We start from the raw sequence: 55,103 nt of genomic DNA on the forward strand, positions 1-55,103 counted from the left end.
ATATCAGCGTTTACGAACACACCGACATCATCAGTCTGGTGCGCATGAGCCACGGCCGGCTGCGAGCCAGCGCGGTGAGTGGCAGCGTCGAGGCCAAACGGGTGCTGGTGTGCCTGAACGCATTCATTCCCCGGGTCGGCATTCATGACAGTGCGACTTTCCCGATGGAACTCAGTGCCAGTCTCACCCGGCCGCTCAGCGATGAGGAATTTCAGGCGATCGGCGCCGTCGAGCCTTGGGGCGTGCTGTCGACCCGGCCGCTGGGCGCCACGGTGCGCCTGACCCCGGACCGCCGGGTGATGATCCGCAACACCGCCGAATACCGCACGCGCGATTTGTCTGAAAGCGAATTGGTGCTGCGCCGTGAGCATCATGTGCGTGGTCTGCAACGACGCTTTCCGTTTCTCGGCGCGCAAGACATCCAGTACACCTGGACCGGCCACCTAAGTGCGACCCGCAGCGGTCAGGCGTTTTTTCAGAAGGTGGAAGAGGGCGTGTTTGCCGTCGCCGGTTGCAACGGTTCCGGTGTGGCGCGCGGCACGCTGTGGGGACGCTTGCTGGCGGAACTGGCGTGCGGCGTCGATTCACCGTTGCTGCAATCGGTGATGCAACGGGCCGACCCCGGCTGGCTGCCGCCGCGACCTTTTTTCGACATCGGTGCCATGCTTCGCATGCGCGTGGAGGCAGTCAGGGCCAGAACAGAAATCTGAAGTTTCGCCTACCGCACAACAACAAAAGCCACTCAACACAGGTGACAGACCATGCGCATCAACCCACTTTCCCTGGCAGTCCTGCTCGCGGCCAGCACGGCCGCTTGGGCCGACGAAACCGTCAACATCTCCAACTGGAACAGCTACATCGCCCCGGACACTCTGGCCAATTTCACCCAGGCCACCGGGATCAAAACCACCTACGACATTCACGACAGCAACGAAGTGCTGGAATCGAAGTTGATGACCGGCAACACCGGTTATGACGTGGTCAGCCCGTCGAACCATTTTTTGTCGCGACTGATCAAGGCCGGGGCAATTCAGAAACTCGACCGGTCGCAGCTGCCGAACTGGAAGAACCTCGACCCGGTACTGCTGCAAAAACTTGAAGTCAACGATCCCGGCAATCAGTACGGCTATCCCTACATGTGGGGCACGGCCGGCATCGGTTACAACGTCGAGAAGATCAAGGCGATTTTCGGCAACACCGATGTCACGCAGTCATGGGACTTTTTCTTCAAGGAAGAAAACATCAAGAAGCTGAGCCAGTGTGGCGTGGCGTTCATCGACAACCCGACCCAGGTGCTGCCGATCACGCTCAACTACCTGCACTTGCCAGCCCACAGTCACGAACCGGCGGATTACAAACAAGCCGAACAGGCGCTGCTGAAGATTCGTCCGTACATTCAGTACTTCCACGCCTCGAAGTACATCAGCGACCTGGCCAACGGCAACGTCTGCGCGGTGATCGGCTTCAACGGCGACATCGTCCAGGCCGCGGCCAGCGCGAAGGACGCCAGGAATGGCATCAACATCGCCTACTCGATCCCGAAAGAAGGCACGACGCTGTGGTTCGACATGGTGGTCATGCCCAAAAACGCGCCGCATGAAAAAAACGGTTACGCGTACATGAACTACCTGCTTGACCCCAAAGTGGTGGCCAACATCAGCAACAGCATTCATTACGCCAATCCCAATGCGGCGGCTGATCAGTACCTCAACGCGGACGTGAAGCAGGATCCGGCCATCTACCCGCCCAAAGACGTGATGCAGCGGTTGTTCACCGTGGAAGAGTTGCCGGCGGCGATTGCGCGGTTGTCGACGCGGTTGTGGACGAAATTGAAAACCAATACCTGATGGCAACCACCCTGTGCAGGGGCGATGGCGCCAGCGCCTGCACGGAGTATGCGTTAGACACACTTCATGAAACTTGTCGGGGTTGATACTAAAAAGCCACTGCCTCCGGTAGAGTGTGCGCCGCCCGAGAGATGGATCCCGGGCTAACACCCATGGAGTTTGCAGTGAAATATCTGAGCAAAGTAGTCGCCGCCGCACTGTTCGGTGTGGTTCTGGCAGGTTGCACCGGCACCCCGATGAACACCAAGCAATATGACAGCAGTCAATACACCGTGATTGGCCACAGTGAAGCTACCGCCACCGGTCTGATGCTGTTCGGCGTAATCCCGATCCAACAGAACAACCGCTTCGTGCGCGCGCAGACTGCGGCCATCAAAGCCAAGGGCGGCGATGCCATGATCAATACCCAAGTTCAGGAAAACTGGTTCTGGGCATGGGTTCTGAGCGGCTACACCACCAAGATTTCCGGTGATGTGATCAAGCTGAAAACCGCGCAGTAAACCGCGGTTGAACGCAAAAGCCCGGCTGATCAGGCCGGGCTTTTTTATGGGCTGGGGGCGTCGATTCAGGCGACGCGGCGCTCGTTCAAACGATCCGCACCACCTTCGGCCACGCGGCGTTCCAGCAGACGATCCGAGCCACCTTCGGCCACGCGGCGTTCCAGCAGACGATCCGAGCCACCTTCGGCCACACGGCGTTCCAGCAGACGATCCGAGCCACCTTCGGCCACACGGCGTTCCAGCAGACGATCCGAGCCACCTTCGGCCACACGGCGTTCCAGCAGACGATCCGAGCCACCTTCAGCCACGCGGCGTTCCAGCACACGATCCGAGCCACCTTCGGCCACGCGGCGTTCCAGCAAACGATCAGAACCACCTTCAGCCAAACGGCTTTCAATCAACTTGTCCGAGCCGCCTTCAGCGACCAGGGTGTGAGCGGGCGTTGCTGCAAAAGCGTTAACTGCGAGAACCGAGAAAGCGATGCCGAGGATGGTTTGGCGTTTCATGATCGTGTGCTCCGGGGTGTATTGGGTGGGTATGGAGCGGATGTTACGCCGCGGAGTTTTTATGAGAACTTCATTGACGTGATGGTGACTATCGACGCCAGCGATGTGTGCCCGACCCCCTGTTCTAGAGATGTTCCGCGCGAATGCACAGCTCTCCGGTGGCGCGGGTCAGGGCCAGGTCGTGCAGAGCGTCATGGGTCAGACCCTGGCGAGCCTGGGCCAGCAAGGCCGGGCAATTCGGGGCGCGGCGATACGGCGCGAAGTCGGCGTACTCGCGCAGCAGGCGGGTCTGCAACTCGTCCAGGCGCGGACGAATTTGCCTGGCCAGATCCGGACGCGGAGTGTCCGGCGCCACACCGGCCGTTTGCCATTGTGCGAGCAATCCGTACTGCACCAATTTGTTGGCCTCCATTTGCGCCGCGATCAACTGCGCAACGTCTTCGGGGTCGAGCTGGTGTTCGGTCGCCAAGGTGCGGGCATTGGCGATGACCTGAGCTTCGCGCGGGCTGTCCTGAATCGGCTTGCCGCTGTCCCATTTGGTCAGCGCTACCAGATCGCCGATGTTCAGGCGCTCGTTCAATGTTGCCAGCAAGGGGCGCAACGCTTCGGCGGGAGCGGGGGCTTCGGCGGCACCAGCGATGTGGCTGAAAACAACCAGCACGGAACAGGTCAGAGCATTTCGCAGAAGAGGCATGGCAAGGCGCGATCCAATGATAAGAGTGCCGCCATTTAAGCCTTGCGCCGAGGTGATGTCGACTGACTTTAACCCGCGCATCTAGCGTAATATCCATCGCATCTCCCACCCCGAGACGGATCCTCAATGCAAACCCCTGCCACCACCAAACCCCTCTGGCAAACCTACCTGCTGTTCCTCGCGCCGATGGTGCTGTCGAACTTCCTGCAATCGATGTCGGGCACGATCAACAGCATCTACATCGGGCAGATGCTCGGCACTCAGGCATTGGCGGCGGTGTCGGGGATGTTTCCGATCATCTTTTTCTTCATCGCGCTGGTGATCGGTCTGGGCGCAGGGGCCGGGGTGTTGATCGGTCAGGCGTGGGGCGCACGTGAGGCGCACATGGTCAAGGCGATCGCCGGGGCAACGCTGTTGCTGGGGGTATTGATCGGCTTGCTCGCGGCGGTGCTGGGCAGTGTGTTTGCGCGGCAGGCGTTGCAGGGGCTGGGGACGCCCGCGGATGTGCTGGATGATGCGGTGGCGTATGCGCACGTGATGATGTGGATTCTGCCGTCGATGCTGGTGTTTGTGCTGTTCACGCAGTTGCTGCGCGGGGTCAGTGACACCGTGTCACCACTGTTGGCGCTGATTGTGTCGACCTCGGTCGGGCTGGCGCTGACCCCGGCGTTGATTCGTGGCTGGTTCGGTTTGCCTCAATTGGGAATCCAGAGCGCCGCCTTCGCCGGTCTGGCCGGTAACCTGTCGGCGATGGCGTGGCTGGCCTGGCGGCTGATTCGCAAGAACCATCCGCTGGCCCCAGACCGCGAGTTCTTCGCGGCACTGCGGCTGGACGGAGCGATTCTGGGCAAGGTACTGCGCATCGGTCTGCCGACCGGGGTGCAGATGATTGTGCTGTCGCTGTCGGAGCTGGTGATCCTGGCGCTGGTGAATCAGCACGGTTCCCAGGCGACGGCGGCGTATGGCGCGGTCACGCAGATCGTCAACTACGTGCAGTTTCCGGCGCTGTCGATTGCGATCACCGCGTCGATCCTCGGCGCGCAGGCCATCGGTGCCGGGCAACTGCAGCGGATGGGGCCGATTCTGCGCACCGGACTGCTGATCAACGTGTGCCTGACCGGTGGCTTGATCGTGCTCGGTTACCTGTTGTCGCACTGGCTGCTGGGGTTGTTCCTGACCGAGGATTCGACCCGGGTGATGGCTGAACATTTGCTGCACATCATGCTCTGGAGCCTGCTGGTGTTTGGTTTTCAGGCGATCATCGGCGGGATCATGCGTGCCAGTGGCACGGTGCTGGTGCCGGTGGCCATTGCGATTATCTGTGTGGTTGGCGTGCAGTTACCGGCGGCTTACTGGCTGGATGGGCAGTACGGTTTGCAGGGGGTGTGGATGGCGTTTCCGGTGGCGTATCTGGGCATGCTGGTGTTGCAGACGCTGTATTACAAACTGGTCTGGCAGCATCAGAAGATCGAGCGGCTGGTCTGAGCCCGAACCACACCGGCAGACAAATGACATGGCGCATCCGCGGGTTGTTTGCTTAAGTCAGTCGAGGCCTCGAAGGTTTGGCCTGTCCGGAGAATCCCATGCGTGCCCGATTCACCGCTGTGGCCCTGTTTGCCTGCCTGTGTGCCACGAGCGCAGCGCAGGCCGCTGAGTACAACCGCGTCAACACCACCGCCAGCCAGATCAGTTTCACTTACAACCAGATGGGCTCGCTGATGTACGGCACCTTCGGCAAGTTCGACGCGACACTGCAGTTCGACAGCGACAACCTCGCCGGCGCTCACACCACATTGCACATCGACCTCAACAGCATCGACGCCGGCAGCACCGACGCCAACACCGAACTGGTGAAACCGGCGTGGTTCGATACGCAGCGCTTTCCCGTGGCGGTGTTCGAGTCCAGCCGTTTTACCCGGGTCACGGGCAATCATTATCTGATCGCCGGCCAGCTCACCCTCAAGGGCATCACCCGCGAGGTGCAGGTGCCGGTCGAGTTTAAACCGGACAGTTCGATCGGCATTTTCGACGGTGAACTGGTGCTCAAGCGTGACCAGTTCGGACTCGGGGCGGGGGAGTGGGCGGACACTGTGGTGTCCAACGACATCGCGATCAAGTTCAAGGTGGTGGCGCCACAGCAGTGACGCCACCGCTGGCGATCAATACGCGCGCCAGTGTCCCGGCGCCCAGCGCCACTCACGCCCATCCCAGCGATAGTGACCGGCGACCCAGTGATAACCGGGTGCTGGCATGACCGGCACGACTTCCACCGGCGGCGGTGGCCGATGCGGCCGGACCGGCTCGACGATGCAGCCGGACAAGGAGATCGCGACCAGAGAGGCAACGAGCAGGGTTTTCAGGTTTCGCGACATGGCGGTCTTCCCGGTAGATTAGTTGTTGTTGCCGAGCGGGTTCAACGGGCCCAGTGGCCTTCGACCCAGTACCAGTTAGGCCCGCGCGCCTGCCAATGGCCTGGTCGCCAGTGCGCGCCGTACCTCACCGGTTGCCAATGACCGGGCATCCAGACGTAGCCGCGTCCTTCCCAGCGCCAATGGCCCTGATCCCAGACATAACCGGGGCGCGGGCCGGGCATCACTTCCATGCGCATCGGCGGCGGTGCCTGCTGAATGTAAACCGGGGGTTGTGCAAACACCGGGGTGCTGGCCAGCGCTGCCAGGGTCAGCGGCACCAGCAACAAGGCTTGCCGCCATTTGAACAGAGAACGCAAAACGTTCATGTGAACTCCTCAAGGCCTGCGTTAAAAAAGTGAACGCAGCTGAAGAATTGGACGCTAAATCGGCGAAAGATCCGAGCCTTGGCAGATGAAATTTTCTTCAGGTCAACCGTCAGCTTGCTTCGGTATTTCCTGCGACGGTGGCAGGCGTCGGGACACGGTATGATGTCGCGGTTTTCCGCCGGAGTTCAGTTGTCATGCCACGCATCACCCACTACAAATCCCCATGCCCCGAAAGCGTCAACAGCCAGATTCTGCAACTGGTGGTCGACAATCTGACCGACATCAGCGCGGTCGGTCTCGGCCCGAGCAATCTGCTGTACAACGTCTATCAGTACGCGGTCGGCTATGAGGTGCATCTGTATCTGGAAGCGTTGAATGGTGACAAGGGCACTGAGGTGGAGTTGCTGGTGGCGACGGCCGAGGATGATCCGGAGCGGGTCACCGGTTTCCTTTTGTACCTGCCGGTGCAGGGCGATTGGGAAGCGTGCAGCGTCGCCTACATGGCGGTGCGCGAAGGCTATCGGCGCCAGGGCGTGGCGCGGGCGATGATCGGCGAGATGGTGACGCGTTATCCGCATGCCGAACTGACCTGCAGCGTCGGCAAGGTGCCGTACTTCGAGGCGCAGGGTTTCGAAGTGATCGGCGCTCGGGAAACCCATGTGCTGATGAGCACCCGGCATTACCGCAGCAATGGCCTGCGCGGTTTCATCGACACCACGCCCATCTACCGCTCGCTGGAAGTGCAGCAGATCCACACCTACCTGCTACAGAAAAACGGCAAGCGCGCCATGCTCGACGCCGAGAAGCAGCGTGACCGGCATCTGGATCAGACCACCCGCCACGTCGAAGAATTTGTCCGCCAGCGCCTGACGCTGCACTGAGTCAGACGCAAAAAACAGACAAAAAAAGAGCCTCGAAGCTCTTTGATGGGGAGAAGTAGAGCCCACGAGGCTCAAGTTGCGCATGAACAAGGAGACGGGCTTGATTGGGGGTTCAGAACACCCGTTCCCTACGCAGGCGCTCAGGAGTGAAGCGCCTGCGTACCCTCATCATGGGAACGTGCCGGCTTTGACTCAAGTACCGCTAGTCGCACGGGCGGCGGCCCGTTCCACCATCGCAACGATGGTGGCGAACAATTCGTTCTTCGCTTGCTCTGCACTGATTTCTGCGCTCGCGGCAGCATTCGACAGGGCTTCGGCGGCACCGAGCATGGCGCGCAAACCGGCCTGAGTGATTTCGCCGCCAGCAGCAAGCGGTTGTAGCACGCTACGACATTTTTCGAGGAAGATCGCCTCGTAATCGCGTTTGATTTTCTCCAGCTCCGGCGTGCTGCCCAGCGCGGCAATCACCCCCGGGATCTCATTGCCCTGCAATAACACGCAATCGACGTACGCCGTGGCGATCACTGTCGCGGTGGCGGCCAGTGTCGGCGGACATTGGTCGATGGCAGCGTCCATCACCGCGGTCTGGCGCGTATCGAAGTCCCGGTAAAGCGCCGCAAGCAGGCCCGAGCGCGTGGTGAAGTGGTCGTAGACCACCGGTTTGGTCACGCCCGCCTTTTCCGCCAGATAGCCCAGGGTCAGGGCATCGGTGCCCTCGGCGCGGATGATCTGCCAGGCGACATCAAGCAATTGACGATTGCGATCTTCCCGCGACAAGCGACGGCGCGGTTGGGCAGGGGAATCGGCTTCGGAGATTTCTGTGGTTGACATCGCTTATATACCAAACGTAACTTACTGTTCGTAACTTACCAAGAGTATATAGCCCTTGGTCTGAGCAAACTTACAGGAGAATTCCCATGCATGCATTGATTGTTGTGGCGCATCACGAGCCGCGTTCGCTGACCCACAGCGTAGCGACAGAGATTGCTGAGGGCCTGGCACGTGCCGATTCGACCAATACCAGTGAAATTGCCGATTTGTACGCGGAAGGTTTCCAGCCGGTTTTCGGCGCGGCGGATTTCGCCGTGCATCACCGTGAGGCGCAGCCGCCAGCCGACGTGCTGGCTGAACAGGCGCGGATTGATTGCGCCGATGCGCTGGTGCTGGTGTTCCCGGTCTACTGGTGGTCGATGCCGGCGCTGCTCAAGGGCTGGATCGATCGGGTGTTCAGCAACGGCTGGGCGTTTGATTTCGCTGGCGACCTCAAGCATGTGAAGAAGCTGCAGCGCCTGCGCGTGCATCTGGTCGGCCTTGCGGGGGCCGATGAACGCGCCTACGAACGTCACGGTTATGGCCCGGCGATGAAGGCGCAGATCGAACACGGGATTTTCGATTACAGCGGGGCGACAGTGGTCAGTTCGACGCTGATGGTGGAGTCGGAGGTGCGCGATCCGCAGGAGCATCTGCAGACGGCGCGACATATCGGCGCCGAGATGTTCACCTGAGCCGCACCTCCTGTAGGAGCTGCCGAAGGCTGCGATCTTTTGATCTTGTTTTTAGAAAATCAAAAGATCGCAGCGTGCCGCAGCTCCTACAGGTGTTGTCAGCGTGATCCGGGCCAGCCGGCTCTGGCGAGGGCAGCGAGCAGCGTTTCCTTATCCAGCCCAGGCACCGCATGTCCGTTGCCCTCAGTGCTCTCGCTGGCGAGCAGAGCATTGATGATCGCTTCTTCGACCGCCTCGGTAGCCGCGAGGAACAGTTCGCTGATGTGGTCATTGTTGACCATGCGCAAACCGTCGCAGGTTGGCGCGCCTTTGCCCTCGTAAGCGGCGGGTGGCACCTGCTCGTTGCCGGTGGCGAAGGCAATGAAAATGTCGCCGCTGTGATCTTCGTTACCACCGCCGCTGCGCGCCAGACCGAGGCTGGCGCGTTGCGCGAGACGCGTGCATTGATGCGGCAGCAGCGGTGCGTCGGTGGCCAGGCAGACCACGATCGAACCCATGCCCGGATGCGGCAGCGAAGCACGCAGGAACGGCGAATCCACCTGCTCCATGTAGCGGCCCACCGGATAACCGTCGACCCGCAACTCGCTGCGAATGCCGTGGTTGGCCTGCACGATCGCGCCCACCGTCCAGCCACCCTGAGCGCTGCTCAAACGCCGTGACGCGCTGCCGATGCCGCCCTTGAATTCATGGCAGATCATGCCGCTGCCGCCGCCGACGGCACCTTCTTCGACGGCGCCGTCATGCGCTGAATCCAGCGCCTCGGCAACATGCTCGGGCTTCACGTGAAAACCATTGATGTCATTGAGCAAGCCATCGAAGGTCTCCAGCACCACCGGCATGTTCCAGTAAAGGCGTCCGTCGTCCGGTTGCTGCTGGCGATCCAGCGCAATCAACGCATCGCGCACCACGCCGAGGCTGTGGGTGTTAGTGAAGGCGATGGGACTGGTCAGCAGCCCGGCCTCGCGAATCCACTCAAGACCGGTGGCATCACCATTGCCGTTGAGCACATGTACCCCGGCGAAGCACGGTTGCTGGTTGGTCGATCCGCGGCGCGGCTCGATCACTGTGACGCCGGTGCAGATGTCACGCCCGGCCGCGCTGCGGCCACGCACGTTGCTGTGGCCGACGCGCACGCCGGGGACGTCGGTGATGGCGTTGAGTGGGCCGGGTTGCAGTTGGCCGATACGGATGTTGAGGTCACGGGCACGGGGTTTCATGGATTGTCTCTCTATAACAAGGCAGAAATGAATGAGCGGGGCTGAACACAAAACCCTGTGGGAGCGTGGCTTGCCCGCGAAGGCGTCCGTCCAGCCAATGCATGTGTCGCCTGACACACCGTCATCGCGGGCAAGCCACGCTCCCACAGGTTTTGTGTGGTTTGCAGATGGGTTTACTGGCCGTTCTTGACCTTGCTCCACACCCGCGTGCGCACGCGCTCGGTGGCTTTCGGCAACGGTTCCAGGGTGTACAACGTGGCCATCGCCGCCGCCGACGGATACACCGCCGGGTTATCCCGCGTGGCCTCGGCCACCAGTGGCGTCGCGGCGCGGTTGCCGTTGGGGTACGACAGGTGATCACTGACCGGCGCGATCACTTCCGGGCGCAGCAGGTAGTCGATGAACGCCAGACCCTGAGCGCGGTTCGGCGCGTCCTTGAGCAGCACCAGCGTGTCGAACCACACCGGCGCGCCTTCCTTGGGCAGGCTGTAGGCGATCTTCACGCCGTTGTGCGCTTGCTCGGCGTTGGTCTTGGCTTCGAGCATCGCCCCGGACCAGCCCACCGCCACACAAATGTTGCCGTTGGACAGGTCACTGATGAATTTCGACGAGTTGAAGTAGGCGATATGCGGGCGCAATTTGAGCAGCAGCGCTTCGGCTTTCTGGTAGTCCTCGGGGTTGGTACTGTTGGGCGGCAGCCCGAGGTAGTGCAGGGCCACCGGGAGCATTTCCGATGGCGAGTCGAGCATCGCCACCCCGCACTGGCCGAGCTTGGCGAGGTTCTCTTCCTTGAACACCAGATCCCACGAATCCAGCGGCGCCTTGTCGCCGAGTGCGGCGCGCACTTTGTCGACGTTGTAGCCGATACCGTTGGTGCCCCACAGATACGGCACGGCGTATTGATTGCCAGGGTCGTTGTTGGCCAGTTTGCTCAGCAGATCGCTGTCCAGATTCTTCCAGCCCGGCAATTGATCGCGCGGCAGCGGGGCGAGGGCGCCGGCCTTGATCAGCGTCGGCAGGCTGAAGTTGCTCGCCACCACCACGTCGTAACCGCTGCGGCTGGTCAGCAGTTTGCCTTCGAGTACTTCGGCGCTGTCGAAGGTGTCGTAAACCGGCTGAATACCGCTGTCGCGCTTGAAGTCAGCCAGGGTCGTCGGACCGATGTAGTCGTACCAGTTGTAAACGTGCACGCTCGGCGCGTCGGCAGCATTCGCGGCGCAGATGCCGCCGATACAGGCGAGCAGGCCAAGGTTGATGCCCAAGTTGATATAGCCACGACGACAACGCATGATGCGGCACTCCTGGCCTGCGGCAGGCCGGTGATGATCGGGAGTGCTCAGGCTATCGGGCCGGGCACGCCTGACCCATTCCCATCATGGGTTACTCAAAAGGGGTAGTGCGTGGACGCGTTGTTGCAGGAGTTGCCGGTGCATCAAAGTCTGGCGCGGGTGTTTGCCGCCGTCGGCCAGGACGCTTTCTGGCGCGCGCTGGTCGACACGCTGCGGTTGCTGGTGCCGCTGGACAACGCGCTGGTGGCGCTGATGAAGGCGGGTCAGGCACCGCGATTGCTGATCGACTTCGACAGCAAGGGCCGCGCCGACGAGCAGGAAGAACTGGCCAGTTACAGCGCCGGGATGTACCTGCTCGATCCGTTTTACCAAACCGCCTCGACCGGCATCGCCGACGGCTTGCACAGCCTGGCCTCGGTGGCGCCGGACCAGTTTCTGCACAGCGAGTATTACCAGAGCTACTTTCGCTCGGTGGTGGGCGAGGACGAGTTGCAGTTCATGATCAACATCGAGGGCGGCGTGCTTGGCCTGTCACTCGGGCGCTCGACGACTTTCGATCTGAGCGAGCAGGGCCGTCTGCTGTGTGTGCGCGACTGGGTGCTGGCGGCGATGCGCCGACACGTGCAGCTGTTGCCGCCGCAAGGGACGGGCGCCGAGCCGGTGGCGGGGGATCTGGCGACGCTGCTCGATCGCTTCGATGCGCGCCTGACCGCCCGTGAAGTCGACACTGCGCGGCTGATTCTGCAGGGCTTCTCCAGCAAGGCCATCGCCCAGCAGATGGGCATATCGCCGGAGACGGTGAAGGTGCATCGGCGCAATCTTTATCACAAGCTCAATGTGAACGGGCATGGCGAGTTGTTTGCACTGGTACTCCGTCCACATACCTCCTGATCCACTACAAATCCCCCCTGTAGGAGCGAGCCTGCTCGCGAAAGCATTCTGTCAGTTGATGAAATCCTGGCTGACACACCGCATTCGCGAGCAGGCTCGCTCCCACATGGGTTATCGGGGTGCCAGGTCAATCTGTGCGTTTGAAGACGAGCGCCTTAAGACCGCTCTGCGGATCAATATCCGGAAACTCCGGCGGATTCTCCAGCCGCTGCTCAAAGCGCAGACTCGGCGCTTCCTGGGTCACGCCATCGATCAAAAAGTCCGAACCAAACGACGGATCATTCATGCACGCCAGCACCGTGCCGTGCGCCGTGAGCAATTCCGGCAAACGGCGCAGCACGCGCTGGTAGTCCTTGGTCAGCAGGAAACTGCCTTTCTGGAACGACGGCGGATCGATGATCACCAGATCGTACGGGCCGCTATTGATGACCTTGCCCCACGACTTGAACAGGTCGTGGCCGAGGAAACTCACCTTGCTCAGGTCATGCCCGTTCAACCGGTGATTGTCGCGACCACGGCTCAGCGCGGCGCGGGACATGTCGAGGTTGACCACATGGCTGGCGCCGCCTTCGATGGCCGCCACGGAAAACCCACAGGTGTAGGCGAACAGGTTCAGTACGCGCTTGCCAGCCGCCTGCTCACGCACCCAGTTGCGCCCGTAGCGCATGTCGAGAAACAGCCCGGCGTTCTGCTTGCGCCCCAGATCGACACGGTACTGCAAGCCGCCCTCGACGATGCTCATCTCGTCGATTTCATCTCCCAGCAACCATTCGGCGGTGCTTTGCGACAAATACCGATGTTGCACCAGCAGGGTGTGGGCGCCGGACTGTTGCCATTCGGTCGAGGTGCTGAGGTCGAGCAGCAATTGCTTGAGCGCTTCGAGCTGTTCCGGCGCAGGCTCCTTGAACAGCGAGACCAGCACCACGCCTTGCAGCCAGTCCACCGTCACTTGCTCCAGCCCCGGCCAGCAGCGCCCGCGCCCATGGAACAGGCGACGGGTTTCGCTCGGTGCGGCCGCCAGTGCAGGCAGCAGATGGGCGCGGAGGGTGGCGAGGGCTTCAGGGTTCATCAGTCACGGTCGGCAAGCAAAAGGGCCGGCATTTTAACCACAAAAACCGCCTGGCGGACGCCCGTCGCCAACGGCGGATAACGCCTGTTAAGAAAAGACCTGTATCAAAAATGAATTTATGCAGGGCGCGCCGCTCATACCAGATAAGCAGCGGAAACAAGCCGCTAAATCGTTAATGCAATTCAGGGAGTGCCAGTTCATGAGTCCAACACCGACGGCGAGCGCGCACCTTCCTGACGGGTTGATTCTGGTGGTTGAGGATGACCCGTTGATTCTGGAGTTTCTCTGCGAAATTCTTCAGGAGGAAGGTTTCAAGGTCGAGCCGCAAACCAGCGCGGATGCAGCCAAGCTGTATCTGGAAGAGCACGCGCCCGAAGTGGCGCTGCTGCTCACCGATATCACCATGCCCGGTGAAATCAACGGGGCGGGGCTGGCCAATCTGGTCGGCGAGCGCTGGCCGGACAAACCGGTGATGGTCATGTCCGGTTATGAAACCCCCGAGACTTCCGGGGTCAAGCATCCGGTGGCGTTCATCAAAAAGCCCTGGGCCATCGGCCAGTTGCTCGACTGCGTCGACAGCGCGTTCAAGTCCAAGGCGCCGCGTCTGCATTGAAGCGGCGGGTCGAATCGCCGGGCAAAAATGCTACATTGCCCGGCCAATCCGCCCAGTCTTGTCAAAGGATGCGACCTTTTGTCTGCTCACGATAACGTCTTCGATCGCGCGTTCGGCGCGTTCCTGTTCGACATGGACGGCACCGTCCTCAATTCCATCGCTGCTGCCGAGCGAGTCTGGGCGACGTGGGCTGAGCGCCACGGGGTTGATGTCGAGACTTTCCTGCCGACCATTCACGGTGCCCGCGCCATTGATACCGTCCGCCGGCTGAACCTGCCGGGTGTGGACGCCGAGGCGCAAGCCGCGTTCATCGCCCAGGCAGAAATCGACGATGTCGATGGCATTGTGCCGATTCCCGGAGCAGTGGCGTTTCTCGATGCCTTGCCAAGGGAGCGCTGGGCGATGGTGACTTCGGCACCCCGGGATCTGGCGTTGCGGCGAATGGCGGCGGCGGGGATTCCCCAGCCTGCGGTGATGATCACGGCTGAGGATGTGACGGCCGGCAAGCCGGATCCGGCCGGTTATCGTCTGGCGGCGAAACGCCTCGGGCTTGAGCCCGCTGATTGCCTGGTTTTCGAAGACGCCACCGTCGGTATTCAGGCCGCTGAAGCTGCCGGGGCGGCACTGATGATCGTCACCACGACGCACCAGCATCCGCTCGAAACCCGCCACGCGACCCTCGACAGTTATGAGTCGCTGAGCATCGCTGTCGACAGTGACGGTCAATTACACCTGCAAATAACCTGATACAACACAGTCCCCTGTGGGAGCGGGCTTGCTCGCGAAAGCGCTCGGTCAGTTGCAAGTGGTGTCGACTGATCCTGCGCCTTCGCGAGCAAGCCCGCTCCCACACTGGATAGATGTCGCAGCCACCTGCTGGCGATGGCGTCAGTAAACCCCCGGCAACAACCGCCAGCTACGCGTGCAGTAAGCCTCATACTCAGCGCCAAACTGCCCGCGCAGCAGCGCCTCTTCCGAGTGGATGCGGGCGATCAGCGGGATCAACGTCAGCGCCGCCAGAATCAACCCGACGCTGGAGCGAAACGCCAGCGCCCAACCCACGGCGTTGACCACCAGACCCAGATAGCTTGGATTGCGCAGGCGCGTGTAAATGCCGTCAGTGACCAACCGATGCCCCGGCTGAATCGCCACCAACCCGCTGAACCGCCGCCCCAGCACAAACACCGGCCACAGCCGCAGCGCACCACCGACGATAAACAGTAACGCGCCGAGCCAGCGCACGCCTTCAGCGCCGAAGGTCCAGAAGTCGATGCGGTCGCAGTACGCCGGGAGAAATCCGCTGACCAGCCCAATCACCCCGAACGCTGGAATCACCCAACGATTGGCCCGATCCTCGCGCTCGCCCGAACTCATATTCACAGCGGTAAACAGTGACGCCACCACCATCAGCACCGTGGCCAGCGCCACCAGCACCAGCGCCCCATGCGCAAAGAACACCGCCGGCCCACCGATGCCCCAGACCGCCAGCGCCAGGTAGGCAAGGGTGGCCAGCACCGTGACCACGGTCATTTGCGCAGACATCTTCATGGGCACCTCACGTCGATAGCTGATCACCTGAGTGTAGATCGCCACCGACTCCCCGCAGGCCTTCGCCTGCTCGCGAAGGCGTCAGGTCAGCTGACATCAATGCTGAATGTACCGACCCCTTCGTGAGCAAGCCCACTCCCACCCTTGATCGCGGCCAGCCGAAAATCCCTGATCCACCGACAATCCCCGGTGGGAGCGGGCTTGCTCGCGAAAGCGGACTGTCAGCCGGCAGTGATGCTGGATCTGCCAACGCTATCGCCAGCAGGCTGGCTGCCACAGGGAAGTGTGTGTGGGTCGTAGGGGACCGGGTCGGTCAGGACCTTGCGAAAGGTCTCCACCAACGGCCGCAAATTGATCCGGTGCCACGCCGCCCACAGCGGTGTGGTAAATGCCAGCCATGGCACTTCCCGCAGTATTACGCCGGGCGGGGCGTTGTGGCTCAGGCCTTTCTGGATCATCGCGATCCCCAGCCCGGACGCCACCAGTCCTAGCGCGGTGAACGGCTCGGTAGCCTGCATGCGCACATCCGGAGTGAACCCGGCGCGGATGCAGGCACTCACAAACTCATTGTTCGCGCCCTGACGCGATTGCACGCCGATCCATTCCTGATCGGCCAGATCTTCCGGGCGCAGCGCGGTGTGTCGGGCCAGCGGATGTTGTTCCGGCAGCGCCAGCAGCATCGGATCGTCGAGCACCTGAAAACCCAGCAGATCCGGATCGTCGTCGCTCGGCGGCTCGCTCACCAAGGCGATATCGAGGCTCCGCTGACGCAGGCCTTCAAGTTGTTCGGTGGAGCTCAGGTTGTACAGCGCGACATGCACATTCGGCCGATCGACCCGCAACACCCGCAGGGCATTGGGCAGCACCCCGGCGTGCATGGCGTTCTCGCTATAGCCGATGCACAACCCGCCTTCTTCGCCCCGGCCCAGGCGTTTGCCAAGGGATTCCAGGCGACTGGCGTGGGTCAGCAGGGCGCGGGTCTCGGCGAGAAAGGTCTGGCCATCGCGGGTCAGACGGATGCGCTGCTGGCTGCGCTCGAACAGAGTCAGGCCCAGGCGTTCTTCGAGCTGGGCAATCTGCCGGCTCAGCGGCGACTGGGAAATATGCAGCCGTTCGGCAGCGCGGCCGACGTGTTCTTCTTCGGCGACGGCAACGAAGTAGCGCAACTGGCGGATGTCGATCATGTCAGACCTATAGGGACTCAAGTGCTGCGCATTATGTCTTGGACGGTCTCGGTGTCGCAATCTACGATCTGCTCAACGGTCACACTGACCCAGACACCTCTGAGGACAATTCAATGAGCTTGAAAGACAAACTGCCCGGCCAGCTCGGCTTCGGCACCGCACCGCTGGGCAACATGTTCCGCGCCATCCCGGAAGACGAAGCGCAAGCCACCGTGCATGCCGCGTGGGATGCCGGCGTGCGCTACTTCGACACCGCGCCGTTCTACGGCTCGGGCCTGTCGGAAATCCGCCTGGGTGAGGCGCTTAAACAGTACCAGCGCGATGACTATGTGCTCAGCACCAAGGTCGGCCGAGTGATTCTCGATGAAGTGGAAGATGCAGCCGCTCGCGATCTGGGCGAAAAAAGCGGCGTGTTCGAACACGGTCGCCCGAACAGGATCGTCAACGACTACAGCGCTGACGCCACGCTGCGCTCGATCGAAGACAGCCTCAAGCGCCTGCAGACCGATCGCCTCGACATCGTCTGGGTCCATGACATCGCCCAGGACTTCTATGGCGATCAATGGCTGGAATACTTCAATCAGGCCCGCACCGGCGCGTTCAAAGTGCTGACCCGACTGCGCGAAGAAGGCGTGATCAAGGGCTGGGGCCTGGGTGTGAACAAGGTCGAGCCGTGCGAACTGACGCTCGACCTGACGGAAGCGCAACCCGATGGCTTCCTGCTTGCCGGGCGCTACACCTTGCTCGATCACGAACGTGCGCTACAACGCCTGATGGATTCGGCACGGGCGCAGAACGTCGAGATCGTGGTCGGCGGCCCTTACAGCTCGGGGATCCTGGCCGGCGGCGCGCACTTCGAATACCAGAAGGCCAGCGCGCAGGTCATCGCCAAAGTCGAGCAGATCAAACGTATCGCCGCTACTTTTAACGTCGATGTAAAAGCGGCAGCCCTGCAATTCTCGCTGGCCAATCCCGCCGTTGCTGCGGTGATTCCGGGTGCGAGCAAACCGGGGCGCATTGCTGAAGATGTCGCGGCATTGTCGGCGCTGATTCCCGCCGGTTTCTGGCAGGCCATGCGTGACGCAAAACTGGTGTCCGAACGTGCACCGTTGCCAATCGATGAGGTGAAAGCATGAAAATAGATCTGAGTGGAAAACTGGCGATCGTCAGCGGCAGCACCGCCGGTATTGGTCTGGGCATCAGTCAGTCGCTGGCCGAAGCCGGCGCCACGGTGGTGGTGATCGGACGCGAAACGGCCAAGGTCGATCAGGCGCTGGCGAGCATTCGGCAGAAGGTGCCGGGTGCGCAACTGCGTGGTCTGACAGCCGATCTGGGTACCGCCGAGGGCGCGGAAAAATTGTTCGCCGCCGAACCCCGTGCGGACATCCTGGTGAACAACCTGGGGATCTTCGACGCGGTGGATTTCTTCGACACGCCGGACAGCGAGTGGACGCGCTTCTACGAGGTCAACGTGATTTCCGGTGTGCGCCTGTCGCGGCATTACGTGCCGGCAATGGTCGAGCAGGGCTGGGGCCGGGTGATCTTCCTGTCTTCGGAATCCGGCGTGGCAACCCCGGCCGACATGCTCAACTATGGCGTGACCAAAAGCGCCAATCTCGCGGTGTCCCATGGCCTGGCCAAACGTCTGGCTGGCACTGGCGTGACGGTCAATGCGATCCTGCCGGGGCCGACCTTCACCGATGGCCTGGAAAACATGCTCAAGGACGCCGCTGCCGAGTCCGGTCGCAGCCTGCGCGATGAGGCCGACGCCTTTGTGCGCAAGGCGCGTCCGACTTCGATCATCCAGCGCGTGGCCGATGTTGCAGAAGTCGCGCATCTGGTCACTTACATCGCTTCGCCGCTGTCCTCGGCCACCACGGGCGCGGCGCTGCGGGTCGATGGCGGCGTCGTCGACAGCATGGCGATCTGAACCCGAACTCTTCTGGAGAAACCTTTATTTATGGCAACTGCATCAGCAACGATCGACATCCCGGCCTCGGCCGATCAGGTCTGGCAATTGATTGGCGGCTTCAACACGCTGCCGGACTGGCTGCCGTTCATTCCCAAGAGTGAGCTGAGTGAAGGCGGGCGCGTGCGCACCCTGCAAACCGCTGATGGCGGCGTGGTGATCGAGCGCCTGCAAGCGTTCGATAACGGCGCAAAGACCTACAGCTATTCGATCGAACAGGCGCCGTTTCCGGCGACTGATTACCTGGCGACGATCAAGGTCGAAGCCCAGGGGCAGGGCGCCCGGGTGACGTGGTCGGGACGCTTCAACGCCAAGGGCGTGAGCGAGGAAGAAGTGGTGGCGCTGTTCAACGGCATCTATCAGGGTGGCCTTCAAGCACTGCGGGCCAATTACCCGGCCTGATCTGACAAAGATCTGAATGTGGGAGCGGGCTTGCTCGCGAATGCGGAGAGTCATCCAATAAAGATGTCGACTGACCCGACGCCTTCGCGAGCAAGCCCGCTCCCACAGAGGGATTGTGTTCTGGCAGCGGATTGTAGGAGTGAGCCTGCTCGCGATAGCGGTGAGTCATACAACAAATATGTTGGCTGATTCACCGGCATCGCGAGCAGGCTCACTCCTACATTGCATCGCGGGTGAATTTCAGGACTGCGAGATCAAACTCTGCCGACAATCCAGCACCAGCTTCGCGCCCCCCAGCTCACTGCTGCCGACCTCAAGACTGAAGCCATGCAGGCTGACAATCGCCGCCACAATCGACAAACCAAGGCCAAAACCACTCTGCGGTTGCCCCCCCTCGGCCCGATAGAAACGCTGAAATACCGCCTCACGCTCGGCCTCGGGGATCCCCGGTCCGGAATCGTGGACCTCGATTCGCGTATGCCCGCCATCATTCACGCCACGCAAAATCACCGTGCCGCCCGCCGGGGTGAACTTGATCGAGTTGCTCAGCAGATTCGCCAGCGCCTCGAACAGCAACGCTCGGTCGCCATTCAACGGCGGCAGAGTTTCCGGCATGTTCAGCACGAACAGCAGTTCGCCTTCCTCGGCCAGTGGCAGGTAGAACTCATGCAGTTCTTCGAGCAGTTGCACCGGATCGAGCTCGACAAATCCTGAGCGCCGTTGACGGTCTTCGAGCTCGGAAATCCGCAGCAATCCGCGAAACCGCGCCATCAGCGTATCCGCCTCGGCCAGCACCAGATCCAGTTGCGCCGCCTCCTGTGAACCTTCACCGGCCTGTTGCTGCATGCGATACAACTGCGCGCGCAAACGCGTCAGCGGGGTGCGCAAGTCGTGGGCGATGTTGTCGCACACGCCTTTGACTTCATGCATCAGCCGTTCGATGCGATCGAGCATGGCGTTGACGATGGCGGCGAGCATGTCCAGTTCGTCGCGGCGATTGGACAGCGGCAAGCGGTGAGTCAGGTCGCCGGCCACAATCGCCTGGGCGCTGTCCTGAATCGCCCGAATTCGCCGCATCGGACGACGGCGCAGCAGATGCCAACCGGCAATCCCCGGCAGGATCGTCAGCGACACACCCCAGAACAACGCGTGCAGAATGATCCGCGTCACGGCGAACAACGAACCGTTATCGCGCAGCAACACCAGCCAGCGACCGTCGCGGGTCTGGGTTGCCACCGCGTCGCAGCTGTCAGCGGGCAGGGTCGGGTCGTCGGAGTCGGCGCAGTCATCCAGGGTGTGGATCTTGCCATCCAGCGGCAGGCCTTCGGGCAACTGTTGCAAGGCACCGCCGAGGTACACGCCCTGGGCGTCGAACAGGCCATAGGCGTCGATGCCGCGGATGTCGAAGGTCATGCTGGCGGCGAGCGCTTCTTCCAGCTGCTCACCGCGAAAGTGCGAAAACAGATGCTGACGTTGCATCAACGAATGTTTGGCGAGGTTGTCGAGGTAGCCGGAAACCTCGAAATACATGACCCCCATGAGGATCGCGCTCCATGCCACGAACAGCGAACTGTACAGCGCCAGCAAGCGGCTGCTGGAGGAACGCCAGCCGTCAGACGGGTTCGGCAATGACATAACCCGAGCCCCGTACCGTGCGAATCAGCGGGACATTGCCGGCCGCGTCGATCTTCTTGCGCAGACGACCGATGTGTACGTCGATCAGGTTGGTGCCCGGGTCGAAGTGATAACCCCAGACTTCTTCGAAAATCATCATCCGCGACAGGATCTGGCCGCTGTTGCGCATGAGGAATTCCAGCAGCTTGTACTCGGTCGGCAGCAGCGTCAGCACTTGCTCGGCGCGGCGCGCTTCGTGGCTGATCAAGTCCAGTTCGAGGTCGGCGACCTGCAACGTGGTGGCCTGAGTGGCGACGCTGTTCTGGCGGCGCAGCAGCACCTCTACGCGCGCGGCCATCTCGTCGGTGGCGAACGGTTTGGTCAGGTAGTCATCGCCGCCAGCGCGCAAGCCGCGCACACGTTCATCGACATCGGAGAGCGCGCTGATCATTAGAATCGGCGTGGCCACGCCCATGGTACGCAGCGTGGTAACGATGGCCAGGCCATCGAGTTCTGGCAGCATGCGGTCGAGGGTGATCAGGTCGTAGTTGCCGCTGACGGCACGGTCCAGGCCTTCGCGGCCATTGTCGACCCAATCCACTTCCAGGCCGTGGCTGCTGAGTTCGGCAACGATTTCACGGGCAGTCACGGCGTCGTCTTCGATGGTCAAAATACGAGTCATAGAGCAGGCCTTGATCGGTTCAAACGGAATGGCAGCATTTTGCCAAGTATTTTCCGGCGCGCTTTAAATTAACTTTCATGTATAGCCTGTCACAAACGCAAATCCGGACGTCTGCGCGATTTGGCAGCAATGCAGAAAACCCGCCGAATTGCCTGGTTTGTTGCAAATTGCATGGTCTTAGGAAGTTCATTCTTTTTAACTGATTGAAATCTAACGATTTATTTAAAGTTGGCAAATGGCACGGTCGCTGCAATTCCTCCGATGACGAGTTGTAACACCATTTTTCATGCCTGGAGCACTACAACAATGAATAGATCCTCTGATGGGTTTTATCCTGCCTTCGAAGGAGAGTCGAGCAACGTGTCAGGCGTGTCCTGGGGCGCGATTTTCGCGGGCGCAGCGGCGGCCGCAGCACTGTCGATGATTTTGGTGCTGCTTGGTTTCGGTTTGGGATTCTCTGCCGTTTCACCTTGGGCCGGAGAGGGCGTCAGCGCCAAGAGCCTGGGGATTTCCACGATTGTCTGGCTGGCGGCGACGCAAATCATTGCCTCGGGTCTCGGTGGTTACATCGCCGGTCGCCTGCGCGTGAAGTGGGCCAACATGCACGGTGATGAAGTGTATTTCCGTGATACCGCCCATGGCTTCCTCTCCTGGTGTGTAGCCACATTGGTCACTGCAGTGTTGGTGATCGGCTCGGTCAGCAGTGTGATCAGCGGTGGCGTTCAGGCCGGTGCCAGTGTCGCCGGTGGGGCAGCAAGCGCGATGACTCAGGCTGCCGGTACCGCAGCGGCCAACACCGACAGCAATCAGTACGGGTATTTCATCGACAGCCTGTTCCGCGATGATCGTCCGGCGTCCGTCAGCGATGACGCCGCCCATGGCGCTGTGGCCCGGATCTTCGTGCAGAGCCTGTCCAATGGTCAGCTCAGCCCTGAAGACCGCACCTACCTCGCACAACTGGTTGCGCAACGGACCAACCTGAGTCAGGCCGACGCCGAGAAACGTGTCGATGACGTGTATGCCCGTACTCAGAAAGCCATCGCCGATGCCAAGGTCAAGGCTCAGCAAGCTGCCGATACCGCCGCCAAAGTCGCTGCCTGGACTTCGCTGTGGACATTCATTGCGCTGTTGGCCGGTGCGTTCTTCGCCAGCCTCGCCGCTACTTACGGCGGTCGTCGTCGGGATGCGGTGGAGTACGTCGAAGTCGAGACCTACACCGCCACCACCACACTGCCTCCAGTTCGTTAAACAAGGAGAATCACCATGCGCTCTCTACTACTGTTTTTCCTCGGTGTGCCGATCCCGATCATCATCCTGATCGCCCTGTTCGTACACTGATCCAGATGCTCTATTGAGGTTCATGCCTCGGCCGCTTTCACTTCACGGTGAAAGCGGCTTTTTGCTTTCCGGGGTTCAACAAGGCGAGAATTGGCGGCTGGAGCGCAACGCTCCAGCCCGGGATTTCTCTACTTAAGGAAAAGCACGTTGGACAAGAAGGAAATCAAACGTCAGGCAATGCAGATGCTGGAGGCTGGGCGCTCGAAAACCGAGACCTTCAAGGCGTTGTCTGGTGGTGTGGTCAAGGACAAAGTGCTGGCCTACTGGATCGGCTCACGTCCGGATCCGCAATTGCTCGAGCGGCATGCCGGCAAAATCAAAATACTGCTCGGGCTGATCTACGCGCAGGCGTTGTTCGGGCTGGTGGGCGGCTATTTTCTGGGACTGACGATCAGCGCCGGTTTTGCAATCTTCCTCGGATTGCTCGCCGGGGGGATTTCGCTATTGTTCGCCTGGGGTTTTTATCGCAACTCGGCGCAGACCTACACCGTGTACACGTTGCTGTCGATCAGCCAGGTGCCACAGATGTTCAAGGATTACGCCGAAGACCCGGTGTCGGTGATCATCGGCGTGGTGACGACGCTGGCCATGGTGTTTTTCGTCGCCTGGGTGAAAAACCTGCTGTTTCCCGACCTCGGTTTCATGGGGTCGAAGAAGATCAAGGGCCAGTTTGTCTTCTCCAACTGAATCGTTGAACAATCCGACCACTTTCACTGGCCTGGATCAATATTTGCGCCGGCAACTTCGCCTAACGTAAATGATCCAGGCCTTTGCTGAGGTATGAACTACAGTGCTTCACGCGCACTTTGCTGCGCTGACGAAGTACCCGCGAGCCCGCCCCGAACCAACAATTAAACGGGCCGCACGGTGTAGAGCAGCAAGGAGCTGACGTAACACTTACCCCTGAACCTTTTCACGGATGAACATCGTAATGCACTGCCTAGAACGCACCTTCGATATCCAGCCCCTGACCCAGGCGGATATGACCGTCCACATCAACGGCCAACCGGTTACCGCGGCCATCGGCGAAACCGTCCTCAGCGTCATTCAGTCCCTCGGCGTGCGTCAGGTCGCACGCAACGATCACAACCAGATCAGCGGCGCCTACTGCGGCATGGGCGTGTGCCAGTGCTGCCTGGTGAAAATCAACGGTCGCCACAAGCGCCGCGCCTGTCAGACCGTGGTGCGCGACGGCATGCAGATTGAAACCCAGGTCAACCGCATCAACGAGCAGGAGGTCGTATGAGCCTGCAACCGGTGATCGTCGGCGGTGGTCCGGCGGGGATGGCGGCGGCCATTGAACTGGCACGCCACGGTGTGCGCTGCACCTTGCTCGAAGAAGCCTCGCGCCTTGGCGGCGTGGTCTATCGCGGGCCGCTGCGTGACGGCGTGCAACTGGATTATCTGGGGCCGCGCTATTCCGAAGCGCTGAACAAACTGCACGGTGATTTCCAGGAGCAATCCGGGCTGATCGATGTGCGCCTCAATCACCGCGTGGTCGGCGCCGAAGGCACCCGTGCGCTGGTGGTGCTCGACGGCGATGAGCAACTGCACGAGATCGCGTACCCGCAATTGCTCCTGGCTGCCGGTTGCCACGAGCGCAGCGTGCCATTCCCCGGCTGGACCCTGCCGGGGGTGATCATGCTCGGCGGCCTGCAACTGCAAATCAAAAGTGGTGTGGTCAAGCCGCAAGGGCCGGTGATCATCGCCGGTACCGGGCCGCTGCTGCCGCTGGTGGCGACGCAGTTGCACGCGTCCGGGGTCAAGGTCGCGGGTGTGTATGAAGCCTGCGCCTTCGGCAAGATCGCCCGCGAAAGCCTGGCGCTGTTGAATAAACCGCAGCTGTTCCTCGACGGCCTGAGCATGCTCGCGTATCTGAAACTGCACGGTATCCCGATGAACTACGGCTGGGGCGTGGTCGAAGCGCACGGCGAAGGCGAGCTGAAGAGTGTCACTGTCGCGCCGTATTCGGCCAGTTGGGAACCTGATCTGACCCAGATCGAGCGCTTCGAAGCCCAGACCCTGGCGGTCGGTTACGGCTTCATCCCGCGCACGCAACTCAGTCAGCAGATGGGCCTCGATCACGGTTTCAGCGACGACGGCTACCTGCGCGCCAACTCGAACAACTGGCAGCAAAGCAACGAGCCGCACGTGCACCTCGCCGGTGACATGGGCGGGATTCGTGGCGGTGAAGCGGCGATGCTCGCCGGCAAGATCGCGGCGACCTCGATCCTGCTGCAACGCGGGGTAATCGAAGAAGAACTGGCGCGGGTACGCCGCGACCGTTATCTGGGCAAACTCAAATCCATCGTGCGCTTCCGTGCAGCCATCGACCGCTACACCGAACGTGGCGTCGGCCAGACCGCTTTGCCGGCCGCCGATACGGTGATCTGTCGCTGTGAACACGCGACCCGCGCCGACATCGATCTGGCGCTGGAGCAGGGCGTGCAGGACATCGCCAGCCTGAAAATGCGCACTCGCGTCAGCATGGGCGATTGTCAGGGACGGATGTGCGTCGGCTACTGCAGCGACCGCCTGCGCCAGGCCACCGGGCGCAAGGACGTCGGCTGGCTGCGCCCGCGCTTCCCGATCGATCCGATTCCTTTTTCCGCGTTCCAGTCCGTCGGCACGGAGGCCACTTCCCATGAGTAAGTTCTACGACGTGATCATTGCCGGCGGCGGCGTGATCGGGGCGTCCTGCGCCTATCAATTGTCCAAGCGCGAAGGTCTCAAGGTCGCGCTGATCGACGCCAAGCGTCCGGGTAACGCGACCCGCGCTTCGGCCGGTGGCTTGTGGGCCATCGGCGAGTCAGTGGGGCTGGGCTGCGGGGTGATTTTCTTCCGCATGATGTCGGCCAACCGCAAGCGCGAAACCCAGGGCGCCGCGGTGGCGGTGGACGCCAGCACGCCGCACATCCTGCCGGAGTCGTTCTTCGATTTCGCCTTGCAGTCCAACGCGCTGTATCCGGCGTTGCACCGCGAGCTGAAGGACAAACACGGGATGGATTTCAAGTTCGAAAAGACCGGGCTGAAATTCGTCATTTATGACGACGAAGACCGGCTCTACGCCGAGCACATCGTCAGCTGCATTCCGCATCTGGCCGATCAGGTGCGCTGGCTCGATCAGGCGGCGCTGCGCGAAGCTGAACCGAGTGTCAGCCATGAGGCCCGGGGTGCGCTGGAGTTTCTCTGTGATCACCAGGTCAGCCCGTTCCGACTCGCCGATGCCTACATGGAAGGCGCGCGGCAGAATGGCGTCGACATCTACGTCAACACCAACGTCACCGGCGTGTTGCACCACGGCAGCCGCGTGACTGGCGTGCAGACGGCCGAGGAGGGCGTGTTCCACTGCAAGACCCTGATCAATGCCGGCGGCGCCTGGGCGGCGGACTTGAGCGAGTGGGCCACCGGTGTGCGAATTCCGGTGAAACCGGTCAAGGGCCAGATCCTGCTGACCGAGCGCATGCCGAAGATCCTCAACGGTTGCCTGACCACCAGCGACTGCTACGTGGCGCAGAAGGACAACGGCGAAATCCTGATCGGCAGCACCACCGAAGACAAAGGTTTCGACGTCACCACCACCTACCCGGAAATCGCCGGGCTGGTGCAGGGCGCGGTGCGTTGCTTGCCGGAACTCAAGGACGTCAATCTCAAGCGCACCTGGGCCGGGTTGCGTCCGGGTTCCCCGGATGAGCTGCCGATCCTCGGGCCGATGCGTGGGGTGGAGGGTTACCTGAATGCCTGCGGACACTTCCGCACCGGCATCCTGACTTCGGCGATTACCGGGGTGCTGCTGGACAAACTGGTCAACCACGAAGCGCTGCCGCTGGATATCACACCGTTCCTGGCGGACCGGTTTGAGGTGGCGCCGGTCAAGCAAGAGCGTGAATTAGAGCTGGCCTGATCCCAGTGACATTGATGTTGAATGTGCAGGCCTCTTCGCTGGCAAGCCAGCTCCCACAGGGTTTTCGGTCGTTCACAAAACCTGTGGGAGCGGGCTTGCCCGCGAAGGCGTCAGTGCTGTAGGCCTGAAGCTTGGATCTGTGCAAGGAGATCAGGCCTTGCGCGCTTCCTCTTCCAGTTGGTCCGACTCGAACAACCGCGCCAGCTCCGCCCGGGCTTCCTGGGCGGTCTGCAGGACTTTGGCGGCGTCGTCGTAGACCGCGTGCTGGGCTTCCAGCACCTGTTCGTCGTGGTGCTTGAATCGCTTGATCCGCGCATCGGCCTGGGCCTGGGTCAGGCCGAGGCCGACCAGCGTGCGGCGGCTCATCTCCAGACTCGAATAGTAAGTTTCCCGAATCGGCTCGGCGCCGACATCGACCAAGCGATGTACGTGCTGACGGTTACGTGCGCGGGCGATGATCTTCATGTGCGGATACAGTTTGCGCACGATCTCGGCCGTCTTGATGTTGGTCTCCGGATCGTCCGTGGCAATCACGAAATACTCCGCCTCGCCGACCTTCGCCGCATGGAGGATTTCCGGGCGCATCGGGTCGCCATAGAACACCGGCACACCGCCAAAACTGCGCGACAGCTCGATGGTTTCCACCGACGTGTCCAGCGCCACGAACTTGATGTTCTGCGCGCGCAGAATCCGCGCCACGATCTGGCCCATCCGACCCATGCCGGCGATCACCACGCGCGGAGCCTCGGTGTCGATCTCGCGGAATTTCTCCGGCACCTCCACCGGCTGCACCTTGGGGCTGACCAGTCGCGCACAGATCAACAGCAGCAACGGCGTCAACGCCATCGACAGGGTGATGGTCAGCACCAGCAGGTCATACAGGCGCGGCTCGAACAGGCCCTGATCGCGCCCGATCTTGAACACCACAAAGGCAAACTCACCACCCGCCGCGAGCACGATACCGAGGCGAATCGCACTGACCTTGGTCAGCCCACCGGCCAGACGCCCGACCACAAACAGCAGCGGCAACTTCAAACCGATCAGCAGCAGCGTCAGGCCCAACACGGTGATCGGTGCGCTGAGCAGCAGACTGAGATTGGCGCCCATGCCGACGCTGATGAAAAACAGCCCGAGCAGCAGGCCCTTGAACGGCTCGATCTGCGCTTCCAGTTCATGCCGATATTCCGAATCCGCCAGCAGCAGGCCGGCGAGGAAAGCCCCGAGCGCCATCGACACGCCGACCAGATCCATCAGCCACGCCGTGCCGATCACCACCAGCAATGCGGTGGCGGTAGACACCTCCGGCAGACCGGTTTTTGCCACCACGCGAAACACCGGGCGCAACAGATAACGTCCGCCGACCACCACCACGGCGATCCCGCCGAGCACCTGCAAACCATGATTGAGGCTTCCCGCGCTGCTGGTTTCGTGGCCGCCGCCAGCGAGCATCGGCACCAGTGCGATCAACGGGATCGCGGCGATGTCCTGAAACAGCAGAATCGCAAACGCCAGTCGCCCATGGGGGCTGGTCAGTTCCTTGCGCTCGGCCAGGCTTTGCAGGCCGAAAGCCGTGGACGACAGCGCCAGGCCAAGACCCAACACAATCGCACTGTTCAGTGGCTGACCGAACACGTACAACGCCAGCACGCCGATCACCGCCGCCGTCAGTAGCACCTGCGCCAGGCCCACGCCGAATACCGACTTGCGCATCACCCACAAACGGCGTGGCGACAGCTCAAGGCCGATGATGAACAACAGCAACACCACGCCCAGTTCCGAGATATGCGCAACGCTCTGCGGATTGCCGATCAGGCCAAGCACCGACGGGCCGATGATCACCCCCGCCAACAGATAACCGAGCACCGCGCCCAATTGCAGACGCTTGGCCAAAGGCACGGTGAGCACGGCTGCGAAGAGAAACACGACAGCGGCTTGTAACAGGTTGCCTTCATGGGGCATGGACTGACTCCTGACAGCGATACGGCGGGGGTGACAAGGATAAAGGCTGACTTCCTGCCACACCACAAGCACTGTCGGGCAGCGATTCTTTAATCAATGTCTTTTTTTGCGCTAGAACGGCTTGGCATCGATGAGTATCAGGCGCCTTGAAAGTTGTTGCACGGGCAAAGGCGCTTTTCCAGTTATCCGCTTATGTAAAGTAATACTTTGGTCTTAGAGCGCGCGGCCGTGATATTGCCGAGCCATTGCGTGACTAACCGATAATTGCTGGCGATGGACGAAGTTTTGCGTCGAGCAATCGATTGAAGAGTGGCCGTGTGTTAATTCAAAAGTTGGACAGCTGATTCGATAATGTAAAACCTGGAGCATCATGCCATGGGCAATGCACTGTGATGATTGCGTGAACCAGATAGTTCATAGTTTGCGATTTACCATTAAATGTTTGTTACAACGATTGACAAGATGAGCGCTCCGAACCTACTATTTTTTGCCCGAGATGCTGGCTGTTTTATAACGGCTGTAATAAAGCGACCAGGACGGTCGTGTGAAGTTTTCATAAGGAATGAAACTTTGTATCTGGATTCCATTGGATCGGAACCGCTTCGATTTCGGCTCGATCAGCTCGTTCCCGGCATTTGCCCGGGAGCAGCTCAGGATCGTGCAGCGGCTGAAATCGCGACGTCATTGTCGCGTCGTCAAAATCATGACAATCATTCGATAGAACCCCGGGAATTCGTGGGTTCAGCCGAGAACATCGCCTTTTCAAAAAGCCGAAAAGCCCCTGTGCACTCGCTTGCTTTCCAGGCCGCAGGTGATGCATTCGGCCGTGCGGGTCTGTGCGTTGAAAGTAAGGTTTTCACAAGGATTTGAGACTTTTTACTTGTATTTGATGGGGCAGTAACTCAAGCCAATCATTTTGTGGTGAACAACTGTTTGCGTGTTTTCCGCAACTATCGCCTGTGCAAAATGGCGAGGCTGAGTTGTGCTTGCATTGGTGAACATACAAGTAGGTTTAAAGTAAAGTTTTCATAAGGAATTGAAGATTAGTACCGGGTTCTGCGCTGACTATTAAGAAAGATTGAAATAACTCGATGTGTTCCCGAGATGTCGCGGAACCGTGCGAGTGCGTCTTTCTGCGCGTCTGATCAGGTATTCATATCGCCCGAATCACCGTCGTGTTGCGGTCGAAAGTTTTGATGCAACCCTCTGCTGTAGTGCGCAAATAAGCACATTCAATGTGAAGTTTTCATAAGGATTTGAAACTGTGTACTTGGATTCCATTGATTCAGAACGTCAACGCCTGCAACCCGACAAACTCGCCGCTGATGAGGCGCAAACCACCTTGTCGCGGATCGAAAACTATGACAGCCGCTCGATGTACTGCCGGGAACACGCGCAGCCCAACGAGCGCATCTTTCTCAGCGGCCAGCAGGCCCTGGTGAGATTGCTGCTGTCCCAGGCTGCCCTTGATCGATCCAACGGCATTCGCACCGCGGGATTCGTCAGTGGTTATCGCGGCTCGCCGCTGGGGGGCGTGGACCGCGAGCTGGTCAAGGCCAAGAGTGTTCTGGAAAACGCGAACATCCGCTTTCTGCCGGCGATCAACGAGGATCTGGCGGCAACGGCCCTGATCGGCACCCAGCGCGTCGAAACCGATCCGCAGCGTCTGTATGACGGCGTGTTTGGCATGTGGTACGGCAAGGGCCCGGGCGTCGATCGATCCGGCGACGCGATCAAACACGGCAGTTCCTATGGCTCGTCGCCCAACGGCGGGGTACTGGTGGTAACCGGCGATGATCACGGTTGCGTGTCGTCGTCGATGTCCCACCAATCCGATCGCACGCTGATGGCCTGGGGCTTGCCGGTGATTCACCCGGCGGGACTGGCTGACTACGAACGCTGCGGCCTGTGGGGCTGGGCGCTGTCACGTGTCTCCGGTTTGTGGGTGGGTTTCAAGGCAATCACCGAGACGGTCGAGGCAACGACTTCGGTTGAGTCCTCGCCGCTGCCCGAATTCGTCACCCCCGAGATCAATCCGGGACCGGACGGTCTGCACTGGCGCTGGCCGGATCTGCCGGGCATGCAGATCGAACGCCGCACCGCTTTCAAGCTCGATGCCGCCCGGGCCTTTGCCCTGGCCAACCCGATTGACACGGCGGTCACCGCACCGGCACAACCGACACTGGTCATCGCTGCGGTCGGCAAGGCCTATGGCGATGTACGCCAGGCCTTGCAGCAATGCGGCATTTCCCTCGAACAGCTGGAAAATGCCGGCGTCGCATTGCTCAAGATCAACCTGGTTTATCCGCTGTCGCCGGTGCTGGACGCCTGGACCCAGCGGGCCGGCAAGGTGCTGATCATCGAAGAGAAGCAGGCAATCGTCGAAGAGCAGCTCAAGCAGAAGTATTACAACGCTGCCCACGACCAGCGTGCGGTGATCATCGGCAAGACCGACGAAAACGGCGCAGCGCTGATCTCCGATCACGAAGAGCTGCGCCCGTCGCGCATCGCCGCGCTGCTGCAGCAGCGCCTGCCAGCTCTGGGCATCGAACCGAGCCTTCCGGATTTCTGGCTTACGCCCTGCGTTTCGCGGGTCGAAGACTGGATCCGCCGCACGCCTTATTTGTGTTCGGGTTGCCCGCACAACACCTCGACCCAGGTGCCCAAGGGCAGTGAAGCGCGGCTCGGTATCGGCTGCCATGCCATGGCCGCACGCATGCCCGAACGCTCGACCACCGGCAGCGTGCAGATGGGCGGGGAAGGGGTCGACTGGCTGGGGCAGGCGCCGTTTGTGCAGACCCCGCACATCTTCCAGAACATTGGCGACGGCACTTTTTTCCACTCCGGATTCCTCGCGGTACGGCAGGCTATCGCGGCCGGCGCGACCATCACCTACAAACTGCTCTACAACGACGCGGTGGCCATGACCGGCGGCCAGCCTATCGACGGCAAGCTGACGGTGAAAAAAGCCGTCGAGCTGCTCAAGGCCGAAGGCGCCCAGCGAATCGTGGTGGTGGCGGACGACCTGCAACGCTATCAGGCGCATGACAGCCTGCCTCAGGGCATCGAAGTGTTTCACCGGGAAAAACTCGAGCAAGTGCAGCAGCAGTTGCGCGACACCCGTGGCGTCAGCGTGCTGATTTTCGATCAGGTCTGCGCGGTCGAAGGGCGTCGACGCAAGAAGCAATTGCCGGCGCCGTTGGTGAAGACCGAAGTGGTGATCAACGAAGCGGTCTGTGAAGGCTGTGGCGATTGCCAGGTCAAATCCAACTGCCTGTCGGTGATCCCGGTGCAAACACCGTTCGGCGCCAAACGCCGCATCGATCCGCACTCGTGCAATACCGATCTGTCGTGCATCAAGGGGTTCTGCCCAAGCTTCGTGACGGTGACCGGCAAGCCGCGGCAACGTCCGCGCAAACTGGCCGACAGCGCCGAAGTGCTGGCGCGGGCCGAAGCGCTGGCGCTGCCGCAGGCACCACGGTCGCTCGATAGGCCGTATGAAATGCTTCTGGCCGGTGTCGGCGGTACCGGCGTCGTGACCGTGGCGCGGGCCATTGCCATGGCGGCCCACCTCGACGGCCGCGCCGTCAGCGTGCTCGATTTCACCGGGTTCGCGCAGAAGGGCGGTGCGGTGTTGAGCCATGTGCGTCTGGCCGGTCATGCCGATGCGCTGCACCAGCACCGCATCGATATCGGCGGCGCCGACCTGCTGCTCGCGGCCGATCTGGTGGTGGCCAGCGAAGACGATGCACTGGCAACGCTGCGGCGGAAAAAAACCGTGGTCATCGCCAACAGTGCGCTGACCCAGACCGGTGCGATGCTGCGTAACACGCAACTGAATATTGAAACCGACGCGATACAAGCGTTTTTGAAAGATAAGGTCGGCGCCGAGCAGTTCCACAGCCTGGACGCCGGGCAATTGGCGAACTCGCTGGTCAGCCCGCTGCAGGCCAACATGTTGTTGCTCGGTTACGCCTGGCAGAAGGGCACGGTGCCGGTGTCGCTGCCAGCACTGCAGAAAGCCATCGATCTGGCCGGCAGCGCCGCTGCCAACCATCTGGCTTTCGCCTGGGGACGGTTGTGGGCGCAGGACCCGGCGTTTGCCGCGCCTTATCTCGATCAGCCAGTGGATGCCGTGTCGACGATTGCGATCCGCGACATCAGCGACATGCGCGGCCGCCGCGAAAGCCTTGAGCAACTGATCGACAACCGCAGCGAGTTCCTGACGGCCTATCAGAACGCAGCGTATGCGGCGCGTTATCGCAACGTCATCGAGCAGCTGCGGGCGCTGCCGGCGGCCGGTGATGAGAGTGCCCTGACCGAAGCGGTGGCACGCAACTTGTTCAAGCTGATGGCCTACAAGGACGAGTACGAAGTTGCGCGGCTGCTCACCACCCGCAGTTTCACCGACTCGCTCAAAGCCCGGTTCGACGGTGGCATTCGCCTGAAATTCCACTTTGCCTTGCCGCTGCTGCGCAAGAAGCAGGAAAGCACCGGCGAGCCGAAAAAGGTCGCTTTCTCCGGCTGGATTCTGCCGCTGCTGAAGGTGCTGGCCAAGGGCCGAGTGTTGCGTCACACCCGGTTCGATCCGCTGGGCTTTTCCGCCGAGCGCCGCGAAGAACGCCGCTTGCTGAGTGACTACGAGCAAACCCTGCAACGCCTGTTGCCGAAACTGAACTCGGACAATCTGTCGGCGTTCGTCGCATGGGCGAACCTGCCGGATTCGATTCGCGGCTACGGCCACGTCAAGGAGCGTTCGATCGCGGCGGCACGTCTGCGCGAGCAACAACTCATTGAACAGATTCTGGCGGACAAACCGGTTATTCACGGTGTCGAGTCGTGGCATCCATCCACCGTCATCGCCAGGCAACTGAGCGCAGAAGAGGAACGCGACGTGATGGAAGCCTCCTGACGGAGGCTGGCGCCAGCCCCGCACAAGAAAAAATACAACAACTACCGAGATGAGCTGACCATGATGAATAACGACAGCATTTCCCCCGACCTTCTGCACAAGGGTTCGGCTGACGACGTTTTGATTTGTGCACCGAGAGACGCGCTGCCGCTGTATGTGAACGAAGCACTGATCGAGGCCAATGGGCATAACCCGTTGGTGCGCAATTACGTCGCAGGCGGCAACCAGCAGCGGCGCTTCGAGATTACGCCCGTGCTGCAGAAGAAGAGCCGGATGGACGGCGTCGGTGCCGATGATGAATGGAACCAGGTGCGAGCGCTGCCTTACCAGATCGTCGCCGCGCAACTGGAATCGGCTGAAGCAAGGATCGACAGCCTGGAGTTTGCCGTCGCCGCCCTGTGCGAATCGATCGCGCCGATCCGCCGCGCCAGTTCATTTCGCTTGATCAATAACGCCGACAACTACTTCTTCTATCGCAAGGCGCACGAACATGTGCCGGGGACGATGTTCATCGAAGCGGCGCGTCAGGCGGTCTATCACCATTTGTACCATCACACCGATCATGCACGCGGCGCCGTCACCGTCAGCGTCAATGAGCTGAACGCGAGCTTCTTCGCCTACGCCGAGCTGATGTACCCGATCGAACTGGTGGTCGACAACATGACCCCGAGCGATGCCACGTCGCCGAAGAAAATCCATCTGCGGGTTGCGTTCTATCAGCGCCAGACGCTGTTCGCCACGGTCGATACCAAGGCCACGGTGATCGAAATGCCGCTGTTCGAAAAGACCCGCAATATCTTCATCTACTCCAATGACTGGTTTGCGCCGCTGCAGGCGTCGAAGCTGGCCTGCACGGTCAGCGACCAGCAGGGGCGCAAGGCCCAGGTGCAACTGTTGGGCCTGGGCAAGACCGGTTGCGTAACGACCACGGCGGATCTGCCCGACCCGGTCACTCTGCACATCGTCTACGAAGGCAAGCTGAGTTTCACCGCCAGCATCCGTCGTGCCGGACAGGGCGAGCATGCGTCGTGGGAGTTTGCCGAGGTGGATTTCAGCGGCCTGCAGGTGATCAGCGACATGATCAAGCGCGGCTTTGTTCACCTCGATGAGCCGGCGCTGGCGGCGCTGAAGCAATGAGCAAAGAAAACCCAAGCTTGCAGGCGGCCACCCAGGCGCTGCATTTCGGCGCGCATGCAGTGGCGAAAAACCGACTGTATTTTTCTTCGCTCGGCATGGATCTGTGTGACGAACACGGCTTTCCGCTGCCAGCGTTTTTTTCGGTTTATCAAGCCTTGATGGACGGCGGCGCCGGCTTCGGTTTTCTCGGCAATGCCAGCGTGGACGCCGATGCGCGGTACAACAGCCGCGGTCTGCGCCTGACTTCGGCAGCCCACGCGCAGGCCCTGCGGCCGCTGTTTGAAGCGGCACGGGAGCGTGGTTTTCCGCTGGGGGTGCAATTGCAGCATTACGGGCCGCAGTCTTTGCCGTCGAAGCAAGGGATCATTCTGACGCCCAGCGGTATCGCCTCACCGACGGTGCTCAGCGCCCATCCCCAGGCTCGGGCAGTGGCGATGTCAGAGGCGCAGATTCAGCGCTGCATCGAGCAGTTCTGCGCTGCCGCCCGTTACGCGCAACAGGCCGGCGCCACGCTGATTCAGTTGCAGGCGTCCAACGGCTATTTGATCAGCAGCTTTCTCTCGCCAAAGACCAATCAACGCGAGGACGAATGGGGCGGTACGCCGCTCAAGCGCGCCAGGTTGCTGCTGGCGATTGTCGAAGGCATTCGCCAGGCCACCGACCACAAAGTGGCCGTCACCGTGCGCCTGGGCATGGACGACGGCCTCGGTGAAGAAGGCCAGCACGCGGCGCTGTTGGGTGACGTCGTCGCGGCGCTCGAAGCCAGCGGGGTCGCAGCGATTACCTGCTCGCTGGGTATCAGCGAGACCTTCCGCTTCTTTTTCAAGAACACCGAACAAGCCTTGGCCATGTCGCGGGAGGGCTGCCGCTATCTGAAACGCTTCGTGCGCATTCCGCTGGGGTTTACCGGCTCGGTGGCAGACGTGGCGCAAGCCAACGAAATCATCGCCAGCGGCGATGCCGATTTTGTCGGCTTCGGCCGCGCCATGCTCGCCGACAACCACTTCGTCGCCAAGCAACTGGCGGGGCGAGCGCATCAGGTCAACCGCTGTCGAGGCGATGCCTTTTGTTTTCGCGACAAAAAAGAACCGATGGCCGAGCGCGTCTACTGCTGCGTCAATCCTGACTATCAACGGCCAGAACAACTACAACAGCACTACGAGGAAAACCTGAAATGAACTTCACCGCCAAGATCGCCCTTGTTGTCGGGGGCACACGCGGGATCGGTTTCGATGTCAGCCAGAAACTCATCGAAGCCGGCTGCATCTGCTACATCACCGGCCGCAACGAAGACGACGGCCTGACGGCGCAAAGTCGCCTCGGCGACAACTGCACGTTCATCAAAAGTGACGTCACCGACGAAGCCTCGGTCATCGAGCTGTTCCGCATCATCAATGACAAACACGGCCGACTCGATCTGGCCGTGAACAATGCCGGCGTCACCTCCAGACATGCACCGATCCGCGACATGGATTTCCCTGACTGGAAACGCGTGCTGGAGATCAACCTGCTGGGCCCGCTGCTGTTGCTCAAGCACGAGACCAATCTGATCTCGAAGCATGCGGGTGGCTCGATCGTGAACGTCTCCTCCTGCGCCGGTCTGCTGGGGGTTGCCAGGCAAAGCGCCTATTCCACCAGCAAGGCTGCGCTCAACATGCTGACCCAGGTCTGCGCGATTGAATGCGCTGAAGAGGCTTTGCCTGAGCGGCATTCGATTCGCGTCAACGCCGTGTGCCCGGGCCCGACGCTGGGCGGCATGAACTCCGAGGAACGCCTGAAAGCCAATCCGGAATCCACCAGGCACAAGTTGCAGGTCACGGCGATGAAGCGCTTCGCCAATCCCGGTGAAATCTCTGCCGCGATCCTGTGGCTGCTCAGTGATGCCTCTTCGTTTGTCACTGGCACCGTAATGCCGGTAGACGGCGGCTTCTCCGCCGGTAAATTCTGATGCACACGGTCAAACGCAATCCCGGCGCTGGCTCGCGCGAGAAGGGCAAACACCGGGTGTTCATCACCGGTGTGAGCAGCGGTATCGGCGAGGCGCTGGCGCAGCTGCATCTGCAAAACGGCCATACGGTTTTTGGCACCGCACGGCGTCAGCCCTATGCACTGATGGACCATCCGAATTTCCGTTTTCGGCCGTTCGATCTATCGCGGCCGAGTGAGATGGGCGAGCTGTTCAAGGACAACTTTGCCGAGGTTCTGGAGCAAGGCGTCGACCGGTTTTTCCTCAATGCCGGGGTCAGCGGCAACGTGCCGGGACGTGGCGGTGACTTCACCCTGGACGAGTTGCAGCATGTGCTCAACGTCAATGTGCTGGCCAACAAGGCCATTCTCGATCTGATGTTGTCTTCGGCACAGCGGCCGGCGACCTGCGTGCTGTCGGCCTCGATGGCTGGCGTGCGCTTTCGCGCGGGTACGCTGCCATACAGCCTGTCGAAAGCCGCGCTGGCGGCATTGGCCGGCGTCTACGCCGAAGAAAACCCGGAGATCTTTTTTGCCGTACTCGGCCTGTGCAACGTCGATACCGGTTTGTCGCGGCAGGTGAGTTTCAGCCAGCGCACCGCTGACTTCGCCGACCTCAAGTCGCTGCAACAACGCGCCCTGGCGCCCGGCTACATGGTGTCGCCGGCGCAACGTGCGAAAGACATCCTGGCGGTGATTGACGCGCCCGAAGCTTACGGGATCAAGAGCGGAATCTTCGTCGACATGCGTACGGCGCTGGCCGATCACCAGAAAGCGCACCCGCCATTGTCCCAAGCGTAGTGAACGCAGGGACCTGCATCAGCCAATAAAGGAATGTTGGAATGTTCAATCAAGTCAAAGCGCTGACCGAGTCAGCCGTTCGGCAACAGGATCTGTTGTTGAGCACCCCGATCGATTTGTCCCGTGGGGAAGACAGCCGTCTCTATGGAGTGGACGGCAGCATCGACTCCCTGACCCTGGTTTCGATCATCGTCGATGTCGAGGAAAAACTGCGCAGCCAGCTGGGCGTCGACGTGCGTCTGGCCGATACCACCGACCTGCCCGACACCGCCACACCGTTTGCCACGCTGGGCACGCTGATCGCCTACATCATGGATCGGCTGTCGGCGGCGCAAGCACAAGCTCAAGCGGTTTGATCGAACGACGGGGTGTGTATGCAAGTTGAAGAATTTTTGGCTCATCTGCAAAGCGCCGGCAACCAAGCGGCGATTGTCAGCGATGAGGGGCGCTTTACCTATGATCAGTTGCATCAGCAGATAACCGCCTACGGCGAAGAGCTGGCGGCAAAATCCGTGCGCGATTCGAGTGTGTTGCTGGTCGACAACTACAGCTTCAACAGCGTGTGCATGCTGTTCGCGCTGTGGCTGCACAACAACGTGGTCGCGCTTTCCGTACCCAAGGACGAGGAGCAACTGGCGAATCTGGCGGGCGCTGCGGGGGCACGGTTTTCCGTGATCGGCGGGGCGCCGGAGTTTGCGGTTATCTCTCACGACAACAGTCGGGTGCCGCCGACCGTCGACGGCCTGCTGTCGCGTCGTCAGGCCGGTTTCATCGTGTTTTCCTCAGGTTCGACAGGTCCGGCCAAAGGCGTGGTGCATGCCATTTCGCCGTTCTTCGAGCGCTACCGGAGTGCTGAGCGTTGCGGCGCGATTCTGGCGTTTTTACTGTTCGATCACATCGGCGGTCTGGTCACGGTTCTGCAGGCGCTGGCTACCCACGGCACGTTGATCCTGCCCAAGGAGCGCTCGCCGCAAGAGGTCGGTCGCTGCATCGAATCGTTCAATGTGCAGACCCTGCATGTATCGCCGACGCTGCTCAATCTGGCGACGGTCACCGGCGTCTTCCAGAAGTGGGACACCCGCAGCCTGGAGCGCATCTATTTCGGCTCGGAGCCGAGTTCACCGCAGGCGATCCAGCGCATTGCCAGCCTGCTGCCACAAGTGCAGTTGCAGCAGTTGTACGGGATGTCGGAAATCGGCGTGCTGCCATGTCGCAGCAAGGACGGTGACAGCGCGTGGATGAAGATCGACGACCCGAACTACAGCCTGCGGGTGGTCGACGGCATTTTGCAGGTGCGCGGGGCGACCAACATGCTCGGCTACCTGGCCAGTGCCGGTGACCTGTCGAGCGATGGCTACCTGATCACCCACGATCTGGCCGAGGAACATGCAGGCTACTTTCGGGTGACCGGGCGGGCGGTCGATCTGATCAATGTCGGCGGCAAGAAGGTGTTTCCGTCGCACGTGGAAAGCGTGCTGATGGGCCTGGAAAACGTCTCCGACGTGGTCGTCTACGCGCAGCCGAATCCGCTGCTCGGGCAGATCGTTGCCGCGCGGTTCACGCTGATCGAGCCGGAGGCGCTGGAGGCGTTCAAGGTTCGCTTGTATCAACACGTTCGCGGTGTCCTGGCGCAGGAGCAACTGCCCAGGGTGGTGTCCATTGCCGAGACCCCGCTGTACACCAGCCGTTTCAAGAAAATGCGTCACCCCGGCGTTCTCGCCCAGTCGTGAGACCGGTTTACTCATCACGTTATAAGGAAATGACAAATGGTTGATCTGGTAGAAATGCGCGAAAGCATCGCTAAAATCCTGTCCATCCCGGTGGACAAACTGCACGGTGAGACTCGGCTGGAAAACAGCGAGAACTGGGACTCGATGGCGCGAATCGGCATCGTCGCCATGGTGTTCGAACAGGCCCGCGTGAGCGTGTCGGGCGAGGAGATCGAGCGCGTGATCACGCTGCAGGATCTGTTCGATCTGATCGACGGGAAAATCAAGGACGCCGCATGAGCCTGCTGACCATTGAGGGCGTCGCCATCCGTGCGGTCACGGCGGCACTGCCTGAGCGACGGGTGACCGAGGCGGACTTCGCCGAACTGTTCGGCGCCAAGGAAGTTGAGCGCATCGCGAAAAGCACCGGCATCCATTCGATCCGCGAAACCAAAACCCTGCACACCTCCGATCTGATCATCGCCGCGTGCCGCAACCTGCTCGATCAAGGGCATGCTGCGGCAGAGGAGATCGATGGTTTGATCGTGGTGACCCAAACCCCGGATTCCTGGGTGCCGGGTGTCGGTTTCGTGGTGCAGCAGGCGCTCGGCCTGCCACAGCATTGTCTGGTGCTGAACGTGGCCGCTGGCTGCTCCGGCTACATCAGTGCGCTGGTCCAGGCGGGTGCGCTGATCTCCTCCGGCGCCTGCAAGAAGATCCTGCTGTGCACTGGCGACGTCACCACGCGGATCCTCGACGAGCGCGACCGTCACGTGAAAATGCTGTTTGGCGACGCCGCTTCGGTGACCTTGCTGGAAGCGGGTGAAGGCAAATTCGAATTCATCTGCGGCGCCGACGGCAGCGGCGGTACTGCGCTGCAGTCCGACATTGCCTACGCCAGAGAGGAGGGCAATCCGGTCTGCGCGACTATCCAGCGCTTGCAGATGGACGGCACGGCAGTGATGAACTTTGCCCTGAACCGGGTACCGCAGACCGTCAAGGCCTTGCTCGATGCCAAGGGGTTGAGTCCGGCTACGCTGGACTTGCTGGTGCTGCATCAGGCGAACGAGTTCATGCTCAACTACCTGCGGCGGATGATTGGGGTGGCGCCGGAGAAAATGCCGGTCGACATCGATGGCGTCGGCAACACCAGCTCCACCTCGATTCCGATCGTGTTGTCGCGCCACGCCGCGATGGGTACGCCGCAGGCTGAACACGTTGTGCTGTGCGGTTTCGGCGCCGGGTTGTCGTGGGGCGCGTTGAAGGCGGACCTGCGCCAGACCGTCGCCGTGGCGCCTTGCGATGTGCCGGAAAAAAACGCTCAGGCAGTCAGTGAGCGTTTGCAAGCCTGAATAAAACAATACACGGCAGCTTCGCGGCGATGCCCGCATCCACCCGCAAAGTTGCCGTGCCCGGGTTCAAATCGACTGATCGAACGAGACAGCTGTCATGAGCCGCACCTTTTTCAACGCACTGGGCATCATCGGGCGCAAGGACAATCTGCTATGGGAATATCCTTCGCCGTTTCTTCCGCTGTTCCAGTTTCACGAGCGCCATGAGTCAGGCCCGATTCGTGCGCAACCCGAGGCCATCATCGCCGCAGTTTGCGCGCTGAACATGCGCGATGACCGCGTCGTCGATACGCTGCTGTCCCTGCGCGAACTGCCGGGGAAAATACTGCGCACGTTTGGCGACCGAACAGTGCCGCAGGAACCTGCGCCGTTCGGCTTTGACGCTTTCACCTTGCTCGAACGCACTTCGACTGAAGTGTCTCTAGGCCTGGCCGGACGCTTCTGGCGCCCTGATCTGAAGACCGGTCATATCGCTGACGCTCAAGCATTCAAAGTCCTGGATGACCCACACGTAGCCAAACTGCTGCTGCGTTTTCAGGTCGTCGAACATCCTCAAGGCATGCGTACGCTGCGCACCGAAACCTTCGTGTATTGCGCCACCACGCGCAGCAAAATGCTGTTTACCCCTTACTGGCTGTTGATTCGTCTGGCCAGCGGCTGGATTCGGCGGCGCAACCTTGCTGCCATCCAGCGGCAATTTTCGACGGAACGGGTTGTGTAAAAACCCGCATCAATTGGTTACATTGATAGCCTCTGCGAATCAGTCTCTTCGAGTCCCGCCATGGCCATCAACTTCGACCTCAACGACCTGCAAGCCTTTCGCGCTGTGGTCGAACAGGGCAGTTTCCGCAAGGCCGCCGACACTGTGCGCCTGTCTCAACCGGCCCTGAGCCGACGTATCGAAAAGCTCGAAGACGCCCTCGGTGTAAAACTGTTCGAACGCACCACGCGCAAGGTCAGCCTGACCCAGGCCGGGCGCGGCTTCATGCCCAGCGTCGAGCGTTTGCTCGATGACCTGGACGTGGCGTTGCTGGGCATCAGCGAAGTGGCTTCGACCCGGCTCGGTCATGTCACCGTGGCCTGCGTGCCTTCGGCGGCGTACTACTTCATGCCGCGAGTGGTCGCCCGCTATCACCAGCAATTCCCGCGTATCAAAGTCAAAGTCCTCGACTCCAGTGCCCACGACGTGCTCAGCGCAGTGGTCAACGGCGAGGCGGATTTCGGTTTGAGTTTCATGGGCACCCAGGAGGCCAAAGTCGAATTCGAACCGCTGGTGCAGGAAAGCTACGTGGTCGCCTGTCGTCGCGATCACCCGTTGGCCGGACGCAGCAGCGTGACCTGGGACGAGTTCTATCAGCAGGATTACATTTCGCTCGACAAGACTTCGGGCAACCGTTTTCTGCTCGATCAGGCCTTGAGCGGCGTCGTGCCGCAACGCCCGAGCATCTGCGAAACACGGCATGTGACGACGATGATTGGGCTGGTGGAGGCGGGGCTAGGGGTGGCGGCGGTGCCGCTGATGGCGATGCCCGGGCCGGATCATCCGATCCTGACCCGGGTGCCGCTGACCGATCCGCAGGTGATGCGCAGTGTCGGCATCATCAAGCGCCGGGATCGTACGTTGACCCCGGCAGCACTGGAGCTGGAACGGCTGGTGGTGGAAATGAAAGTCCAGCCGCCAACGATCAGCGCTTGACCGAATCCAGTCCGGTGGCTTGCACGTCAGCCTGGGCGGCAGGTGCGGCGAGGTAGTCGAGCAAGGCCTTGGCCTCTTTTGGATGCTGCGCGCCGACCGGGATGCCGGCGGCGAAGCGGGTCACCGACTGCACCGACTCCGGAATCTTGCCGACAAAACTCACCCCTGGCACCGGCAGCAATTCGCTGACCTGCTGGAAGCCCAGTTGATAATCGCCCGTGGCGACCACCGAACCCACCGGGATTTTCGGGATCATCTTCGCTTTCGGTTTCAGTTGATCCTCGACGCCGAGTTTCTTGAACAGCTCCTTCTCGATGTACACGCCGCTGGCGCTGTCGGAGTAGGCCACCGATTTTGCGTCGAGCAGGGTTTTCTTAAGGCTTTCGACGTTGCTGATGTCCGGCTTCGGCGCGCCTTCACGCACCACCAGACCGATCCGCGAATCCGCCAGTTCGACCCGCGAGGCCGGGTCGACCTTGCCTTGTTTGATCAGGTCATCGAGGGCATAGCCGACCATGATCACCACGTCGGCGTGCTCACCGCGGGCGAGGCGGTTGGGGATCGCTTCCGGGGCTTTGCCCATCGACGGACCGAGCTGGGTATCGAGAGTGTTGCCGGTGGCGGCCGCGAATTTCGGGCCGAGGATTTTGTACGCGGCGGTGAAGCCGCCCGACGTCATCACGTTCAGCTGTTCAGCATGGACCAGGGCGCTGAAAGCGAAGAGGGCGATGGCGCTGAAATTGATCAGTTTTTTCAAGGTGATTGCTCCTTAGGCGGCAACCGGTTGCAAACGGCCGCCTGTGCGGCGATAGAGGTACAACGTGGCGCACAACGCACACAGTGCGCCGACGCTCATCCAGTAACCCGGCGCCGCTTTGTCGCCGGTGTACTGGATCAGGAAGGTCGACATCGCCGGAGTGAAGCCACCGAAAATTGCGGTCGCCAGGCTGTAAGCCAAGGAAAAACCGGCCACCCGCACCTCCACCGGCATGATCTCGGTCAGCGCCGGAATCATCGCGCCGTTGTACATGCCGTAGATGAACGACAGCCACAACAGCGACAGCAACATGTGGCTGAAACTCGGTGCCTGCACCAGATACGACAGCGCCGGATAAGTCGTGGCCAGGGCCAGCAGCGACATGGCGATCAACACCGGACGCCGGCCGATACGGTCGGACAACATGCCGCCAATCGGCAGCCAGAAGAAGTTCGAAACACCCACCAGCAAGGTCACCAGCAGCGCATCGGACGTGCTCAGGTGCAGCACGGTTTTGCCGAACGTCGGCGCGTACACGGTGATCAGGTAGAAGGCGGTGGTGGTCAGCGCGACCATCAGCATGCCGCCGAGCACCACCACCCAGTTCTGGCCGAGGGTGCGGAACACTTCGCCCATGCTCGGACGGTGTTTGCGCGCGGCGAACTCTTCGGTTTCCGCCAGGTTACGGCGCAGCAGGAAGATGAACGGCACGATCATGCAGCCGACGAAAAACGGAATCCGCCAGCCCCAATCGGCCACCACGCTCGGCGCCATCCACGCGTTCAGCGCATAGCCCAACGCCGCAGCCACAATGATCGCCACTTGCTGACTGGCCGACTGCCAAGCCGTGAAAAAGCCCTTGCGGCCGGGCGTGGCGATTTCCGACAAGTACACCGAAACACCGCCCAATTCCGCACCGGCGGAGAAGCCTTGCAACAGCCGTCCGATCAACACCAGCGCGGGAGCGAACAGACCAATGGTTTCGTATCCGGGCACCAGCACGATCAGGATCGTACCGCTGGCCATGATCGACAGGGTGACGATCAGACCTTTGCGGCGACCGACATCATCGATGTACGCGCCGAGCACAATCGCCCCCAGCGGACGCATCAGAAAGCCTGCGCCGAACACGGCAAAGGTCATCATCAGGGAAGCGAACTCACTGCTCGCCGGGAAGAACACCGCCGCGATCTGCGTGGCGTAGAAGCCGAACAGAAAGAAGTCGAACTGTTCGAGGAAGTTGCCCGAGGTCACCCGGAAAATGGCGCCGGCCCGCGAGCCGCCTTGTGGGATTGAGGCTGTCATAGAAAAGAACTCCACCGCTTTTATGACGTGCGCGACGTGGAAGCGGCGCACGGTTGTTATTGCGGCGGATGGTCGCGCAGGTGTTACAGGATGTTAATTGCATTGTTGGCATGGATTGATGTGCAGAGCGGATCAATCCCCTGAAACACCACCAGGCTCTGCGGGAGCGGGGTCGAGCACAAATCTTGTCAGCACCACCAAACCTGTAGGAGTGAGCCTGCTCGCGATGACTTTTGTTCAGGCGATGAAGACGCTGAATGTACCGGCCCCTTCGCGAGCAAGCCCGCTCCCACGGTTTCGCGGGTCGATCACAAATCCTGTTTCATCTCGGACCCGGTGGGAGCTGACTTGCCAGCGATGACGATCTGCCGGCCAACTACAATCCCCCAACCAGCCCAGGCAAAAAAACAAGGAATGATTCCCTGACTCAGCAGTCGGAGTACAGGCAAAACCCATCTGAAGGAGGTTCACCGATGAACAGCAAAACCCTAATCGCCAGCCTGGCCCTCGTCGCCGGCATTGCCGGGATCAGCCCACTTGTTCAAGCGGCGCAAACCTCAAGCGAACAAGCTGTCCAGTCGCCGACCAGCGACCGTGAGTTGAAGGTCAACGACCGGGCACCAGACATTTATCAGCGCAGCGACAAAGCATTGAAAAACTGGAAACAGAAAGGCCTGAAAGCCCCGGTCGATCAGGCGCAGTGGGTGCAGATCAACGACAAGTACGTGATGGTCATGATCACCAACGGCACCATCGTTGAGATGCAGCCTGTCGAGCGTTAAGCGCTTCGGCAACAATTGGCCATGGACGGTCGATTGCATTCGGGCGCCATTCGGGTAAAACGCGAAGGGCGTTTCGAGTGACTGGATGTCAGGAGCAATCGTTGGAAAAGAAACCGCTTTATCGCAAAGTAAATACCACCGCCCATAACGTCTGGCGCAACAATCAGGGCAGTCACTATCGGTATGAGCGTAATACCAAAGCCGAGAAACGTAGCGAGGCGACGCGGGGTTCGATGCATGGGATCAAGCATCACGGCTACGATTACACGCCATTATTTCGCTTTCTGTTATCTCGTGTCGGAGGTAATTGGGATGAGATTTACAGCGAAGCGGTTGCGCGCGTTGATCGCCCGGAGCCAGTGTTCTGGATGGTGTCTATCCATGAAGACGATCGCGAGGAGGTCGTGCGACTGGGTGAGTCGAGCTACTTCAATGGCCTGTACGTCGATGAACAAAAGCGCCTGCAAATCGTCAATCCGGATTTGAGGGCCGAAGAGATGAAGCCTCATTGCCAATGTTGCACCCACACTTTCAATGGCGTTGTGTTTGGTTAGCCTCCTGACTGAGCGGCTCCGGTCGACCGTGACTTAACACCTTCCCACCCCCCAAACGATACTGATTATTCCCACTGCGCTTGGCCTCATACATCGCCAGATCGGCAATGTGCAGCAGCCGATCCATGGTTGGCGCATGGTCCGGAAACACCGCGACCCCAAGGCTGGTACCGACATGGCGCTGGTCGTTGCCGATGCTGATCGGTGGGGACAGTTCGATGAAAATTTTCTGACAGATGCTGCGGGCTTCGTCCTGCAGGTTGAGGCTCGGGGCCAGGCCTTGCAGGATTACCACGAATTCGTCGCCGCCAATCCGCGCGACGGTGTCGGTGGCGCGCAGGATGCGTTTCAGACGAGTCGCAGTGGTGATCAGCACGCGGTCGCCGGCGGCATGACCGTAGTGGTCGTTGATCGCCTTGAAACCGTTGAGATCGATAAACACCAGTGCTACCCGGGTCAGGCTGCGGCGCGCCTGTTCCAGTGCTTCGGATAAACGCTCTTCGAGCACCAGACGATTGGGCAGACCGGTCAACGGGTCGAAGTGGGCGAGGTGCTGGAGGTAACTCGCCGAGGCTTTCTCCTCGGTAATGTCGCGCACCACGCCCATCATTTTGATGACGGCGTCGTGGTCGTTGCGCACCACATTACCAGTCTCGCGCAGCCATCGAATCGTGCCGTCGGGCCAGACCACGCGGTATTCCTCATCGTGGTTTTCACCGGTCTCCAGGCAACGCAATTCACCGTCGCGCACTCTGACGCGGTCGTCCGGGTGCACGCAGGAGCAGAACAGCGCATAAGACGGCGTGATCTCGCCGATCTTGAACCCGAACATGCCATAGATCGCGTCTGACCAGTACAGCCGATCGGTGTCGACTTCCCAATCCCAAGTGCCGATCCGCGCAAAATATTGGCTGCGTTTGAAACGCTCGGCGTCACCGTCCTGGTGGATGTTCTGCCGTTCGGCGGCGCGGGTCAGCAGCTCGCGGTATTCGTCCAGTTGCTTGCGCAAACCGCGCGCTCGCCAGATCAAGACGACGATCAATCCAATCATGACAACGCCAAGGGCAAGGCTGATCCAGAGGTAAGTCATTCGGGAACTGCCAGCATGAAGAATCGATCCGTGAAGTAATGGCGGTTGGCTATCTTAATGGGTTGTCAGTCACTTCGGATACAGCGCCAATTTTCGTCAATGAGTTGCGAACAGCCGACATTTCTGGGAAAACGGCGGCCAGCTGAACAATAGAGTGAATGTCATGAATGATGAACTGCAGGTAATCGATCTTCAGGTGGGCGAGGGCAAGGCTGCCGTCAAAGGCGCGCTCATCACCACCCACTACACCGGCTGGCTGGAAGACGGCATTGAGTTCGACTCTTCCCACAGCCGAGGCAAACCATTCCAGTGCGTGATTGGCACGGGCCGGGTGATCAAGGGTTGGGATCAGGGGCTGATGGGGATGCAAGTGGGCGGCAAGCGCAAACTGCTGGTGCCGGCGCATCTGGGCTATGGCGAGCGAACGATGGGCAAGATTCCGCCACATTCGAATCTGGTGTTCGAGATTGAGTTGTTGGAGGTTTTGACGCGGGAGGATTGAGGCGGATGTAATAACGACACCGCCTCTCGTAGCCCTAAGTGTCCGAGCTGCGTTCAAGCCCAGTGCAGTGGTGGGGCCAAGGGGAAGCAGATGTCTACTTCCAGTTTCGCTGCGGCGGACAGATTGACCAGCGCATCCAGAGAAAATTTGTCGATTTTCCCGTTGAGCACATCATTGAGGCGTGGCTGAGTAATTCCCAAGCGCTTGGCGGCATCCTTCTGGGGAAGCTCCCAGGTACGGATTGTCTCGCAAAGTGTGCGCATTAGTTTGGCCCGCAGGCGCATGTTGGCGGCGTCCTGCGGCGTGTCTTCCAGTGCGTCCCAGACGCTTGAGAAATGCTGGGAAGGGTGATGATGATCCTTCATGGCTTAACCTATTTCCTGGTATCTGGCGCGTGCCAGTTCGATATCTCGCGTTTCAGTTTTGCGATTGGTCTTTTGCATGGCGTGCAGCACATAAATCGCGTCAGGCCGGTTGACCACGTAAAACACTCGAAACGCTCCTGAGTCTTCGGTGATTCTGATTTCATTGACGCCCCGTCCTACGGTTTTCATGGGGCGCCAATCAAAAGGCTCGTCGCCCTGTTGCAAGAGATCCAATTGAAATCCCGCAGCTCTGCGAGCATCCAAAGGAAAAGCTCTCAGATCCTTGAGCGCACTTCCGACAAACACCACATCCTTGTGTCTTGGCATCGACTTCTCCTGTGTTGGAAGGAGAAGCGTAATAGCTCCGACGGAAACGTGTTGCGGCGGTGTGTTGCAAATAATCGCAGAAGTCACCTATCAGCAGGCTATATCGAAACCGATATAAATCAAGCTTGATTTTCTTTATCTGATATCCGGTATCGCCTTCACCAATTGGCTCCCACAGGGGATTGAGGCCGCTTTCAGCATCCCGTTCATCCCTTGAATGCTCACCGAACTTGCGATTGCCCAAGCCATCGGCGAACATGCACGCCATATAGGGGTAGGGGGTATAGGTATGTCGCACATTCATGAACATAAAGACGAACTGCTGAACCGCGTGCGGCGCATTGCCGGGCAGGTGCAGGCCGTTGAAAAAGCGCTGGAGGGCGATGCCGATTGCGCCAAGACCTTGCACCTGGTGGCGGCAATTCGTGGGGCGGTCAACGGTTTGATGGAGCAGTTCATCGAGGCCCACACCCGTGAACATGTGGCGCATCCCGACCTCACCGACGAACAGCGTGCCCAGGGCGCCGAAGATCTGCTGCAAGCCATCCGCCGTTATTCCAAATAGAGCACCAGCATCATGAACCTGACCCCAAGCGCTGACCGTTTCAGCCACGATCACCAGTTTCTCGGCGCGTCCCACGATGAAAACGCCCGCCGCACCTTGTGGGTGGTGGCGCTGACGTTTGTGATGATGATCGGCGAGATCGCCGCCGGTTACCTCACCGGCTCCATGGCTTTGCTGGCCGACGGTTTTCACATGGCAACGCATGCCGGCGCGTTGGGCATCGCCGCCGCAGCGTATGGTTTCGCCCGGCGCAACGCCAACAACCGTCGTTACAGTTTCGGCACCGGTAAGGTCGGCGATCTGGCCGGTTTTGCCTCGGCGATGGTGCTGGGTCTGGTGTCGCTGGGCATTGCCGGCGAGTCGATTTCTCGATTGTTCGAACCGACCACTGTGGCGTTTGGCGAAGCAACCGTGATCGCGATTGTCGGGTTGGGCGTAAACGTCCTCAGCGCCTTCCTGCTGATGGGCCATCATGGCCATGACCACGGCCATCAGCATGACCAAGGCAACGATCATCACCACCATCACGACAACAACCTGCGCTCGGCCTACGTCCATGTACTGGCCGATGCCCTGACCTCGGTGCTGGCGATTGCCGCGTTGCTGGCCGGGCGCTACCTCGGTTGGGTGTGGCTGGATCCGGTGATGGGTATTGTCGGCTCGATTGTCATCGCGAAATGGGCCTACAACCTGATGCGCGACAGCGCCGCGGTGCTGCTCGACACCACCGACGAACCGGTGGCTGCGGAGATCCGCGAGCTGCTGGAAACCTCGGACGATGTGCGCATCAGCGATCTGCATGTCTGGCAGTTCGGCCCGCAGGCGCGGGCGGCGATTGTCAGTGTGGTCGCGGCGGCGGGCGTGACGGCGGAGGCTATTCGCGAACGGCTGGCGTCGGTGCATGAGCTGTCGCACCTGACCATCGAGCTGCGCAACGCTTAAGGCTGCACCGCGCTGAACAGTGGAATCCGCCCATTGAGGGATGGGCGGTAATGCCACGTCAGTTGTTGCAGATTCACACCCTGATCAAGGATTTCTCTGACAGTCGCAGCGGCAATGCTCAACGCCAGCGTCTGCCCCGGACACAGATGCCGCCCGCTGCCAAAGCTGAAACTGCGCCGGTCAGGACGATCCAGCAGAAACCGCTCGGGCTCTGCATTCAACAAAGGATCGCGGTTGGCCGAGGCCAGCAGCACCAGAATCACCTCACCGGCCTCCAGCCGCACGCCGTCGATCTCGCAAGTCTGCGCGACAAAGCGACGGGTGTTCTGCACCGGCGGATCAAAGCGCTGAACCTCGGCCAACAGTGCGTCCACTGAAGCATCGCGCAATTCGGGCTGACGTCGCAGCGCAATCAGCGCATTGCCGATCAACCCGGCAGTCGCTTCAAACGTCTGCGAACAGAGACCGATCAGATTGGCGATCAGGGTTTCTTCGTCTCCTGCAAATCGCTGCTCGATAGCCTTGAGAAAAACGCTATCGGCTTCGGCCAGCAACTCGATGAAATAGCCGTGCAATTGCTCCGCCGCCGCATGCGCCGCCGCCAGTTGCAGGTCATTGCTCAGCGGCGACAGGCAGGCGACGAAAGCCGCGGTCAGCTCGCTAATGGCGCGGCCCTGCGCCGGGGTGAAGCCGAGCAGCGCCGCGACCACGCACACCGGGCCGCGAAACATTGCCTTATATAAGCCATCGGCGTCCGCCGTCATCAATCGCGCCGCCACCAGCGTGCGTACCAGATTGTCATCGATCAATTGCAGCGCCGGTTCCACCGCAGAGCGTGGGCAGCGCTGACGTTCGCCATCGTTCATCCGCATCAACTGTCCGAAGACCTTGCCGGCCATCCCCGAGGCAATCGCCTTTGGCACCGGTTCCAGCAGCGGTCGCACCCGACAGTCGGCATGCGTCAGCACTGCGCTCACCGCGCGGGCGCTGCTGGCGACCCACAGTTTCAATCCATGATCAAAGGTCAGTCCGCCCTCGGCGCGCAGTTTGGCGTAGTAGGGATAGGGATCGGCATGCGTCGCAGCGATGATCGGGTCCATGGTTCACAGCCTTGTCGTCGGGAAAGTGATGCGAGTATCTTCAGTTCGCAGCGACGACGATTCGTCGGGGAGCGAAATATGCACGCAGAACATCAAGACATCGGCGTCTCGCAGGTGGCCGCCGCTATTGCCGAACCGGCACGCACGAAAATCCTCTGCTCGCTGATGGACGGCCACGCCCGCACCAGCACGGAATTGGCCGCCGTCGCCGAGGTCAGCGCCTCCACCGCCAGTGCGCACCTGGCCAAGCTCAAGGATCTGGCCCTGGTGCGCTTGCATGTGCAGGGCCGCCATCGCTATTACAGCCTCGCCGATCAGCGCGTGGCCCAGGCGCTGGAAGCGTTGATGGTGATCGGCCAGAACGCCGCGCCGATCTTCAAACCGCATACCCCGGATCGCCTGCAATTCGCTCGTAGCTGCTACGACCACATGGCCGGGACGCTCGCGGTGTTGCTGCACGACCGTATGCTTGAGGCGGGGTGGCTGGTGGAAACCGATGAGCGGGCTTATCGCTTGAGCGACAGTGGCGAGGCGTTGTTTGCGAGCTTGGGGATTGAGGTGCAGGACTTGAGCACCTTGCGCCGCAAGTTTGCCTGCCCGTGCCTGGACTGGAGCATGCGCCGGCCGCATCTGGGCGGTTCGCTGGGGGCGGCGTTGTTGCAAATGGTGCTGAAACGCAAGTGGGTGACGCAGGATCTGGACAGTCGGGCGCTGGCACTGACCGTGGCGGGGCGAAAGGAAATGGGCCTGCGGTTTGGTCTTGAGTTGCCATTAGACGCGCAGAGCAAAAGATCGCAGCCTCCGGCAGTTCCTACAGGTAACCGCGCACCTTTGTAGGATCCTGTATTTGCACCTTGTGCCAATCCAATAGACTCGATACTGTACGCATAACCAGTATCGAGTCTTCGCCATGCAACTCATCGACAAGCTCAGCATTCTCGCCGACGCCGCCAAGTACGACGCCTCCTGCGCCAGCAGCGGTGCGCCCAAGCGCAGCTCCGAGGGCAAGAGCGGGTTGGGCTCGACCGACGGCATGGGCATCTGCCACAGCTATACGCCTGACGGCCGTTGCGTATCGTTGCTGAAAATTCTCCTGACCAACTTCTGTCTCTACGACTGCCAGTACTGCGTCAACCGCCGCTCCAGCGATGTGCCGCGTGCACGCTTCACCCCCGAGGAAGTGGTGACGTTGACCATGGATTTCTACCGACGCAACTGCGTCAGCGGACTGTTTCTCAGCTCGGGGATCATCCGCTCGGCGGACTACACCATGGAGCAACTGGTGCGTGTGGCGAAGCTGCTGCGCGAAGAGCATGAATTTCGCGGCTACATTCACCTGAAGACCATTCCCGAGGCCGATCCGGCATTGATCGAGGAGGCCGGACGGTACGCCGATCGCCTCAGCGTCAATATCGAACTGCCTACCGATGAGAGCCTGCAAACCCTGGCCCCGGAGAAGCACATCGGCTCGATCAAGCAGGCGATGCACACCATCTACACCGGCGAGCAGACCGTGCTCAACGAGCCGCGCTCGGCGAAGTTCGCCCCGGCCGGGCAGAGTACGCAGATGATCGTCGGCGCCGATGACACCGACGACAGCACGATCCTGCATGGCGCCCAGGCCTTGTACGGCAATTTCCGCCTGCGCCGGGTTTACTATTCGGCATTCAGCCCGATTCCCGACAGCCCGAAAAGCGTGCCATTGGCCGCGCCACCGCTGATGCGCGAGCATCGTTTGTATCAGGCCGACTTCCTCTTGCGCAGTTACGGCTACAGCGCCGATGAGCTGCTCAAAGGCCCGGGTAATCTGGCGCTGGATATCGATCCGAAGCTGGCCTGGGCACTGCAGAATCGCGAAGTGTTTCCGCTGGATCTGAATCGCGCCGAACCGGCGTTGATCGCGCGCATTCCCGGCATCGGCCTGCGCACCACCGAACGCTTGGTGCAATTGCGCCAGCAACGGCGCATCCGCTATGAAGACGTGGCGCGCATGCGCTGTGTGCTGGCCAAAGCCAAGCCGTTCATCATCACCAGCGACTACCACCCACAACAGGCCGAAGTCACCAGCCAGATGCTCTACCAGCAATTGCGCGACCGGCCGCAGCCGCAGCAGATGGGGTTGTGGGGATGATCAATCTCGATTGCGACGACCTGTTCGACACCTGGCGCCAGCAGGCGCGCTGGCTGCTCAGCCATGAAGTTGACCCGAGTCTGGTGAGTTGGGCATCGGAAGGGGTGAGCGATCTGTTTGCCAGTGACGTACATGTGCCGGAGGGGCAGGGGCCGTTTCAGGCACGCATCCCCCGTGCATTGCTCGACACCCTGGAACAAGCTGCACGCTACCGGGGCGACCAGCGCTGGAGTCTGTTGTATGAAGTGCTGTGGCGAGTCAGCCATGGTGATCGCACGGCGATGATGGCTGGCGACAAGCTCGGCAGCGAGTTGCAGCGGCGGATCAAGCAAGTGCAGCGCGAAGCCCACCATTTGCATGCGTTCGTGCGTTTCATCGAACGCCCGCAGGATCAGCCAGGCCCGCAATATGTGGCGTGGCACGAACCAGTCCACGACATCCTGCACAGTGCCAGCGAGCATTTCATCGGACGCATGGGCCGCCACCGCTGGTTGATCGCCACGCCGCGTGACGGGGTTTATTACGATGGCGAGCGACTGATCCATCAGCGCCAATGCCCGGTGGAATGGCAGCAACTGGCGCAGAACATTGATGACCCGCACGGCGAGTTGTGGCTGACGTACTACAGCCACATCTTCAACCCGGCGCGGTTGAACGAGAAAGTCATGCAGGGGCACTTGCCGGTGCGATTCTGGAAGAATCTGCCGGAAGGGGAGTTGATTCCCGGGCTGATTACCCAGGCGCGCACAGGCAAGCAACAGAATGGTCAGGCCAGCGGGATAGCCGCGCGGGGCGGGAAGCGGATTGCCTTGAAATAGAAAATCAAAAGATCGTCCGAACGCGGCCCGAGCCTTCGGCAGCTCCTACATGGGTATCGCATTCCATCTGTAGGAGCTGCCGAAGGCTGCGATCTTTTGATCTTTATCATCACTACGAAAAAGCCCCCATCGATCACTCGATGGGGGCTTTTGTGCATCAGCGGCCGTCAGATCAAACCTTGACGATCCAGCCTGCTGGCGCTTCGATGTCGCCGGTCTGTACGCCAGTCAGCTCTTTGTAGAGCTTCTGGGTGACCGGGCCGACTTCGGTTTCGCTGTGGAACACGTGCAGATGGTCGTTGTAGCTGATGCCGCCGATCGGCGTGATCACCGCCGCGGTACCGCAAGCACCGGCTTCCTTGAAGTCCGACAGCTTGTCGATCAGCACGTCGCCTTCCACCACTTCCAGACCCAGACGGGTTTTCGCCAGTTCGATCAGCGACAGGCGAGTGATGCCCGGCAGCACGGATGGCGAGTTCGGAGTAATGAACTTGTTGTCGTGGGTGATCCCGAAGAAGTTGGCGGAACCGACTTCCTCGATCTTCTTGTGGGTCAGCGGATCCAGGTAGATGGCGTCAGCGAAGTGCGCTTTCTTGGCCTGGGAGCCCGGCATCAGGCTGGCGGCGTAGTTGCCACCGACCTTGGCCGCACCGGTGCCTTGTGGGGCGGCGCGGTCGAAGCTGGAAATCTGGAAGTTGTGCGGCGTCAGGCCGCCCTTGAAGTAGGCGCCGACCGGGATCGCGAACACCGAGAAGATGAACTCCGGCGCGGTACGCACACCGATGTTGTCACCCACACCGATCACGAACGGACGCAGGTACAGCGCGCCGCCGGTACCGTATGGCGGGATGAAGCGCTCGTTGGCGCGAACCACTTCCTTGCACGCTTCGATGAACTGCTCGGTCGACACGTGCGGCATCAGCAGGCGAGCGCAGCTGCGTTGCATGCGAGCGGCGTTCTGGTCGGGACGGAACAGGTTGATCGAGCCGTCCTTGCAACGATAAGCCTTCAGACCTTCGAAGCACTGCTGGCCATAGTGAAGGGCAGTCGAGCCTTCGCTGATGTGCAGCACGTTGTCTTCGGTCAGGGTGCCTTTGTCCCACTCGCCATTGCGAAAGTACGACAGATAGCGTTTGTCGGTCTTGATGTAGTCAAAACCCAGCTTGTCCCAATTGATGCTTTCGTTACCCATGACACCCTCTATCACTGAACAACCGTCGAAACGGTTCAAGGCTTCTGACGTTTTTTTGGATGGGCACAACAATACTTCATTCTTGAGCGGTTTCGCAGCCCGGACGATCGGATGACAGGCAGATAAATCGTGTCGGCCTCAAGAATTCGCGAGCAAGCCCGCTCCCACATTTTGAAATGCATTCCCATTGTGGGAGCGGGCTTGCTCGCGAAGAGGCCATCACTGCCACCATCCATCACAGGTGCAGCGCATGCCCCAAACCACGCAGCGCTGCTTCCTGCACCGCTTCACCCAAGGTCGGATGCGCATGGATGGTGCCGCCGATGTCTTCCAGCCGCGCGCCCATTTCCAGGCTTTGCGCGAACGCGGTCGACAACTCCGATACGCCAACCCCGACCGCCTGCCAGCCGACAATCACATGATTGTCGCGACGCGCGACCACGCGCACGAAGCCGCTTTTCGATTCCAGGGTCATCGCCCGGCCATTGGCGGCGAACGGGAAGCTTGAGACGATGCAGTCCTGCCCCGCAGCCTTGGCCTCGTCCGGGGTCTGGCCGACCACCACCAGTTCCGGGTCGGTGAAGCACACGGCGGCGATGGCGGTCGGGTTGAATTCGCGGTGCTTGCCGCTGATCAGCTCGGCGACCATTTCGCCCTGAGCCATGGCGCGGTGCGCGAGCATCGGTTCGCCGCTGAGGTCGCCGATGGCGTAGACGTTGCGCATGCTGGTCTGGCAGCGGCTGTCGATCTTG

At 60.7% G+C, this 55,103-nt stretch carries 59 protein-coding genes and 1 pseudogene (2 of these 60 only partly in view); 38 read left to right on the top strand and 22 right to left on the bottom strand.

The window, feature by feature from the left end:
• The 3 genes from M0814_RS06445 to M0814_RS06455 form a co-directional block, all read left to right on the top strand.
• A protein-coding gene (locus tag M0814_RS06445; RefSeq protein ID WP_103486076.1) for an FAD-binding oxidoreductase crosses the window boundary here: on the top strand, positions 1 to 710 show its 3' portion. 592 nt of this gene lie to the left of the window's left edge; the window shows 710 of its 1,302 coding nt (coding positions 593-1,302); the start codon falls outside the window, past its left edge; it ends in the stop codon at positions 708 to 710.
• A gap of 51 nt (positions 711 to 761) precedes the next feature.
• Positions 762 to 1,847, top strand: a complete 1,086-nt coding sequence (locus M0814_RS06450) for a polyamine ABC transporter substrate-binding protein (RefSeq protein WP_103486075.1) — start codon at positions 762 to 764, stop codon at positions 1,845 to 1,847.
• A 164-nt stretch (positions 1,848 to 2,011) separates the two neighbouring features.
• On the top strand, positions 2,012 to 2,347 hold the full coding sequence (locus tag M0814_RS06455; protein ID WP_103486103.1) for a hypothetical protein: 336 nt from the start codon (positions 2,012 to 2,014) through the stop codon (positions 2,345 to 2,347).
• A gap of 65 nt (positions 2,348 to 2,412) precedes the next feature.
• On the opposite strand, the gene M0814_RS06460 is transcribed toward M0814_RS06455, so the two are convergent.
• Positions 2,413 to 2,853 carry a phage infection protein gene (locus M0814_RS06460; RefSeq protein WP_112997793.1) on the bottom strand — a complete coding sequence of 147 codons (441 nt, stop codon included), beginning with the start codon at positions 2,851 to 2,853 and terminating at the stop codon, positions 2,413 to 2,415.
• Positions 2,854 to 2,977: 124 nt separating this feature from the next.
• Positions 2,978 to 3,547 (bottom strand): chorismate mutase, encoded by a 570-nt coding sequence (locus M0814_RS06465; protein ID WP_103484945.1) that lies wholly within the window; start codon positions 3,545 to 3,547, stop codon positions 2,978 to 2,980.
• 126 nt (positions 3,548 to 3,673) lie between these two features.
• Between M0814_RS06465 and M0814_RS06470 the strand changes: the two genes are divergently transcribed.
• Complete coding sequence (locus M0814_RS06470) at positions 3,674 to 5,032, top strand: MATE family efflux transporter (protein ID WP_103484944.1); 1,359 nt, start codon at positions 3,674 to 3,676, stop codon at positions 5,030 to 5,032.
• A 98-nt stretch (positions 5,033 to 5,130) separates the two neighbouring features.
• Positions 5,131 to 5,691, top strand: a complete 561-nt coding sequence (locus M0814_RS06475) for a YceI family protein (RefSeq protein WP_103484943.1) — start codon at positions 5,131 to 5,133, stop codon at positions 5,689 to 5,691.
• 15 nt (positions 5,692 to 5,706) lie between these two features.
• Here M0814_RS06475 and M0814_RS06480 read toward each other — a convergent pair whose 3' ends face one another.
• Both M0814_RS06480 and M0814_RS06485 read right to left on the bottom strand, forming a co-directional pair.
• Positions 5,707 to 5,919 (bottom strand): YXWGXW repeat-containing protein, encoded by a 213-nt coding sequence (locus tag M0814_RS06480; RefSeq protein ID WP_003223909.1) that lies wholly within the window; start codon positions 5,917 to 5,919, stop codon positions 5,707 to 5,709.
• 41 nt (positions 5,920 to 5,960) lie between these two features.
• Positions 5,961 to 6,284, bottom strand: a complete 324-nt coding sequence (locus tag M0814_RS06485) for a YXWGXW repeat-containing protein (RefSeq protein ID WP_097088058.1) — start codon at positions 6,282 to 6,284, stop codon at positions 5,961 to 5,963.
• A gap of 194 nt (positions 6,285 to 6,478) precedes the next feature.
• On the opposite strand from M0814_RS06485, the gene M0814_RS06490 reads away from it, so the two are divergent.
• On the top strand, positions 6,479 to 7,165 hold the full coding sequence (locus tag M0814_RS06490) for a GNAT family N-acetyltransferase (RefSeq protein ID WP_103484942.1): 687 nt from the start codon (positions 6,479 to 6,481) through the stop codon (positions 7,163 to 7,165).
• 192 nt (positions 7,166 to 7,357) lie between these two features.
• On the opposite strand, the gene M0814_RS06495 is transcribed toward M0814_RS06490, so the two are convergent.
• Entirely contained in the window at positions 7,358 to 7,996 is a 639-nt protein-coding gene (locus tag M0814_RS06495) for a TetR/AcrR family transcriptional regulator (RefSeq protein ID WP_103484941.1), read from the bottom strand.
• A gap of 86 nt (positions 7,997 to 8,082) precedes the next feature.
• Here M0814_RS06495 and M0814_RS06500 point away from each other — a divergent pair, with 86 nt between their 5' ends.
• Entirely contained in the window at positions 8,083 to 8,670 is a 588-nt protein-coding gene (locus tag M0814_RS06500; protein WP_103484940.1) for an NAD(P)H-dependent oxidoreductase, read from the top strand.
• Positions 8,671 to 8,768: 98 nt separating this feature from the next.
• Here M0814_RS06500 and M0814_RS06505 read toward each other — a convergent pair whose 3' ends face one another.
• Together M0814_RS06505 and M0814_RS06510 are read right to left on the bottom strand one after the other, a co-directional pair.
• Positions 8,769 to 9,887 (bottom strand): P1 family peptidase, encoded by a 1,119-nt coding sequence (locus tag M0814_RS06505; RefSeq protein ID WP_103484939.1) that lies wholly within the window; start codon positions 9,885 to 9,887, stop codon positions 8,769 to 8,771.
• A 173-nt stretch (positions 9,888 to 10,060) separates the two neighbouring features.
• Positions 10,061 to 11,176: a polyamine ABC transporter substrate-binding protein gene (locus M0814_RS06510; protein WP_003223916.1), complete on the bottom strand. Its 1,116-nt coding sequence runs from the start codon at positions 11,174 to 11,176 to the stop codon at positions 10,061 to 10,063.
• 111 nt (positions 11,177 to 11,287) lie between these two features.
• Here M0814_RS06510 and M0814_RS06515 point away from each other — a divergent pair, with 111 nt between their 5' ends.
• Positions 11,288 to 12,067 (top strand): helix-turn-helix transcriptional regulator, encoded by a 780-nt coding sequence (locus M0814_RS06515; protein WP_103484938.1) that lies wholly within the window; start codon positions 11,288 to 11,290, stop codon positions 12,065 to 12,067.
• 127 nt (positions 12,068 to 12,194) lie between these two features.
• Here the strand turns inward: M0814_RS06515 and M0814_RS06520 are convergent, their stop codons facing one another.
• Positions 12,195 to 13,136, bottom strand: coding sequence for a class I SAM-dependent methyltransferase (locus tag M0814_RS06520; protein ID WP_103484937.1), 942 nt, complete (start codon positions 13,134 to 13,136; stop codon positions 12,195 to 12,197).
• A gap of 199 nt (positions 13,137 to 13,335) precedes the next feature.
• Between M0814_RS06520 and M0814_RS06525 the strand changes: the two genes are divergently transcribed.
• Entirely contained in the window at positions 13,336 to 13,749 is a 414-nt protein-coding gene (locus M0814_RS06525; protein WP_103484936.1) for a response regulator, read from the top strand.
• 78 nt (positions 13,750 to 13,827) lie between these two features.
• The gene (locus M0814_RS06530; protein WP_103484935.1) at positions 13,828 to 14,496 is read left to right on the top strand and encodes an HAD-IA family hydrolase; all 669 of its coding nucleotides are present in this window, start codon (positions 13,828 to 13,830) and stop codon (positions 14,494 to 14,496) included.
• 141 nt (positions 14,497 to 14,637) lie between these two features.
• Here M0814_RS06530 and M0814_RS06535 read toward each other — a convergent pair whose 3' ends face one another.
• Positions 14,638 to 15,297, bottom strand: coding sequence for an isoprenylcysteine carboxylmethyltransferase family protein (locus M0814_RS06535; protein ID WP_103484934.1), 660 nt, complete (start codon positions 15,295 to 15,297; stop codon positions 14,638 to 14,640).
• Between the two features lie 221 nt (positions 15,298 to 15,518).
• Positions 15,519 to 16,481, bottom strand: a complete 963-nt coding sequence (locus M0814_RS06540; protein WP_103484699.1) for a LysR substrate-binding domain-containing protein — start codon at positions 16,479 to 16,481, stop codon at positions 15,519 to 15,521.
• A gap of 113 nt (positions 16,482 to 16,594) precedes the next feature.
• On the opposite strand from M0814_RS06540, the gene M0814_RS06545 reads away from it, so the two are divergent.
• From M0814_RS06545 to M0814_RS06555, 3 genes are read left to right on the top strand one after another with little or no spacing between them, the layout of a single operon-like run.
• Positions 16,595 to 17,617, top strand: a complete 1,023-nt coding sequence (locus M0814_RS06545; RefSeq protein WP_103484698.1) for an aldo/keto reductase — start codon at positions 16,595 to 16,597, stop codon at positions 17,615 to 17,617.
• Positions 17,614 to 18,411: an SDR family oxidoreductase gene (locus tag M0814_RS06550; RefSeq protein WP_103484697.1), complete on the top strand. Its 798-nt coding sequence runs from the start codon at positions 17,614 to 17,616 to the stop codon at positions 18,409 to 18,411. The genes M0814_RS06545 and M0814_RS06550 overlap by 4 nt, the downstream gene beginning before the upstream one ends.
• 30 nt (positions 18,412 to 18,441) lie before the next feature.
• Positions 18,442 to 18,852: an SRPBCC family protein gene (locus M0814_RS06555; protein ID WP_103484696.1), complete on the top strand. Its 411-nt coding sequence runs from the start codon at positions 18,442 to 18,444 to the stop codon at positions 18,850 to 18,852.
• Between the two features lie 19 nt (positions 18,853 to 18,871).
• On the opposite strand, the pseudogene M0814_RS29145 reads toward M0814_RS06555, so the two are convergent.
• From M0814_RS29145 to M0814_RS06565, 3 genes and pseudogenes are all read right to left on the bottom strand, one after another.
• Positions 18,872 to 19,021: pseudogene (locus tag M0814_RS29145) on the bottom strand (metal ABC transporter ATP-binding protein); the annotation flags it as partial.
• Positions 19,022 to 19,092: 71 nt separating this feature from the next.
• Positions 19,093 to 20,487, bottom strand: coding sequence for a HAMP domain-containing sensor histidine kinase (locus tag M0814_RS06560; RefSeq protein ID WP_103484695.1), 1,395 nt, complete (start codon positions 20,485 to 20,487; stop codon positions 19,093 to 19,095).
• Positions 20,465 to 21,148 (bottom strand): response regulator transcription factor, encoded by a 684-nt coding sequence (locus tag M0814_RS06565; RefSeq protein ID WP_003223938.1) that lies wholly within the window; start codon positions 21,146 to 21,148, stop codon positions 20,465 to 20,467. The genes M0814_RS06560 and M0814_RS06565 overlap by 23 nt, the downstream gene beginning before the upstream one ends.
• A gap of 306 nt (positions 21,149 to 21,454) precedes the next feature.
• Between M0814_RS06565 and M0814_RS06570 the strand changes: the two genes are divergently transcribed.
• From M0814_RS06570 to hcnC, 5 genes are all read left to right on the top strand, one after another.
• Entirely contained in the window at positions 21,455 to 22,396 is a 942-nt protein-coding gene (locus M0814_RS06570) for a hypothetical protein (protein WP_003223942.1), read from the top strand.
• Between the two features lie 237 nt (positions 22,397 to 22,633).
• Entirely contained in the window at positions 22,634 to 23,173 is a 540-nt protein-coding gene (locus M0814_RS06575) for a hypothetical protein (RefSeq protein WP_003223943.1), read from the top strand.
• A gap of 244 nt (positions 23,174 to 23,417) precedes the next feature.
• Entirely contained in the window at positions 23,418 to 23,732 is a 315-nt protein-coding gene (hcnA, locus tag M0814_RS06580) for a cyanide-forming glycine dehydrogenase subunit HcnA (protein ID WP_047602019.1), read from the top strand.
• The gene (gene hcnB, locus M0814_RS06585; protein ID WP_103484694.1) at positions 23,729 to 25,138 is read left to right on the top strand and encodes a cyanide-forming glycine dehydrogenase subunit HcnB; all 1,410 of its coding nucleotides are present in this window, start codon (positions 23,729 to 23,731) and stop codon (positions 25,136 to 25,138) included. Before hcnA ends, hcnB begins: the two co-directional genes overlap by 4 nt.
• Positions 25,131 to 26,390, top strand: coding sequence for a cyanide-forming glycine dehydrogenase subunit HcnC (hcnC, locus tag M0814_RS06590; protein WP_103484693.1), 1,260 nt, complete (start codon positions 25,131 to 25,133; stop codon positions 26,388 to 26,390). Before hcnB ends, hcnC begins: the two co-directional genes overlap by 8 nt.
• 150 nt (positions 26,391 to 26,540) lie before the next feature.
• Here hcnC and M0814_RS06595 read toward each other — a convergent pair whose 3' ends face one another.
• Positions 26,541 to 28,349 carry a monovalent cation:proton antiporter-2 (CPA2) family protein gene (locus tag M0814_RS06595; protein WP_003223951.1) on the bottom strand — a complete coding sequence of 603 codons (1,809 nt, stop codon included), beginning with the start codon at positions 28,347 to 28,349 and terminating at the stop codon, positions 26,541 to 26,543.
• Positions 28,350 to 28,919: 570 nt separating this feature from the next.
• Between M0814_RS06595 and M0814_RS06600 the strand changes: the two genes are divergently transcribed.
• The 12 genes from M0814_RS06600 to M0814_RS06655 all read left to right on the top strand — a co-directional run bounded on the left by M0814_RS06600 (position 28,920) and on the right by M0814_RS06655 (position 41,921).
• On the top strand, positions 28,920 to 29,219 hold the full coding sequence (locus tag M0814_RS06600; protein ID WP_146774671.1) for a hypothetical protein: 300 nt from the start codon (positions 28,920 to 28,922) through the stop codon (positions 29,217 to 29,219).
• A 394-nt stretch (positions 29,220 to 29,613) separates the two neighbouring features.
• A complete protein-coding gene (locus tag M0814_RS06605; protein WP_103484692.1) occupies positions 29,614 to 33,261 on the top strand; it encodes an indolepyruvate ferredoxin oxidoreductase family protein in 3,648 nt (1,215 codons plus the stop codon).
• A 60-nt stretch (positions 33,262 to 33,321) separates the two neighbouring features.
• Complete coding sequence (locus tag M0814_RS06610) at positions 33,322 to 34,398, top strand: AfsA-related hotdog domain-containing protein (protein ID WP_247868466.1); 1,077 nt, start codon at positions 33,322 to 33,324, stop codon at positions 34,396 to 34,398.
• Entirely contained in the window at positions 34,395 to 35,576 is a 1,182-nt protein-coding gene (locus M0814_RS06615) for a tRNA-dihydrouridine synthase (RefSeq protein ID WP_103484691.1), read from the top strand. Before M0814_RS06610 ends, M0814_RS06615 begins: the two co-directional genes overlap by 4 nt.
• Entirely contained in the window at positions 35,573 to 36,346 is a 774-nt protein-coding gene (locus tag M0814_RS06620) for an SDR family NAD(P)-dependent oxidoreductase (RefSeq protein WP_003223958.1), read from the top strand. The genes M0814_RS06615 and M0814_RS06620 overlap by 4 nt, the downstream gene beginning before the upstream one ends.
• Positions 36,346 to 37,164, top strand: coding sequence for an SDR family NAD(P)-dependent oxidoreductase (locus M0814_RS06625; RefSeq protein WP_103484690.1), 819 nt, complete (start codon positions 36,346 to 36,348; stop codon positions 37,162 to 37,164). Before M0814_RS06620 ends, M0814_RS06625 begins: the two co-directional genes overlap by 1 nt.
• A gap of 41 nt (positions 37,165 to 37,205) precedes the next feature.
• Entirely contained in the window at positions 37,206 to 37,520 is a 315-nt protein-coding gene (locus M0814_RS06630; protein WP_103484689.1) for a hypothetical protein, read from the top strand.
• Between the two features lie 18 nt (positions 37,521 to 37,538).
• Positions 37,539 to 38,894 carry a long-chain fatty acid--CoA ligase gene (locus tag M0814_RS06635; RefSeq protein WP_103484688.1) on the top strand — a complete coding sequence of 452 codons (1,356 nt, stop codon included), beginning with the start codon at positions 37,539 to 37,541 and terminating at the stop codon, positions 38,892 to 38,894.
• A 36-nt stretch (positions 38,895 to 38,930) separates the two neighbouring features.
• Complete coding sequence (locus tag M0814_RS06640; RefSeq protein ID WP_003223965.1) at positions 38,931 to 39,173, top strand: acyl carrier protein; 243 nt, start codon at positions 38,931 to 38,933, stop codon at positions 39,171 to 39,173.
• On the top strand, positions 39,170 to 40,225 hold the full coding sequence (locus tag M0814_RS06645) for a ketoacyl-ACP synthase III (RefSeq protein ID WP_103484687.1): 1,056 nt from the start codon (positions 39,170 to 39,172) through the stop codon (positions 40,223 to 40,225). Before M0814_RS06640 ends, M0814_RS06645 begins: the two co-directional genes overlap by 4 nt.
• A 97-nt stretch (positions 40,226 to 40,322) precedes the next feature.
• Complete coding sequence (locus M0814_RS06650) at positions 40,323 to 40,946, top strand: hypothetical protein (RefSeq protein ID WP_103484686.1); 624 nt, start codon at positions 40,323 to 40,325, stop codon at positions 40,944 to 40,946.
• A gap of 60 nt (positions 40,947 to 41,006) precedes the next feature.
• Positions 41,007 to 41,921 (top strand): LysR family transcriptional regulator, encoded by a 915-nt coding sequence (locus tag M0814_RS06655; RefSeq protein WP_025111506.1) that lies wholly within the window; start codon positions 41,007 to 41,009, stop codon positions 41,919 to 41,921.
• Here the strand turns inward: M0814_RS06655 and M0814_RS06660 are convergent.
• Together M0814_RS06660 and M0814_RS06665 are read right to left on the bottom strand one after the other, a co-directional pair.
• Positions 41,911 to 42,678, bottom strand: coding sequence for a substrate-binding domain-containing protein (locus tag M0814_RS06660; protein ID WP_103484685.1), 768 nt, complete (start codon positions 42,676 to 42,678; stop codon positions 41,911 to 41,913). The two genes, M0814_RS06655 and M0814_RS06660, sit on opposite strands and share 11 nt — an antisense overlap.
• 12 nt (positions 42,679 to 42,690) lie before the next feature.
• Positions 42,691 to 43,983 carry an MFS transporter gene (locus tag M0814_RS06665; protein WP_103484684.1) on the bottom strand — a complete coding sequence of 431 codons (1,293 nt, stop codon included), beginning with the start codon at positions 43,981 to 43,983 and terminating at the stop codon, positions 42,691 to 42,693.
• Between the two features lie 473 nt (positions 43,984 to 44,456).
• Here M0814_RS06665 and M0814_RS06670 point away from each other — a divergent pair, with 473 nt between their 5' ends.
• Together M0814_RS06670 and M0814_RS06675 are read left to right on the top strand one after the other, a co-directional pair.
• Positions 44,457 to 44,765, top strand: coding sequence for an RcnB family protein (locus M0814_RS06670; protein ID WP_003223974.1), 309 nt, complete (start codon positions 44,457 to 44,459; stop codon positions 44,763 to 44,765).
• A gap of 101 nt (positions 44,766 to 44,866) precedes the next feature.
• Positions 44,867 to 45,319, top strand: coding sequence for a hypothetical protein (locus M0814_RS06675; RefSeq protein ID WP_103484683.1), 453 nt, complete (start codon positions 44,867 to 44,869; stop codon positions 45,317 to 45,319).
• On the opposite strand, the gene M0814_RS06680 is transcribed toward M0814_RS06675, so the two are convergent.
• A complete protein-coding gene (locus tag M0814_RS06680; protein ID WP_103484682.1) occupies positions 45,297 to 46,409 on the bottom strand; it encodes a sensor domain-containing diguanylate cyclase in 1,113 nt (370 codons plus the stop codon). The genes M0814_RS06675 and M0814_RS06680 overlap by 23 nt on opposite strands.
• Before the next feature lie 163 nt (positions 46,410 to 46,572).
• Here M0814_RS06680 and M0814_RS06685 point away from each other — a divergent pair, with 163 nt between their 5' ends.
• Positions 46,573 to 46,911, top strand: a complete 339-nt coding sequence (locus M0814_RS06685; protein WP_103484681.1) for an FKBP-type peptidyl-prolyl cis-trans isomerase — start codon at positions 46,573 to 46,575, stop codon at positions 46,909 to 46,911.
• Positions 46,912 to 46,964: 53 nt separating this feature from the next.
• On the opposite strand, the gene M0814_RS06690 is transcribed toward M0814_RS06685, so the two are convergent.
• On the bottom strand, positions 46,965 to 47,276 hold the full coding sequence (locus M0814_RS06690) for an XRE family transcriptional regulator (RefSeq protein ID WP_103484680.1): 312 nt from the start codon (positions 47,274 to 47,276) through the stop codon (positions 46,965 to 46,967).
• Positions 47,277 to 47,279: 3 nt separating this feature from the next.
• A complete protein-coding gene (locus M0814_RS06695; protein ID WP_103484679.1) occupies positions 47,280 to 47,603 on the bottom strand; it encodes a type II toxin-antitoxin system RelE/ParE family toxin in 324 nt (107 codons plus the stop codon).
• Positions 47,604 to 47,892: 289 nt separating this feature from the next.
• Between M0814_RS06695 and M0814_RS06700 the strand changes: the two genes are divergently transcribed.
• Positions 47,893 to 48,168 carry a metal/formaldehyde-sensitive transcriptional repressor gene (locus tag M0814_RS06700; RefSeq protein WP_003223990.1) on the top strand — a complete coding sequence of 92 codons (276 nt, stop codon included), beginning with the start codon at positions 47,893 to 47,895 and terminating at the stop codon, positions 48,166 to 48,168.
• Positions 48,169 to 48,180: 12 nt separating this feature from the next.
• Complete coding sequence (gene dmeF, locus M0814_RS06705; RefSeq protein ID WP_103484678.1) at positions 48,181 to 49,110, top strand: CDF family Co(II)/Ni(II) efflux transporter DmeF; 930 nt, start codon at positions 48,181 to 48,183, stop codon at positions 49,108 to 49,110.
• Here the strand turns inward: dmeF and M0814_RS06710 are convergent.
• A complete protein-coding gene (locus tag M0814_RS06710; protein WP_103484677.1) occupies positions 49,107 to 50,210 on the bottom strand; it encodes a cytochrome P450 in 1,104 nt (367 codons plus the stop codon). The genes dmeF and M0814_RS06710 overlap by 4 nt on opposite strands.
• A 78-nt stretch (positions 50,211 to 50,288) precedes the next feature.
• Between M0814_RS06710 and M0814_RS06715 the strand changes: the two genes are divergently transcribed.
• From M0814_RS06715 to M0814_RS06725, 3 genes are all read left to right on the top strand, one after another.
• A complete protein-coding gene (locus M0814_RS06715; protein ID WP_103484676.1) occupies positions 50,289 to 51,047 on the top strand; it encodes a metalloregulator ArsR/SmtB family transcription factor in 759 nt (252 codons plus the stop codon).
• A gap of 73 nt (positions 51,048 to 51,120) precedes the next feature.
• Positions 51,121 to 52,341 (top strand): putative DNA modification/repair radical SAM protein, encoded by a 1,221-nt coding sequence (locus M0814_RS06720; protein ID WP_103484675.1) that lies wholly within the window; start codon positions 51,121 to 51,123, stop codon positions 52,339 to 52,341.
• Positions 52,338 to 53,159, top strand: coding sequence for a TIGR03915 family putative DNA repair protein (locus M0814_RS06725; RefSeq protein ID WP_103484674.1), 822 nt, complete (start codon positions 52,338 to 52,340; stop codon positions 53,157 to 53,159). The genes M0814_RS06720 and M0814_RS06725 overlap by 4 nt, the downstream gene beginning before the upstream one ends.
• A gap of 172 nt (positions 53,160 to 53,331) precedes the next feature.
• Here the strand turns inward: M0814_RS06725 and M0814_RS06730 are convergent, their stop codons facing one another.
• Positions 53,332 to 54,351 (bottom strand): branched-chain amino acid aminotransferase, encoded by a 1,020-nt coding sequence (locus M0814_RS06730; protein ID WP_003223996.1) that lies wholly within the window; start codon positions 54,349 to 54,351, stop codon positions 53,332 to 53,334.
• Between the two features lie 235 nt (positions 54,352 to 54,586).
• A protein-coding gene (gene lpdA, locus M0814_RS06735) for a dihydrolipoyl dehydrogenase (RefSeq protein WP_103484673.1) crosses the window boundary here: on the bottom strand, positions 54,587 to 55,103 show its end. 857 nt of this gene lie beyond the right edge of the window; the window shows 517 of its 1,374 coding nt (coding positions 858-1,374); its start codon lies beyond the right edge, outside the window; the stop codon is at positions 54,587 to 54,589.

Origin of the sequence: Pseudomonas sp. MWU12-2020, assembly GCF_023100605.1 — a bacterium.
In the GTDB taxonomy this organism is placed as follows: Bacteria; Pseudomonadota; Gammaproteobacteria; order Pseudomonadales; family Pseudomonadaceae; genus Aquipseudomonas; species Aquipseudomonas fluorescens_H.

What these genes read in the sequence shown, in the direction of transcription:
- M0814_RS06450 (WP_103486075.1), top strand. Translation starts at nt 762, where the DNA reads ATGCGCATCAACCCACTTTCCCTGGCAGTCCTGCTCGCGGCCAGCACG.
- M0814_RS06460 (WP_112997793.1), bottom strand. Translation starts at nt 2,853, where the DNA reads ATGAAACGCCAAACCATCCTCGGCATCGCTTTCTCGGTTCTCGCAGTT.
- M0814_RS06465 (WP_103484945.1), bottom strand. Translation starts at nt 3,547, where the DNA reads ATGCCTCTTCTGCGAAATGCTCTGACCTGTTCCGTGCTGGTTGTTTTC.
- M0814_RS06470 (WP_103484944.1), top strand. Translation starts at nt 3,674, where the DNA reads ATGCAAACCCCTGCCACCACCAAACCCCTCTGGCAAACCTACCTGCTG.
- M0814_RS06475 (WP_103484943.1), top strand. Translation starts at nt 5,131, where the DNA reads ATGCGTGCCCGATTCACCGCTGTGGCCCTGTTTGCCTGCCTGTGTGCC.
- M0814_RS06480 (WP_003223909.1), bottom strand. Translation starts at nt 5,919, where the DNA reads ATGTCGCGAAACCTGAAAACCCTGCTCGTTGCCTCTCTGGTCGCGATC.
- M0814_RS06485 (WP_097088058.1), bottom strand. Translation starts at nt 6,284, where the DNA reads ATGAACGTTTTGCGTTCTCTGTTCAAATGGCGGCAAGCCTTGTTGCTG.
- M0814_RS06490 (WP_103484942.1), top strand. Translation starts at nt 6,479, where the DNA reads ATGCCACGCATCACCCACTACAAATCCCCATGCCCCGAAAGCGTCAAC.
- M0814_RS06495 (WP_103484941.1), bottom strand. Translation starts at nt 7,996, where the DNA reads ATGTCAACCACAGAAATCTCCGAAGCCGATTCCCCTGCCCAACCGCGC.
- M0814_RS06500 (WP_103484940.1), top strand. Translation starts at nt 8,083, where the DNA reads ATGCATGCATTGATTGTTGTGGCGCATCACGAGCCGCGTTCGCTGACC.
- M0814_RS06505 (WP_103484939.1), bottom strand. Translation starts at nt 9,887, where the DNA reads ATGAAACCCCGTGCCCGTGACCTCAACATCCGTATCGGCCAACTGCAA.
- M0814_RS06510 (WP_003223916.1), bottom strand. Translation starts at nt 11,176, where the DNA reads ATGCGTTGTCGTCGTGGCTATATCAACTTGGGCATCAACCTTGGCCTG.
- M0814_RS06520 (WP_103484937.1), bottom strand. Translation starts at nt 13,136, where the DNA reads ATGAACCCTGAAGCCCTCGCCACCCTCCGCGCCCATCTGCTGCCTGCA.
- M0814_RS06525 (WP_103484936.1), top strand. Translation starts at nt 13,336, where the DNA reads ATGAGTCCAACACCGACGGCGAGCGCGCACCTTCCTGACGGGTTGATT.
- M0814_RS06535 (WP_103484934.1), bottom strand. Translation starts at nt 15,297, where the DNA reads ATGAAGATGTCTGCGCAAATGACCGTGGTCACGGTGCTGGCCACCCTT.
- M0814_RS06540 (WP_103484699.1), bottom strand. Translation starts at nt 16,481, where the DNA reads ATGATCGACATCCGCCAGTTGCGCTACTTCGTTGCCGTCGCCGAAGAA.
- M0814_RS06545 (WP_103484698.1), top strand. Translation starts at nt 16,595, where the DNA reads ATGAGCTTGAAAGACAAACTGCCCGGCCAGCTCGGCTTCGGCACCGCA.
- M0814_RS06550 (WP_103484697.1), top strand. Translation starts at nt 17,614, where the DNA reads ATGAAAATAGATCTGAGTGGAAAACTGGCGATCGTCAGCGGCAGCACC.
- M0814_RS06555 (WP_103484696.1), top strand. Translation starts at nt 18,442, where the DNA reads ATGGCAACTGCATCAGCAACGATCGACATCCCGGCCTCGGCCGATCAG.
- M0814_RS06560 (WP_103484695.1), bottom strand. Translation starts at nt 20,487, where the DNA reads ATGTCATTGCCGAACCCGTCTGACGGCTGGCGTTCCTCCAGCAGCCGC.
- M0814_RS06565 (WP_003223938.1), bottom strand. Translation starts at nt 21,148, where the DNA reads ATGACTCGTATTTTGACCATCGAAGACGACGCCGTGACTGCCCGTGAA.
- M0814_RS06570 (WP_003223942.1), top strand. Translation starts at nt 21,455, where the DNA reads ATGAATAGATCCTCTGATGGGTTTTATCCTGCCTTCGAAGGAGAGTCG.
- hcnA (WP_047602019.1), top strand. Translation starts at nt 23,418, where the DNA reads ATGCACTGCCTAGAACGCACCTTCGATATCCAGCCCCTGACCCAGGCG.
- hcnB (WP_103484694.1), top strand. Translation starts at nt 23,729, where the DNA reads ATGAGCCTGCAACCGGTGATCGTCGGCGGTGGTCCGGCGGGGATGGCG.
- hcnC (WP_103484693.1), top strand. Translation starts at nt 25,131, where the DNA reads ATGAGTAAGTTCTACGACGTGATCATTGCCGGCGGCGGCGTGATCGGG.
- M0814_RS06595 (WP_003223951.1), bottom strand. Translation starts at nt 28,349, where the DNA reads ATGCCCCATGAAGGCAACCTGTTACAAGCCGCTGTCGTGTTTCTCTTC.
- M0814_RS06610 (WP_247868466.1), top strand. Translation starts at nt 33,322, where the DNA reads ATGATGAATAACGACAGCATTTCCCCCGACCTTCTGCACAAGGGTTCG.
- M0814_RS06615 (WP_103484691.1), top strand. Translation starts at nt 34,395, where the DNA reads ATGAGCAAAGAAAACCCAAGCTTGCAGGCGGCCACCCAGGCGCTGCAT.
- M0814_RS06620 (WP_003223958.1), top strand. Translation starts at nt 35,573, where the DNA reads ATGAACTTCACCGCCAAGATCGCCCTTGTTGTCGGGGGCACACGCGGG.
- M0814_RS06625 (WP_103484690.1), top strand. Translation starts at nt 36,346, where the DNA reads ATGCACACGGTCAAACGCAATCCCGGCGCTGGCTCGCGCGAGAAGGGC.
- M0814_RS06630 (WP_103484689.1), top strand. Translation starts at nt 37,206, where the DNA reads ATGTTCAATCAAGTCAAAGCGCTGACCGAGTCAGCCGTTCGGCAACAG.
- M0814_RS06635 (WP_103484688.1), top strand. Translation starts at nt 37,539, where the DNA reads ATGCAAGTTGAAGAATTTTTGGCTCATCTGCAAAGCGCCGGCAACCAA.
- M0814_RS06640 (WP_003223965.1), top strand. Translation starts at nt 38,931, where the DNA reads ATGGTTGATCTGGTAGAAATGCGCGAAAGCATCGCTAAAATCCTGTCC.
- M0814_RS06645 (WP_103484687.1), top strand. Translation starts at nt 39,170, where the DNA reads ATGAGCCTGCTGACCATTGAGGGCGTCGCCATCCGTGCGGTCACGGCG.
- M0814_RS06650 (WP_103484686.1), top strand. Translation starts at nt 40,323, where the DNA reads ATGAGCCGCACCTTTTTCAACGCACTGGGCATCATCGGGCGCAAGGAC.
- M0814_RS06655 (WP_025111506.1), top strand. Translation starts at nt 41,007, where the DNA reads ATGGCCATCAACTTCGACCTCAACGACCTGCAAGCCTTTCGCGCTGTG.
- M0814_RS06665 (WP_103484684.1), bottom strand. Translation starts at nt 43,983, where the DNA reads ATGACAGCCTCAATCCCACAAGGCGGCTCGCGGGCCGGCGCCATTTTC.
- M0814_RS06670 (WP_003223974.1), top strand. Translation starts at nt 44,457, where the DNA reads ATGAACAGCAAAACCCTAATCGCCAGCCTGGCCCTCGTCGCCGGCATT.
- M0814_RS06680 (WP_103484682.1), bottom strand. Translation starts at nt 46,409, where the DNA reads ATGACTTACCTCTGGATCAGCCTTGCCCTTGGCGTTGTCATGATTGGA.
- M0814_RS06685 (WP_103484681.1), top strand. Translation starts at nt 46,573, where the DNA reads ATGAATGATGAACTGCAGGTAATCGATCTTCAGGTGGGCGAGGGCAAG.
- M0814_RS06690 (WP_103484680.1), bottom strand. Translation starts at nt 47,276, where the DNA reads ATGAAGGATCATCATCACCCTTCCCAGCATTTCTCAAGCGTCTGGGAC.
- M0814_RS06695 (WP_103484679.1), bottom strand. Translation starts at nt 47,603, where the DNA reads ATGCCAAGACACAAGGATGTGGTGTTTGTCGGAAGTGCGCTCAAGGAT.
- M0814_RS06700 (WP_003223990.1), top strand. Translation starts at nt 47,893, where the DNA reads ATGTCGCACATTCATGAACATAAAGACGAACTGCTGAACCGCGTGCGG.
- dmeF (WP_103484678.1), top strand. Translation starts at nt 48,181, where the DNA reads ATGAACCTGACCCCAAGCGCTGACCGTTTCAGCCACGATCACCAGTTT.
- M0814_RS06710 (WP_103484677.1), bottom strand. Translation starts at nt 50,210, where the DNA reads ATGGACCCGATCATCGCTGCGACGCATGCCGATCCCTATCCCTACTAC.
- M0814_RS06715 (WP_103484676.1), top strand. Translation starts at nt 50,289, where the DNA reads ATGCACGCAGAACATCAAGACATCGGCGTCTCGCAGGTGGCCGCCGCT.
- M0814_RS06720 (WP_103484675.1), top strand. Translation starts at nt 51,121, where the DNA reads ATGCAACTCATCGACAAGCTCAGCATTCTCGCCGACGCCGCCAAGTAC.
- M0814_RS06725 (WP_103484674.1), top strand. Translation starts at nt 52,338, where the DNA reads ATGATCAATCTCGATTGCGACGACCTGTTCGACACCTGGCGCCAGCAG.
- M0814_RS06730 (WP_003223996.1), bottom strand. Translation starts at nt 54,351, where the DNA reads ATGGGTAACGAAAGCATCAATTGGGACAAGCTGGGTTTTGACTACATC.